The sequence below is a fragment of the Natronomonas salsuginis genome (genome assembly GCF_005239135.1).
Taxonomy (GTDB): domain Archaea; phylum Halobacteriota; class Halobacteria; order Halobacteriales; family Haloarculaceae; genus Natronomonas; species Natronomonas salsuginis.
This window is the reverse complement of the sequence record NZ_QKNX01000005.1, coordinates 1-57,671: the sequence shown is the minus strand read 5'-3', so window position 1 is coordinate 57,671 and position 57,671 is coordinate 1. Positions and strand designations below refer to the sequence as shown.

General features: G+C 52.8%; 40 protein-coding genes and 11 pseudogenes. 28 read left to right on the top strand and 23 right to left on the bottom strand.

What is annotated here, in order from left to right; translation table 11 throughout:
- Positions 1 to 549 precede the first annotated feature (549 nt).
- Positions 550 to 2,085, top strand: coding sequence for an AMP-binding protein (locus DM868_RS11860; RefSeq protein ID WP_137277090.1), 1,536 nt, complete (start codon positions 550 to 552; stop codon positions 2,083 to 2,085).
- A gap of 213 nt (positions 2,086 to 2,298) precedes the next feature.
- A complete protein-coding gene (locus tag DM868_RS11855) occupies positions 2,299 to 3,477 on the top strand; it encodes an FAS1-like dehydratase domain-containing protein (protein WP_170964504.1) in 1,179 nt (392 codons plus the stop codon).
- Positions 3,478 to 3,820: 343 nt separating this feature from the next.
- Here the strand turns inward: DM868_RS11855 and DM868_RS15915 are convergent.
- Positions 3,821 to 4,105: pseudogene (locus DM868_RS15915) on the bottom strand (IS1634 family transposase); the annotation flags it as partial.
- Between the two features lie 267 nt (positions 4,106 to 4,372).
- Here DM868_RS15915 and DM868_RS11850 point away from each other — a divergent pair.
- From DM868_RS11850 to DM868_RS11835, 4 genes are all read left to right on the top strand, one after another.
- Complete coding sequence (locus tag DM868_RS11850) at positions 4,373 to 5,533, top strand: acyl-CoA dehydrogenase family protein (protein ID WP_137277088.1); 1,161 nt, start codon at positions 4,373 to 4,375, stop codon at positions 5,531 to 5,533.
- Between the two features lie 11 nt (positions 5,534 to 5,544).
- Positions 5,545 to 6,618 carry a CaiB/BaiF CoA transferase family protein gene (locus tag DM868_RS11845; RefSeq protein ID WP_137277087.1) on the top strand — a complete coding sequence of 358 codons (1,074 nt, stop codon included), beginning with the start codon at positions 5,545 to 5,547 and terminating at the stop codon, positions 6,616 to 6,618.
- A complete protein-coding gene (locus DM868_RS11840) occupies positions 6,615 to 7,772 on the top strand; it encodes a CaiB/BaiF CoA transferase family protein (RefSeq protein ID WP_137277086.1) in 1,158 nt (385 codons plus the stop codon). The genes DM868_RS11845 and DM868_RS11840 overlap by 4 nt, the downstream gene beginning before the upstream one ends.
- 433 nt (positions 7,773 to 8,205) lie before the next feature.
- A complete protein-coding gene (locus DM868_RS11835; RefSeq protein ID WP_137277085.1) occupies positions 8,206 to 9,825 on the top strand; it encodes an MmgE/PrpD family protein in 1,620 nt (539 codons plus the stop codon).
- 693 nt (positions 9,826 to 10,518) lie between these two features.
- Here the strand turns inward: DM868_RS11835 and DM868_RS15795 are convergent.
- Positions 10,519 to 10,863 (bottom strand): annotated as a pseudogene (locus tag DM868_RS15795) (transposase); the annotation flags it as partial.
- A 736-nt stretch (positions 10,864 to 11,599) separates the two neighbouring features.
- Between DM868_RS15795 and DM868_RS11830 the strand changes: the two are divergent.
- From DM868_RS11830 to DM868_RS15790, 3 genes are all read left to right on the top strand, one after another.
- Positions 11,600 to 12,403 (top strand): SDR family NAD(P)-dependent oxidoreductase, encoded by an 804-nt coding sequence (locus DM868_RS11830; protein ID WP_170964503.1) that lies wholly within the window; start codon positions 11,600 to 11,602, stop codon positions 12,401 to 12,403.
- Positions 12,404 to 12,861: 458 nt separating this feature from the next.
- A complete protein-coding gene (locus DM868_RS11820; protein WP_137277083.1) occupies positions 12,862 to 14,019 on the top strand; it encodes a CaiB/BaiF CoA transferase family protein in 1,158 nt (385 codons plus the stop codon).
- Positions 14,020 to 14,390: 371 nt separating this feature from the next.
- Complete coding sequence (locus DM868_RS15790) at positions 14,391 to 14,753, top strand: enoyl-CoA hydratase/isomerase family protein (protein ID WP_137277082.1); 363 nt, start codon at positions 14,391 to 14,393, stop codon at positions 14,751 to 14,753.
- A 583-nt stretch (positions 14,754 to 15,336) separates the two neighbouring features.
- Here DM868_RS15790 and DM868_RS11810 read toward each other — a convergent pair.
- Complete coding sequence (locus DM868_RS11810) at positions 15,337 to 16,320, bottom strand: LLM class flavin-dependent oxidoreductase (RefSeq protein WP_137277081.1); 984 nt, start codon at positions 16,318 to 16,320, stop codon at positions 15,337 to 15,339.
- Between the two features lie 355 nt (positions 16,321 to 16,675).
- Here DM868_RS11810 and DM868_RS11805 point away from each other — a divergent pair.
- The 4 genes and pseudogenes from DM868_RS11805 to DM868_RS11785 all read left to right on the top strand — a co-directional run bounded on the left by DM868_RS11805 (position 16,676) and on the right by DM868_RS11785 (position 20,707).
- Positions 16,676 to 17,602, top strand: a pseudogene (locus DM868_RS11805) (transposase).
- 69 nt (positions 17,603 to 17,671) lie between these two features.
- Complete coding sequence (locus DM868_RS11795) at positions 17,672 to 18,661, top strand: Bug family tripartite tricarboxylate transporter substrate binding protein (RefSeq protein ID WP_170964502.1); 990 nt, start codon at positions 17,672 to 17,674, stop codon at positions 18,659 to 18,661.
- 31 nt (positions 18,662 to 18,692) lie between these two features.
- Positions 18,693 to 19,214: a tripartite tricarboxylate transporter TctB family protein gene (locus tag DM868_RS11790; protein ID WP_137277079.1), complete on the top strand. Its 522-nt coding sequence runs from the start codon at positions 18,693 to 18,695 to the stop codon at positions 19,212 to 19,214.
- Positions 19,211 to 20,707, top strand: coding sequence for a tripartite tricarboxylate transporter permease (locus tag DM868_RS11785; RefSeq protein WP_137277078.1), 1,497 nt, complete (start codon positions 19,211 to 19,213; stop codon positions 20,705 to 20,707). Before DM868_RS11790 ends, DM868_RS11785 begins: the two co-directional genes overlap by 4 nt.
- Positions 20,708 to 21,638: 931 nt before the next feature.
- Here the strand turns inward: DM868_RS11785 and DM868_RS11780 are convergent.
- Positions 21,639 to 22,151, bottom strand: coding sequence for a hypothetical protein (locus tag DM868_RS11780; protein WP_137277077.1), 513 nt, complete (start codon positions 22,149 to 22,151; stop codon positions 21,639 to 21,641).
- Positions 22,152 to 22,239: 88 nt separating this feature from the next.
- Between DM868_RS11780 and DM868_RS11775 the strand changes: the two genes are divergently transcribed.
- The 3 genes from DM868_RS11775 (at position 22,240) to DM868_RS11770 (ending at position 25,401) form a co-directional block, all read left to right on the top strand.
- Positions 22,240 to 23,622 (top strand): MmgE/PrpD family protein, encoded by a 1,383-nt coding sequence (locus tag DM868_RS11775; protein WP_170964501.1) that lies wholly within the window; start codon positions 22,240 to 22,242, stop codon positions 23,620 to 23,622.
- A gap of 155 nt (positions 23,623 to 23,777) precedes the next feature.
- On the top strand, positions 23,778 to 23,909 hold the full coding sequence (locus DM868_RS15665; protein WP_281280710.1) for a hypothetical protein: 132 nt from the start codon (positions 23,778 to 23,780) through the stop codon (positions 23,907 to 23,909).
- Between the two features lie 511 nt (positions 23,910 to 24,420).
- Positions 24,421 to 25,401, top strand: coding sequence for an aminopeptidase (locus DM868_RS11770; protein ID WP_137277075.1), 981 nt, complete (start codon positions 24,421 to 24,423; stop codon positions 25,399 to 25,401).
- A gap of 812 nt (positions 25,402 to 26,213) precedes the next feature.
- On the opposite strand, the gene DM868_RS11760 is transcribed toward DM868_RS11770, so the two are convergent.
- Both DM868_RS11760 and DM868_RS11755 read right to left on the bottom strand, forming a co-directional pair.
- The gene (locus DM868_RS11760) at positions 26,214 to 26,981 is read right to left on the bottom strand and encodes an SDR family oxidoreductase (RefSeq protein WP_137277074.1); all 768 of its coding nucleotides are present in this window, start codon (positions 26,979 to 26,981) and stop codon (positions 26,214 to 26,216) included.
- A 208-nt stretch (positions 26,982 to 27,189) separates the two neighbouring features.
- Entirely contained in the window at positions 27,190 to 27,861 is a 672-nt protein-coding gene (locus DM868_RS11755) for an MBL fold metallo-hydrolase (RefSeq protein ID WP_137277073.1), read from the bottom strand.
- Positions 27,862 to 28,066: 205 nt separating this feature from the next.
- Here DM868_RS11755 and DM868_RS11750 point away from each other — a divergent pair, with 205 nt between their 5' ends.
- Both DM868_RS11750 and DM868_RS11745 read left to right on the top strand, forming a co-directional pair.
- Positions 28,067 to 29,278 (top strand): MFS transporter, encoded by a 1,212-nt coding sequence (locus tag DM868_RS11750; protein WP_137277072.1) that lies wholly within the window; start codon positions 28,067 to 28,069, stop codon positions 29,276 to 29,278.
- A 186-nt stretch (positions 29,279 to 29,464) separates the two neighbouring features.
- Positions 29,465 to 30,796 (top strand): acetyl-CoA hydrolase/transferase C-terminal domain-containing protein, encoded by a 1,332-nt coding sequence (locus DM868_RS11745; RefSeq protein WP_137277071.1) that lies wholly within the window; start codon positions 29,465 to 29,467, stop codon positions 30,794 to 30,796.
- 87 nt (positions 30,797 to 30,883) lie between these two features.
- Here the strand turns inward: DM868_RS11745 and DM868_RS11740 are convergent, their stop codons facing one another.
- The 6 genes and pseudogenes from DM868_RS11740 to DM868_RS11715 form a co-directional block, all read right to left on the bottom strand.
- Positions 30,884 to 32,095 (bottom strand): RNA-guided endonuclease InsQ/TnpB family protein, encoded by a 1,212-nt coding sequence (locus DM868_RS11740; protein WP_137277070.1) that lies wholly within the window; start codon positions 32,093 to 32,095, stop codon positions 30,884 to 30,886.
- 23 nt (positions 32,096 to 32,118) lie between these two features.
- Positions 32,119 to 33,010, bottom strand: a pseudogene (locus DM868_RS15510) (DUF6610 family protein); the annotation flags it as partial.
- 98 nt (positions 33,011 to 33,108) lie between these two features.
- A complete protein-coding gene (locus DM868_RS11730; protein ID WP_137277069.1) occupies positions 33,109 to 34,323 on the bottom strand; it encodes an acyl-CoA dehydrogenase family protein in 1,215 nt (404 codons plus the stop codon).
- Between the two features lie 172 nt (positions 34,324 to 34,495).
- Complete coding sequence (locus tag DM868_RS11725; RefSeq protein WP_137277188.1) at positions 34,496 to 35,368, bottom strand: 3-hydroxyacyl-CoA dehydrogenase family protein; 873 nt, start codon at positions 35,366 to 35,368, stop codon at positions 34,496 to 34,498.
- A 593-nt stretch (positions 35,369 to 35,961) separates the two neighbouring features.
- Positions 35,962 to 37,140 carry a thiolase family protein gene (locus DM868_RS11720; RefSeq protein ID WP_137277068.1) on the bottom strand — a complete coding sequence of 393 codons (1,179 nt, stop codon included), beginning with the start codon at positions 37,138 to 37,140 and terminating at the stop codon, positions 35,962 to 35,964.
- A gap of 240 nt (positions 37,141 to 37,380) precedes the next feature.
- Positions 37,381 to 38,445, bottom strand: a complete 1,065-nt coding sequence (locus DM868_RS11715; protein ID WP_137277067.1) for a phosphotransferase family protein — start codon at positions 38,443 to 38,445, stop codon at positions 37,381 to 37,383.
- Between the two features lie 155 nt (positions 38,446 to 38,600).
- Here DM868_RS11715 and DM868_RS11710 point away from each other — a divergent pair, with 155 nt between their 5' ends.
- Positions 38,601 to 39,815: an acyl-CoA dehydrogenase family protein gene (locus DM868_RS11710; RefSeq protein ID WP_137277066.1), complete on the top strand. Its 1,215-nt coding sequence runs from the start codon at positions 38,601 to 38,603 to the stop codon at positions 39,813 to 39,815.
- A 102-nt stretch (positions 39,816 to 39,917) separates the two neighbouring features.
- On the opposite strand, the gene DM868_RS11705 is transcribed toward DM868_RS11710, so the two are convergent.
- Together DM868_RS11705 and DM868_RS11700 are read right to left on the bottom strand one after the other, a co-directional pair.
- Positions 39,918 to 40,583 carry an MFS transporter gene (locus DM868_RS11705; RefSeq protein WP_170964499.1) on the bottom strand — a complete coding sequence of 222 codons (666 nt, stop codon included), beginning with the start codon at positions 40,581 to 40,583 and terminating at the stop codon, positions 39,918 to 39,920.
- 42 nt (positions 40,584 to 40,625) lie between these two features.
- The gene (locus DM868_RS11700) at positions 40,626 to 41,405 is read right to left on the bottom strand and encodes a MaoC/PaaZ C-terminal domain-containing protein (RefSeq protein ID WP_246049114.1); all 780 of its coding nucleotides are present in this window, start codon (positions 41,403 to 41,405) and stop codon (positions 40,626 to 40,628) included.
- Here DM868_RS11700 and DM868_RS15505 point away from each other — a divergent pair.
- A pseudogene (locus DM868_RS15505) lies at positions 41,364 to 41,603 on the top strand (cobalamin-dependent protein); the annotation flags it as partial. The gene DM868_RS11700 and the pseudogene DM868_RS15505 sit on opposite strands and share 42 nt — an antisense overlap.
- Before the next feature lie 117 nt (positions 41,604 to 41,720).
- Here DM868_RS15505 and DM868_RS11690 read toward each other — a convergent pair.
- The 5 genes and pseudogenes from DM868_RS11690 to DM868_RS15660 all read right to left on the bottom strand — a co-directional run.
- Positions 41,721 to 41,951, bottom strand: a pseudogene (locus tag DM868_RS11690) (hypothetical protein); the annotation flags it as partial.
- Positions 41,952 to 42,113: 162 nt separating this feature from the next.
- Positions 42,114 to 42,374, bottom strand: a complete 261-nt coding sequence (locus DM868_RS15785) for a HalOD1 output domain-containing protein (protein ID WP_394347530.1) — start codon at positions 42,372 to 42,374, stop codon at positions 42,114 to 42,116.
- 44 nt (positions 42,375 to 42,418) lie between these two features.
- Positions 42,419 to 42,655, bottom strand: a complete 237-nt coding sequence (locus tag DM868_RS15910; RefSeq protein WP_449289570.1) for a DUF7331 family protein — start codon at positions 42,653 to 42,655, stop codon at positions 42,419 to 42,421.
- A gap of 135 nt (positions 42,656 to 42,790) precedes the next feature.
- Positions 42,791 to 43,660, bottom strand: coding sequence for a hypothetical protein (locus DM868_RS11685; RefSeq protein ID WP_137277063.1), 870 nt, complete (start codon positions 43,658 to 43,660; stop codon positions 42,791 to 42,793).
- A 940-nt stretch (positions 43,661 to 44,600) separates the two neighbouring features.
- A complete protein-coding gene (locus tag DM868_RS15660; protein ID WP_281280709.1) occupies positions 44,601 to 44,732 on the bottom strand; it encodes a hypothetical protein in 132 nt (43 codons plus the stop codon).
- A 718-nt stretch (positions 44,733 to 45,450) separates the two neighbouring features.
- Here DM868_RS15660 and DM868_RS11680 point away from each other — a divergent pair.
- Together DM868_RS11680 and DM868_RS15780 are read left to right on the top strand one after the other, a co-directional pair.
- Positions 45,451 to 45,936 (top strand): annotated as a pseudogene (locus tag DM868_RS11680) (IS5/IS1182 family transposase); the annotation flags it as partial.
- Between the two features lie 2 nt (positions 45,937 to 45,938).
- Positions 45,939 to 46,196 (top strand): annotated as a pseudogene (locus DM868_RS15780) (methylmalonyl-CoA mutase family protein); the annotation flags it as partial.
- A gap of 60 nt (positions 46,197 to 46,256) precedes the next feature.
- Here DM868_RS15780 and DM868_RS11670 read toward each other — a convergent pair.
- Positions 46,257 to 47,047 (bottom strand): annotated as a pseudogene (locus DM868_RS11670) (IS5 family transposase).
- A 121-nt stretch (positions 47,048 to 47,168) separates the two neighbouring features.
- Between DM868_RS11670 and npdG the strand changes: the two are divergent.
- From npdG to DM868_RS11650, 4 genes are all read left to right on the top strand, one after another.
- Complete coding sequence (gene npdG, locus DM868_RS11665) at positions 47,169 to 47,840, top strand: NADPH-dependent F420 reductase (RefSeq protein WP_137277062.1); 672 nt, start codon at positions 47,169 to 47,171, stop codon at positions 47,838 to 47,840.
- Between the two features lie 1,349 nt (positions 47,841 to 49,189).
- Entirely contained in the window at positions 49,190 to 50,422 is a 1,233-nt protein-coding gene (locus tag DM868_RS11660) for a Re/Si-specific NAD(P)(+) transhydrogenase subunit alpha (protein ID WP_137277061.1), read from the top strand.
- Positions 50,423 to 50,467: 45 nt separating this feature from the next.
- Positions 50,468 to 50,749 (top strand): NAD(P) transhydrogenase subunit alpha, encoded by a 282-nt coding sequence (locus DM868_RS11655; RefSeq protein ID WP_137277060.1) that lies wholly within the window; start codon positions 50,468 to 50,470, stop codon positions 50,747 to 50,749.
- 3 nt (positions 50,750 to 50,752) lie between these two features.
- Positions 50,753 to 52,195 carry an NAD(P)(+) transhydrogenase (Re/Si-specific) subunit beta gene (locus DM868_RS11650; RefSeq protein WP_137277059.1) on the top strand — a complete coding sequence of 481 codons (1,443 nt, stop codon included), beginning with the start codon at positions 50,753 to 50,755 and terminating at the stop codon, positions 52,193 to 52,195.
- Between the two features lie 125 nt (positions 52,196 to 52,320).
- On the opposite strand, the gene DM868_RS11645 is transcribed toward DM868_RS11650, so the two are convergent.
- The 3 genes from DM868_RS11645 to cofH all read right to left on the bottom strand — a co-directional run bounded on the left by DM868_RS11645 (position 52,321) and on the right by cofH (position 56,638).
- On the bottom strand, positions 52,321 to 52,545 hold the full coding sequence (locus DM868_RS11645) for an amino acid synthesis family protein (RefSeq protein WP_137277058.1): 225 nt from the start codon (positions 52,543 to 52,545) through the stop codon (positions 52,321 to 52,323).
- A 476-nt stretch (positions 52,546 to 53,021) separates the two neighbouring features.
- Positions 53,022 to 54,974 (bottom strand): 3-hydroxyacyl-CoA dehydrogenase/enoyl-CoA hydratase family protein, encoded by a 1,953-nt coding sequence (locus DM868_RS11640; protein WP_137277057.1) that lies wholly within the window; start codon positions 54,972 to 54,974, stop codon positions 53,022 to 53,024.
- 314 nt (positions 54,975 to 55,288) lie between these two features.
- Entirely contained in the window at positions 55,289 to 56,638 is a 1,350-nt protein-coding gene (cofH, locus tag DM868_RS11635) for a 7,8-didemethyl-8-hydroxy-5-deazariboflavin synthase subunit CofH (RefSeq protein WP_137277056.1), read from the bottom strand.
- 170 nt (positions 56,639 to 56,808) lie between these two features.
- On the opposite strand from cofH, the pseudogene DM868_RS15775 reads away from it, so the two are divergent.
- Positions 56,809 to 56,991: pseudogene (locus DM868_RS15775) on the top strand (IS5/IS1182 family transposase); the annotation flags it as partial.
- A gap of 147 nt (positions 56,992 to 57,138) precedes the next feature.
- Positions 57,139 to 57,671 (top strand): annotated as a pseudogene (locus DM868_RS15500) (RNA-guided endonuclease InsQ/TnpB family protein); the annotation flags it as partial.

Sequence of the window (57,671 nt, the reverse complement as noted above, 5' to 3'; positions counted from 1 at the left end):
AATGCAGCTACGACCCGGTTTCGAAGAGGGCACTCCGTGAGTGATTCCGTCGGAGATCATCGACTGTTTGCGTTTTGAACGAGGCATAGAATTACATCGAACGCGTCGTTGTGGGTAGCTTTGAACTTAGAGAGGAGCTGTTGCAACCGCAAGATGGGGTGGCATCAGCAGCAACAATCTTTTTGAATTGGTCGAGCTCAAGTGAGACGCGGTGAGGAACAGCGATTTCGTCAAATACGTGTTCGAGAAGTTCGGAGAGAAAGCCATGGAGTGCCGGTAAAGCGGTCATAGAAGCTGGAGACGACGATGGGGAGGGTTTCGCCGCCGGCTGCGGTAAGCGTTCACACGGGCGTTCTGATGTTGGTGTCCGTTTGGGGGGAGTTTGATTCCAATCACCTCTCATCTTATATTAGTGTGATAGTCCCAATAATCACTGCGTAGTCATTCGATTTTGTTGTTTATCCGAACCGGATGATGCTTAATGTGGGGTGAGTGGATTGCAGATGTGGTTCAAAATCTTTATATAGGACATAATAATACTCATATACCATGCTGCCAAAACGATATGACTCGTATGATGAGGCATATGAGAACTTTAGCTGGGATGAGACATGGGACATAGTGGAGGGCGACAAAGAAAGCTTAAACATCGGCGTTGAGTGTCTTGATAGACATGATGGTGTGTGTGCGCACGTACTAAATACTAAAGAAGACACGCTGTCGGAATACCAATTTGCGGAAATTACAGAGGCAGCAAACCAATTTGCGAATTTACTTGATAAGAAAGGTGTGGAAAAAGGGGAACGGGTGGTCGTTAATCTGGATATGTCTTTTGAATTCTTAGTATCTTTCTTCGGGACGATAAAGCAAGGTGCGGTTGCGGTACCCTGCCCAGAGGTTTTCGGTCCTGATGCCATGGCTTACCGAGTGCAAGATTCTGAGCCAACTATAGCTATAGCTCCTGAGGATGTTGATAGTGACCAATTTGACGAAACCGTGGAAGTAATTACAACACAGGAACTTTCAACTCAATTGGAGGGACTGTCTCAAACCTACACGTCCCAGACGGACGCTGAAGACACAGCTGTGGTGAACTATACAAGTGGCACCACGGGTACCCCCACCCCTCACGCTTACAGGCAGAAGAGTCTTATATATTATGCTGGAATGAAAGATTTGATGTTAGACTTTTCTTCTGAAGATAAAGCATTCACCACCTCTTCAACAGGTTGGGGAGCTGGACTTTGGGGGGGACTATTAGCTCCATTAGTATTTGGGATTCCAGCAGGGTTCCTTTCCGGCCCATTTGATGCAAAAAAAGCCCTGGAATTCATAGATGACAATGATGTTAATTTACTAATTAGTGTGGTTCCAACGGCTCTTCGGAAGATGGTGGATGCGGCTGAGGAAATGGATCAGCCCCCACAAATCGAAAAAGCGAACTATACCGGTGAACCGATGCCGGCTGAACTATCACGAAAGGTTGAGGAACTATTTGGAGCATTGCCTAGAAGTTCGTATGGCGCATCAGAGATGACGGGGAAGGTCGTGCTGGCTGATCAAGCATTTCCGGATTTCGAATCCAGACATGGTAGTCTGGGCAAGCCACTCCCAGGGAACGATGTACTCATTGTCGACGATGATGGGAACGAATTGCCCAACGGAGAAGTTGGAAGGATAGCCGTAAGAGAATCAGATGGACTGAAATTATCGGAAGACGCGGGGTTGACAGATGAAGATGGATACTTCTGGAGCAAAGGACGTGCCGACGACGTTATCTTGTCATCGGGCTATACAATCGGTCCTAAAGAAGTTGAAGAATCGTTGGAAAAACACCCAAAAGTTGCCGTATCGGGTGTCATAGGCGTCCCGGATGAAGAACTTGGCAACAGGGTAAAAGCTTACATAGAAACTGATGAGGCTGGAACCGAGGAGCTTAAGGACGAATTGAAAAATTTCGTGCGTGAGGAACTAGGAAAGCATGAATATCCTAGAGAGATCGAGTTCATAGATAAGGTCCCCCAAACTAACAATCAAAAAACCCAGCGAATAAAGTTGCGCGAATTGCACGAGTCTGAGTCGTAAAGATCGCGGCATCAATCTTCTGGCTGGATATCCGAGTGTCATTCTGATTCCGTTGGCAAGTGTAGGTCTGTAGCCATTGGTCATTCCTGATTAATCAGTCGGTACCGTTGGTATCTCTCGGCGGCCGAACGTTTTCGTGGAGCATTTATCGTTTGAAAAGCCGTTAACTAGGAACCGATGCGTTTTTGTAATATGATAGTCGTTGGTAACCTGATGGACGAATCTACTGACACACTGGAGGAAGATCTCGCTCCTGAAATCACCGACGAGATGATTGAGGAAGCCAGAGATCTGATTGGGACGGAAATGAGGACCAACGAGGAAGAACTTCGACGGAGGTGCTTTTGGAATACAGAATTAAATCTGGATAATATACGACAGTTTGCGTGGGGATACGGGGATGATAATCCGCTATATACAGATAGGGAGTATGCAAAAGGCACGAAGTGGGGTGGGCTCAAAGCACCTCCAGGATTCCTTTTCAGTGTTGATAGAATAGCAATTGGCCCAAAGCTACCTGGTGTCCAAGGGATATATGGGGGAACAAGATGGGAATTTGAGAGACCACTTCTCGAAGGAGATCAGTTCAAAGTTAGAGCTGTACCAACCAAAGTCGAGAAAAAGGAGGGAGGGAGAGCAGGTGAGTTTGTTCTCCAAGAGGGTAAGGTTGAGTTCTTTGATAAAAGTGGAAAGGAAGACGAATTGATCTGTACAGCATGGGGGACTGTTCTTCGTATCCCCCGCCCGAAATCTCATGGCGAATCAAGTGTATCTCAGGATAGAGAGTCCGTTTATTGGACGAAAGACGAATTAAAATCGATAGAAAACGAACTGTTGAACGAAACAAGACGAGGGGCGGAACCAAGATTCTGGGAAAACGTTAGTGTTGGAGATGAGCTAGAGCGACGTGTAAAAGGACCGCTTGGTATAACTGATGTCATTTGTTGGTATGCGGGATGTGGCACACCGTTGTATCATGCACATGAACTTGGTGTTAAAGAACGGAAACGCCATCCAGCGGACGCTTATCGGAGAGAAGATCTAGGGTTTATAGAGCACCCCGCTATGGGCCATATCGACCCAGAGGTTTCTGCTGGTATTGGTGTACCACGAGCATACGACGTGGCTGGACAGAGAATCACGTGGATGCACCATCCCGTAACCGATTGGATGGGTGACGACGCGATGATAACCGAATTAGATACGAAAATTAGCGGAATGAATTATATAGGTGAGGCAACTGTTTGTACTGGAAAAGTTACTGATAAATATATCAATGAAGACACTCAAGAACATCTCGTGGAAATCGACTTACAACAAACGCACATGAAGGACGGCGAACAGATAGGAGAAGGATCTGCCACCGTACAACTCCCTACCTCAAGTAAATAAGTCGACTTAACAACCTTGTGCTGACCGACAAGAGACCCGTTCATTCAGCAAAATCCCAAGGGAGATGCAGGGAACACGTCCGTAACGATCTAGATCGATTACCTTTGTCCTCAATTGTTGGGGAACTCCACACTGGATATTTATCACCCTTTTCGAGTAGCGAGCTAATTCTGCCAAATAAGAATGGTCCAGTGAGATCTTATCGAAAAGAGAGGACCTGGTGAAACCCCGCACGTGAGCTAGTTTTGATGGGTGACGGCACGTTCGATATTGCAAATCGAACATCGGGACGACTTCGCGGTATTCACGATACCACACTCGGCACCTACGACGTGGCCGAGCGACGCTTAATCGTGGTTCTTCGACTACACGCAGTCTTGAACCGTACGAGGACAACCCAGCCAGTGGGCCGATAACTCGTCGGCCCACAAGCCAATTCCATCGGTTCGTCTGTGTCGGCAAGCGCTTTCCGTGTCCCCTCGCTCAATCATCGAGTACACGAGCAGTGCCAGTAAGAGCACGTGCCCCACGCCTTGACGCGGTTGGGTCGATTAAAAAAGACCGGCACACGCTTGGAGTCTTTCAACACCGCAACCCGCCCCTCGACGTACTCGGTAAGGATTGCCTCGTCAGATCTCGACTGTTCACAGCACCCCTTCAGCAACAAATTGGGGGCTCAGACCGAGTTAACTGACGATGCTTTGTGAGGTACTAAGACTACCTCAACGAGATTCCGGGTGTATTTGCCGTGCTTGAACTTGAGAAAGCACCGTACTATAGTCCGCTCTGTCCGTGGGGATGACAAGTATCGGACACCTGAAATCCGTCGGCTACCGCCCCGCTAGTGAACCATCAAATATATAACTAGGGAAACCAACTTAACAGAGGAACAAAGATGAATTTCGAACTCACAGAGGAGCAAAGACAGATCCGACAGCTCGCCAAGGAATTCGCCGAGAACGAATTGAAACCCAACGTAGCGGAATGGGATCAAACCGGTGAGATTCCTCCTGAACTCCCGGAACAGCTTGCCGAATTAGGCTTTATGGGCGGTACATTGCCGGAGGAATACGGCGGGTCCGAACTCGATTATGTGTCGTTGGTACTTATCATAGAAGAGTTTGCAAGGTTCTCAGAGCGTGCTGCCACCCTTGCGGGTGCGGTCAGTTGCTCACTCGGCCGTGGAACGCTGGAATATGGGAGCGAGGAGTTGAAGAAAAAGTATCTGAAGCCTATGGCCGAAGGCAAAGCGACTGGTGCCACAGCAGTTACAGAGCCTCATTCTGGAACTGATGTCGTTCGAAATTTACATACAACGGCTGAGCGTGACGGTGATGAATATGTCATCAACGGAGAGAAGATGTGGATAAGTAATCTGGATCTCGCTGAATGGTTCTTGACCTTTGCTCAACTCGATCCGGATGCGGAACCGGCATATCAGGGAACGATTGCTGTTATAATCGAAAGAGACTGGGATGGTATAGAAACAAGGGTTGAAAAGCCAATTACTGGATCACGAACCCTTTCTTCAGGCGCAGTAAAATTGAATGACGTTCGCGTCCCTGTTGAGAACCGTATTGGTGAAGAAGGGAAAGGGTACAAAGTATTAATGACCGGTACAGAAATCGGTCGACTTGCTTGTGCATCACGTGGTCTTGGTGTCCTCCAACAATGCCTAAAGGAATCCATCGAGTACGCCAATCAGCGTGAAGTGTTTGATCAAAATATCGGGGAGTACCAGTTGGTAAAACAGAAAATCGCCAATATGCGTGAAAATTATGAAGCGGCAAAACTACTCACGTTTAAATTGGCGGATATGAAAGACCGTGGAGTAGATCATGCCCAGCAAAGCGCGTCCATGGCAAAACGGTTTACTACGAACGCGGCGCACCAGGCTGCTGAAGACGCTGTTCAACTTCACGGTGCGAACGGGATCGCAGAAAGTAGCTACAGCGTTGGGAGACACTTCCGGAACTCGAAAGTGAGCAAGCTCTATGACGGAACCAATGATATACACACAGTCATGATAGCGGATCACGAATTAGGCTACAAATGAGATAATTACAAATGGCTCTTAAAGATATTACAGTCGTCGAACGCAGTCAATCGCCCAGAGGGGCAATGTGCGGACGTCTTTTATCGGATTTTGGCGCGTCAGTGCATCTCGTCGAGGAACCTGATGGACACCCGCTACGGTCTTTGACTGGTGATGCTGAAACCGATGAGCACATCTTCAAGATGTATTGTGTTAACAAATCTGGTGTCCATACCGATGGTCAATATAGCAAATTCGAGGATCTCATAAAGACTGCGGACGTGTTTATAATTGACACACCAAACCCGCAAGACAAGTATTCGGAGTCAACCCTTAGAGATATTAATCCCGACATTACGTACTGTTCGATCACACCATATGGTCGGACCGGGCCGCTTGCAGAAAAAGACGGTGATAACATGACAACCCAGGCTATGTCTGGTATAAGCCATACGACCGGGTTCGAAGGGGGTAAACCAGCGTTGACCGCCGCTCATATCGGAGCAACGTTCGCCTCGTTAGTTGGACTTGGATCAATAATCTATTCTCTTTCAGACGAGGATGGGGAAGATAGTATTGATATATCAGTTCAAGACGCTTTGTTACCCCTCAACAGAACATTCCTTGGCAAATATTTCGGTACTGGCCAACAAATAGACCGATCTGGGAATCAACATCCGCTAGTAGCGCCTTGGAACGCGTTTGAAGCGGAAGACGGGTGGGTATTTCTTATTGCGTATACAAACCGTGACTGGAAACGGTTACTAGACCTCTTGGGCCGCCAGGACTTAGACGGCGATCCTCGATTCTCCTCAATGGCCAAGCGAAAAGCTAACGTCGATGAGATTAACGATATAATCGAGCAATGGGTATCTAAGAGAAGTGTGTCTGACATACTTGAACTAGCCGATGATCACGGGGTTGTCGCAACAGAAATCAAGGACGTTCAGCAGGCATTTACCCATCCAAATCTCGATCATAGGCAGATGACCACTGATTTAGACGGAGATTTGGTGGTCAGGCCACCTCTATCATTAGAACAATCGATTGACAGTGAGGCATATCAAACCTCCGCGTTAAACCACGAGGCAGGTGGAAACGAATGAAACCGATTTCTGAAGTCCGAGTTTTGGATATGGGCCAAATTACTGCGGGTCCCATGGCTTCTTGGCTGCTCGATCCACTAGTGAGTGAAGTCATTAAGATAGAACGGCCAGATGGCGGAGAAAGTGGACGCCCCAATCCATCTGCAGATTCTGATGAGATGTCGTATGCATTCCAAAGTGGCAATTATAATAAAAAAAGTTTAGGTGTTAATATCGACAGTGAACAGGGACAGGAGATTGTGAAGTCACTTGCAAACGAAGCAGACGTCCTCATAGAGAATTTTCGCCCCCAGACGCTTACTGAACTCGGTTTGGGTCCTGAAGAACTCCGAAATGAGAACAATTCGTTAATATATTGTTCGATCTCCGGGTTTGGACACGATTCCGCCGAAACAAATCAAAGGGCCTACGATTCTACCATTCAGGCAATGTCTGGATTAATGAATTTAACCGGATTCAAAGGCGATGGTCCGGTTAAACTTGGTCCGTCGGTAATGGATGTTCTTCCGGGATTCGTCTCTGCTACTGCTATTATAACAGCATTATATGAACGAAAGTCGACGGGTGAAGGTCAGCATATAGATATCTCAATGCAAGACTGCGCCGCTTGGATGTTGCAGTCGCGGCTACCATTCTCGAACGAGCCCACCAATCACGGGCCGAGTCGTTCCCCTGAAGCGCTGGCTGGGGTGTTCGAAACGGAAACAGACTGGGTTACTATTTCTGTTCAGGATGAAGAGTCCTGTGAACGTCTAAAGACCAATATTCAGAACACTGACCCAGCCATAGACTGGGGCAATTCTGACGACGCTGTGGAAAACGTGGTTGCAGAGTGGGCGGTACAACGCCCCACACAGGAAGTTATCAAGACTTGCTCACAAAGCGGAGTGAAAGCTAGCAAAGTCCAATCAATTGAGGATGTCGCGGAATCAAGACACTTGGAGCAACGAGGCGCCTTTGATAAGGTGAACTATGGGGGCGAATCAATGCGGCTGCCGGTGTCACCGTATACATCCGCCAAACAGTCCGCTTCGGAAACGGAATCTCGGGAAGCCCCAGAAGTAGGCGAACACACCGACCAGATTCTCTCCGAGATTCTCGGGTACAATCGAGCCACTCTCGAACAGCTCCGTTCAGAAAACGTTATTAACTAGCCGAAACCGTCATTTTTCCCGATGCGCTCTGAGTATTTAAAACCGGCGTGGGTCAGTAGTGACGGCCAGTGGTGTCTGTAGTTCCTAACCTAACAGACAGGCCGCCGTCAGCAGGAGATCGTCACCGATGGAGTGTATTCGCTACTCGACGTAGTCGATAGCCTGTTTCCATGGCTGGCCGCTTCCGATAGAGTCACTCAGCCCTTTTCAGATCTTCCTCGACGAGGCCATAAGACACGTAGCCACGGACGATTTCACCGCTCCTGCCCCGGTCCCCAACCTGATAAGAGACGTAGACCGCGATCGGGAGCCGCAGTTCGCTCTTAAGCCTTGTATACGCGATACGTTATCATGGAAGACTTGCGGACGTTGACTTTGTCTTGCATTTAATCACCGTTCTTGCGAACTGGAACGACTTTCGCCGCTACCTTCCGTGCTGACGGATGATCGTACCGTCGCAGAAACTGCTGTAATTAGTGTGACGGTTCAACCTTGGCAATTACGCGGGTCGGTAAGTAACGGCGGTGGTCGGGTGGTCTCTTTTATTTGGCAATCCGGGTCTCTTTTATTTGGCAATCCGGGTCTCTTTTATCTGGCAATCCGCTTGATTCGAACATGGCCTGCGAAATCAAGTGGTATTATGTATGAGAAGGTAATTACGAATTCTATGGAACTTTCCAGCGAAAGCTTGGCCGAGTACACGAAGCAAATATCGATCGACGATCTACCCGAGGAAGTCGAGGAACAGGTCGAAAGACTTACTCTTGACACAATTGGGTGTGCGCTCGGCGCATTCAATAGTCCCCCAAGTAAGAAAATCCGCCAAGTATACGATAATCGGGATTCTGGAGGATCCGAATCGACTATATTTGGAAGTGGAAAAAACGTCGATGTCGAATATGGTGCTTTAATCAATGGTATCATGGGTAGATATCTTGATTTCAATGATTGTTACACGACCCAGTCAGCGGCGTGCCACCCAAGTGACCATATCCCGGCATTAGTTTCAGTTGCAGAAGCGGAGCAGGCGAGTGGGGCAGATTTGATTGAATCGGTTGTCATCGCATATGAAATTCAATGCCGTGGAGTTGATACTGGTATCGTTACAGCGGAGGGTTTTGATTACTCTACTTGGGCAGCATATTCGTCTGTTGCAGCTGTAGGAAAATTAATGGACCTGGATAAGGACCAACTGATAAATGCGTTCGGCATAGCTGGTTCTAATAATAACGGTCTTTTAATAGCGCGCTTGGGAACTGTCTCTATGTATAAAGGAATGGCTGTTCCCTATGTTACTCATAATGCTATTCAGGCTTGTCAGATGGCTCGTAATGGAATCACCGGGCCAAAACAGGTTTTTGAGGGCGATCGTGGCTTCTTCGAAGTCGTTTCAAAAGAGCCAGTCAGTCTTGAGGACTTAGGTGGTAGAAACGGCGTGGAAGATTATCGAGTCATGGAAACAAGCTTCAAGACGTTTGCGTGTGGCTTCTATACTCATCCATCAGTTACAGCCGCCCTTGATATTGTTCGTGAGAATAATATTGATCCGAACGATATCGAGAAAATTGAAGTAGAGACGTTTACACAGGCTGTGGAAGGTTATGCTAGCGGCCCGGAAAAGTGGGCTCGAGATATGAATCGTGAAACCGCCGATCACAGTCTCCCATATAATGTATCCGTTGCCATCATAGATGACGAAGTGACTCCCGAGCAATACAATGAAGAGCATCTCCAAGATGAGCAAATCTATCAAATGATGCAGAAGGTATCGGTCCAAGCTGACGAAGATCTTGATCAATACCGAATGGAAAACCCGCGTCATATGCCTTCAAAGGTAGCCATTGAAGCGAGCGGAGAAAAGCATAGGAAACGCGTCAATTATCCAAAAGGCCATCCAGAGCGTCCCATGACGAACGACGAGTTACGATCAAAAGCTGAAGATTTGATGGATCCATATTTGTCCGGGCAACAAATAGAAACGCTGGCTGAAAACTGTTTCAATCTCAAATCGGAAAATTCGATAAATAATATTATCAATAGCCTTAAGATATAAATTAATAAACAAAGCGGTAGTGAAGATAGGCACTCAAACCTACATCATATTGTTCGCGATTGCTATACCAGCGGTGTCGATGACGGCGCCTCGTGGGAGTACTCCTTTCAGCGGTCGCTCCCCCGAGACTGATCTGGATGATTTCAGCGCGTGCAGCCAAGTGAGTGCTGTCAATGGGCTAACGGCTGCGCCGGTGCCGCGCCCGACTTGCAACAGTCGCTCCGCTCCGGCGTTAAATCTCGAAAGCCTTGTCAAACGCAGCCCTCCTCTTCACACTGCGAAGAGACGCGACTGACGAAGTCGCATCACCTGATACAATCGGAACCTCATCCGGACGGCATCAATAAGTATGGCGTTACCGAATAGTCCGATTACCTCCCCGTTCGGGGCCTACAGATTCGTCCGTTCCTCCTTTACCTGATCATCTCTCGTCCGCTATCGTCTAGACCCCTGCACGAAAATTATATAAGGATTCACAGAGTTCAGCAATACATGAAACTGTGGCATAGTCTCTCAAACCAATGGGATTCTTTCACCCTTGATTACCGATGCGTAGACTGCAACCACCGGTTTTCAACTGAACATGAACGTTGTCCAGAGTGCGGGGCAGATAAAATATTTGACCACAGCGAGATGCGGGAATATCGATTCCATAGACGGCTCTGGTAAATTGCCATACAATGTTTGGTCCCATGGTTTCACGGCTCGCTTGATCCTATGGACTGCATACATCAGAACGATCTCACTAAACTTGCGGTTCCACCTCGGGCCCGCATCGCGTGCCCAGGCGTGGGCTTGATCGTCGAGAAGACGGTCTCAGACATTGCTCTCTGACCGTACAGAGACCTGTCAATGCGCGCTTTAGGCGCATCGACGGCGGAACTCGCAGTGTTTAATTAGCAGTCTTACGCCCTTGTCGTGGGATTTTTAGCGTAATCGCATCCGTGGTACCTTTGTCGGCGGCGAGGCTGATAACCTCGCTCGCGTTTGGTGGGCGAATTGCCAGACGACCTGCGTGTCATGACGTTTCTCGGTCATTTCTTGATCGTCGAGTACATATCCCGCCTCATTACAGGGATTCATTAGAGCCCCAAAGACTAGTATAGCTGCATCAGACTCTGTACTGTTACACTGTCCCACACACTGGCGCTTGAACATTCGGTTAGGACGTGATACCAGTATACAGTCTGCCCTTGTTTTAAGTATCTAAAACCGGTAAGGTCTGGTAGTGACGGCCCGGTAGCTCGGAATATTAGTGGTTACGAGACTTGGCCAGGAACTTTTTCGGCCAGTCCCGCCGCATCTCTGACTACATCCCGTTTACGTGGCTGTACGGGATTACGCGCTGGCTGACTTGGATGTCCTCGGCGATTTCTGAAAATCTACGTATCTATCGAAGACTGGTTCCTGCAGATTACTTGGTACAAGAAAGACGATTTCAGCGTCCACTATCAGGAGCACCGAGCGCACGGAGAAGAGCAAAAATGTCGATTGGACTAGCATCCGAACGAACATAATGTGGAGGTCCACCATTGTCTTCTGCGAGATGCGGCTGGCCCCGCTGAAAGCAAGTCCTCTCCACACAACTGGAACGATGTGTTGACTCGAGTCCTCACGGAGATTGACGGAGAAATAAAACGGGTTCTAGCGGTGACTTGAAATAAACACTAGAGTCGATGATGGTCTTGAGATTCAGCTGTGTCTGACTGTGAATTACTTTGTACGTATGGTGGAATATCAAAGCATTAATATATCATGGATGGGCAAGCACTCTATGAGCATGTACAAGAGCGGTCTCTTCGATGGAAAGACGGCATTCGTTACGGGTGCAGGCCAGGGTATTGGACAAGAAATAGCAACAACTCTTGCAGAACTAGGTGCGGATGTAGCAGTAAATGACATATACGAGGAGAGGGCTGAAGAGACAGTCCAATTGGTTCAGGAAGAAGGCAGCGAGGCCATTAAACTTCTTGGTGACGTAAGCCAAGAAGCTGAAGTTGAGCAAATGATATCTAAGGTGGAGGAGGAATTGGGGACTCCCCAGCTTGTTGTCAACAATGCCGGCGCGAATTCTGCTTCTCCCCTTACCGAATTGTCCGTAGACGAGTGGGACAAAGTTATGGCTGTAAATACAACATCGACTTTCCTCGTATCACGGACTGTCGCTAAATCGTTGGCAGAAAATGATGAGGAAGGTTCGATAGTTAATCTTTCATCTGTAGCAGGATTGGTACCTCAACCTGGTGCTGGGGCATACACCCCAAGTAAAGCGTCTATTATCAAACTTACACAACAGATGGCGATTGAATGGGCAGAATTCGGCATCCGGGTTAATGCAGTTTGTCCCGGAATGATCTGGACGCCGGCAACGGACAATCTATATACGGATGATGATCTGCTTAATAAGCGGCGAAGCTTGGTTCCAATCGGCGAAATTGGTGAACCGAGTGATGTTGCTGAATCAGTTGTGTATCTGTTATCGCCGACAAATGGGTATACTACGGGAGAAATCCTTAGCGTTGACGGCGGATTACAATGTGCTCCTCCGGAGGTTCCAGGCAAGGCCGAGCACGAGTAATCTGTCATCCTTTTACTGTTCCATCAACGATCAATCGAGGGACAGAGGTGATATAAATTGATGCGAGCATTACCCGTGGCGAACTGCCCATTAATCTGAGAATTCTTCTTATTGGGATCTGCAAACCATACAGTGACCTCCGACCGGGGAGTCGCTGCATTGGGAATACGTCGCGCAAGACACTGCGAGTGTAGAGGTTGATTTCGATCTCAGTCATGTTGAGCCAGCTGCCATGAATTGGCGTGTAGTGAAATTCCAGCTGATCGAGTATCCGACGGACCTCGGCCCCCAACAGCACCTGAAGCCAATACGACCTGCCCCGTGAAGTGGGAAATTTCGGACGTGAAGCATCCGCCGCTTCCCGCTTCAACGCTCTAGTTGTGACGGATCAACCCGGCACTATCTGGCTATTCACCAGAGACCAAAGTTTTATTTCCTACTCTCCCGACTTTCGCGTAATGCTTGACGATATAGAGATTGTCGAAATTGGACAAATGATCACCGTTCCTTTTGCTGGGACAATGTTAGGTGATATGGGGGCGGGCGTAACAAAAATCGAGCGACCTGGTGAGGGAGAACTTATCCGGGAAACAGGGCCGAGAATGGAGGGTTTGGGATCGCATTACGTGACTGTAAATCGGAATAAATGTTGCGTTACGGCAAATATAAAAACCGATCGAGGCGTTTCAATCATAAAGGAACTGCTCAAGGATGCTGACGTTCTTGTCGAGAACTTAAAACCTGGGACACTAGATGAAGTGGGACTTTCGTATGAGGATGTCAGTGAGATTAACGATGATATAATTTATTGTTCTGTTCATGGCTTCCGAGAAGGCAGTAAGTACGAGGACTTGCCCGCTTACGGCCCAGTAATTCAAGCGATGGGTGGTGCAATGAGTGTTACCGGCGAACCGGATGGCCAACCGCTTCGGGAAGCAGTACCGATAGGCGACCTCGCAGCGAGCATGTATACTGCCCAGTCTATCCTTTTTGCTCTGTATGACAGGGATGTGAACGGCAAAAGTGGTCATTACATTGAAATTCCGATGTTAGACGCTTTTGTCTCTTGGCTAGCCCCGAGAGCTGCTGAAACTTTTGTTACGGGTGAACCGTATCCTCGAAAAGGCAACCGCCATCCAGCAGGGGCACCAATAGATCTGTTTGAGACAGAGGATTCCGAGATCATGCTCATGGTGGGATCCAGATATCAATGGGTCAGATTCTGCGACGCTATTGGGAGAAAGGACTTAAAAGATGACCCAAGATTTGAATCGAATGATAAACGGTTGGAGAACGAAGAGGCCTTATACGATATTCTTGATTCTGTTTTCGAAAAGAAACCGTCGGAATATTGGCTGGAACTCTTGAGAGAACACGACATAGCTGTCGCACCGGTTTATGACACATTAGAAATGTGGGATGATGATTACCTTGCCGAATTACTTGTTGAGTCAGATGGTCTACAAATGATTCGGAATCCACTTCTTATAAATAACGATACGCTTCCGGTCCGAAAGAAGCCCAAACCACCAGGTAGCGATAATAAAGAAGTCCTCAAACAATTGGGTTTTGATGACGATGAGATCGAACGCTTCAAAGAAGATAACGTTATTTGAAATCTCCTGATTGTAATGCTAGTTCAAGCGGAAGGTGTATTTGAGACACTACTGGCTTAATCCCTCCTGTTTGAGTGCTGTTTGATAGCTTCGGTAGTAGGCAGTGTGGGCAGTCAAGCCAGCGCTGGCTTGAATGCCGTTTTAGATCTTGTGGAATCAACCGATTCGCATAGTATCGGCCTGTGACATTTGTATTGCGGAGGCCAATTCAAAACTGGCCCACCCGAGACCAGTTTGAGGATGGTCCCCGGCGGTGGTGCACCCCAGCGTTTCGCTCGACTCGTTGGCGAGGGCAAAGCGATGCGACTCCTCCTTAGTGGAGAAATCACCGACGTTGAAAAAGGAAAAGCTATACGATCGTCGACGGGGTTTTGGAGACGAATGAACGTGACGGCGGGCTGTACGATCTTGCGGCCTCAATGGCCGATAAGAGTCCGCTCGAATTTGAATTAGCTAAGAAGGCGATTAACGCCGGATTGCGCATGGGCCTTGGGGAAGGTCTCAAACACGAATCTGAACTGTTCGCACAAATGTTTACCACTGCGAACAAAGAAGAAGGCATTGGAGCGTTTTTAGAGGTAACGAGCCCTAATCTATTGGTGAGTAACCCTAGTATCACGCGAAATGAAGTCGAATACCAAACTTCATCGCTGGCTCGGGTGTCGAGGTCGCTACCTCCGTTGAGGCGGTCGATCCCAGCAAACTGCCCACCTGACGACCGGTTCGAGCGGTAATCACCGACCGGGACGGGTCTTCAAGCAGTGGTAACGCTGTCGTGTCGTCGGCTTTCCGCCGCTGACTCCGACAGCTTCATCACATCACTGACTTGGAATGAGTCTCAACCGCCGGTCCAGCTACTGTTTCGGCAGCGAACTCACTCGTCAGAAGTAGTTGGCCGAAGACCCTTTGTGAGGTACTGATGCTTGGTGCCGGTGTTGAAGATGATTCGGCATCGTCCGACGCCGACCACTCACAGCGAGTCCAACGCTCTGCGAATGATGTTGCCCCGGCATGAGCAGCGCATGCCACATTGGTAGACCGGCTGGCGTGCGTGTCCGGTCACGATGCAAAAGCTCCACGTCGAACGAACCCGTTACGTCGACCTAGAATTCTTCGAATAGGGAACTGCTAGACTGAGTAGAGTTATGCTATGTAGAATATGTCGTTAGATACTGTCTGTTCATAAAATCCGTACCTGGGACGGCCCCCGGATCTTGCATAATTAAGTAAGGAACACGATGGGGAAATTTTACTGGTTATCCTACATAGTCTCAGAGGCCGGTTTTGACCGAAGAGGAGTAGTTTGGAGATGTGAGTTTATAGGTTTGTAATTGTCTCCCGAATAATGTCGCTGTCGGCCCATCGAGAGGGAATGTATGCTACAGGCGAGTCTGCACCGGCCTCTTGGAACTGCTCAAAGCTCTCGGCAGCTTCCGCGGGAGTCCCGCAGGCGCCAAACGAAGCCAACATATCGTCTGTTACCCCTGCTTCTGCGCCGGTCTGACCATCCTTCTCCCACCCGGCGCGAATCTCGTCAGCTTCTTCACCAAAACCAAAGGATGCCGCAGCATTGGCGTAAAAGTCGCCCATCGTACCGACGTAGAACGCGATTAGCGAGCGGGCGTGTTCACGAGCGGCAGCAGGATCATCTTCGGAGATGCAAGTCGGGATCCAAGGTGTGACATCAATATCGTCGAGTGACCGGTCTCCTTTATCGGCGCCTCTTTTGACAGCACCTAGGGCGTCATCCAAACCTGTATTCGGCACAAGTAGTGGCATCCAGCCGTCGGCAAACTCTCCCACGAGTTGGCGGTTGGTCTCGCCCATGGCTGCGACGTAGATCGGACACTCATAATACTCGTTCATATCGAGCGCGAAGCCTGATAGCTCGAAAATCTCGCCGTCGTAATCGATTCGGTCACCCGCGAGCAACCCCTGAATAATCTCAATATATTCGCGGGTACGCCGCAGGGGGCGGTCAAACTCGACACCATGGAAGTTTTCAATCACAGCCGGTCCACTGGTACCTAGCCCGATTCGAAATCGACCGTCCCCAGAATCAGCTAGGGTATTAGCTGTCATCGCGACTAGCCCTGGGGTCCTCGCGTAGATGTTGAAAATACCCGAGCAGACATCGATTGTTTCGGTCCGCTCTAGAAGTTTTGTGAGAACAGGCACCGACGCCCGACCCCATGACTCGCCAACCCAAATCGACTCAAGGCCTTGTTCTTCTGCGAGGGCAGTATATTCGAATAACTCCTCTTGGCCGGGAACGCCGAGCGTTATGCCACTTGCCAGCATGAATCAGAAGTTCACGCACAACCAATTGAATCTTTTCATTCGGTACCACCATCTCCCTAACAAGAAATCGTTCGACCCATCCTTTGATTCCGTTAACAACGTAGCGACTCAGACCCACGAAATGAACGAAATTGTCGATGGTGAGACAGTAACCAATCTTCCTGATGCTGGTTAGGATTTCATCAACTCGCATAGAAGATACGATAGTGATGTTCGTGACGAATTATGTAATGAGTGACGCTACATGATCTGTGGCTCTTAGCCGACCTGTTGGTACAGGCCCCCCACGATATCGACGGCGAGTGAAGCTATACCCTCACAAAGCCGGTTAGTTAGACCTCTGCTTGCTGAAAGTGTGCACTCCAACCAGCAAGCAGACAGTGAAATCCATGAAGACCAGCTGCTTAACTTCCTCGTCAACCGGCTTGACGATGAAGTTTCTCTCAGTCTTGCCAACAACGCTGAAATCGCCGTAGAGGGCATTTACGAGGTCCTCATCGGCGCGACCGCCGACGGGGCCTCGATCTCGACGCTATGCAACTCTAGCGAGGACTCGCCACCGGCGATCGCGATCCTCTACCATCTACGGACGAAGTTCGAGCCGGAACGGCTCGAACGAGTCGCTAACACGCTTCTTCGGCGGGATGTCGTCGAACTGCTATCCGAGCAGGTGGAGATCGTCGCAGACCTCCACCTGCGGCCCTACTGCGGTGACGAAGACGACACCGGCTGCCTCTATTACTTCCAAGTGAAGCGTGGAACCATCGCGTTCCACGCCTACGCGACACCCTACGCGCGTGTGAAGGACAGACGTTACACCCAGTCGGTCCGCCGTCTCGAAGACGGCAACACTGCCAGCAGCGTCCTCGCTGAATTTCTTGGTCTCCTCGACGGCCTTGACGTCGAGGTCAATGCCGCCTACCTTGATCGCGAATTCTGCGACAGCAAGTGTTTGACATTAGTCGTGCCACTCGCCCCGTACAACGCACGAAGCACCGACAATCGACTGTACATTGAGTACAGGGTCGAAGACCGTATCAACGAGCACAGCAAGGACGTGAAGCTGAAGCAATTGACGTTAGATGAGATGTACAACCGCCGGACAGGCGTCGAACGAACTAACGATGCACTCAAGCACTGCGGCCTCGGGCATGTCAGCGCCCGAGGCCGCGTCCATGGATAAGCACAAGTGTTCATGTACTCGTTGTGTCTGCGTCTTGTTATTGCGTTCACCAACTACGAACGAGGAGGCAATCCGAGAAGCACGATTATCACGGTGTGACAAGAGTCCTATAGCACCCTTAAATAATGGAAACATTTAATTAGACCTCGTGGTATGATATTACATGTGATGAGACGCAGAAATGCCATTAAGAAAAGTGCATTAGTTGGAGCAACTGTGTTTGGCTTATCCGGTTGTGTTACAGGTGATACTGGCAGTGAGGGGGAAGAATTCCCGACTTCCACCATACAGTCAATTATTCCGTATGAACCAGGAGGCGGTGTGGATGTACTCGGAAGAAAGGTTAATGAATATTATGCTGACGAATTAGGAGTCACAATCGAAGCAGAAAATATCCCGGGAGCCGCTTCGTTGAACGGTTTAGGGCAGTTAGCCACTAGTGATTCAGATGGTTACAAATTTGCTTACTCAAATATCCCTGGCCCTGCTCTTGCTTTCAAGGTAGAAGATCCACCATTTGATATTACAGACGTTGAGGGTCTTGCGGGTTATAGTGGAACATCAGTAGTTATCGTCACGAACCCTGAAGATGACGTTGAAGGCTATTCAGATCTGGTTGACAGGTATAAAACAGGTGAATTCAGTACCATTGGTGGGGCGGATTTGGATGTGACTCATCTTATACCCCTATTTATGAGGGATGCGCATGGTTTGGATTTTGAGCAATTTGTAGGATATGATGGTGGGGCACCTGCCGTTCAAGCAGTAGCCTCTGGTGAAATTGATGCTGCTCTCACAAGTGAGCCTGGTGCAGCGGCTTCGGTTGAAGAGGGTTTGGTAGATCCAGTTGCTCATACTTATTCAGAGGGTGGCACACTATTAACCGAGGTACCTACGGTCACAGAAGAAGGTTACGAAAATATAGATAATGTTGGTAGAGTTGTAGGAGTAGCATTATTACCAAGCGGAGTCCCTGAGGAACGGATATCTATTCTTGAAAATGCAATGGAAAATGCAATAGATGATGATGAACTCATAGATTGGATGGATAACGCTGGTGGTTGGATCGAGTTTTTATCTGGTGATGAAGTGACGGACATGTGGATGGATATCCATGAATCGGTCAATGAAATTGTTGACGTAGATGACTTAAAATAATTATCGAATGGATTATTTATAATAGGCAGCTATGACTGAGTTAAAAAAATATTATAAAGATTCAGAGTTCTTAGTACCATTCTTGGGGTTAGTATTGGGCATACTGATGTTCGTCGGTGCAGGCTCTTTTACTGGCCTATCAAGAATTTGGCCTCAAGTGATTTCAGGAGTATTATCAGTAGGGGCGTTTATTGTATTAGTCAAATACTTCATAATTAGCGCGAATATTAATGTTGACTTGGTCGATAAATTATTCTCTGGCGATCAATATTCGGATGACTCAGAAAAAAGCAAAAATGCCCCTCATGGAGAACGGATGATGAATAATTTCCAATTCATGACGCTGACGCTAATACTGTTTTTAGTTGGGATTTTTCTAATTGGATTTCTCTGGTCCTCACCTCTATATGTCGCCATATATTTGCTATGGCATGATTATGATCTCCCAATAGTGGTGGGTGAAGCCGGGTTGATTTTCATAGTTTCTTATGTTTTTAACCTAATTCTAGGTGTTGATTTATCCACCGGATTAGCTTGGGGTGTGCTGATATGATGCCACAAAATTTAATCGAAGGGATCTATCTGCTGTACGACCCAATTGTAATTCTGATGATATTAATTGGCGTATCTATCGGTATTATTTTAGGGGCACTGCCTGGTTTAGGGGCTGGTATTGGTATGGCTATAGCGATACCATTTACCGGGGTTCTAGAACCTCACGCCGCATTAATATTACTTGTTAGTATGTATGTCGGAGGAATGTATGGGGGCTGTATTCCTGCAATATTATTAAATATCCCCGGTACCCCTGGCGCAGTTGCTACTACATTTGACGGATATCCTATGGCTCGAAATGGCCAATCGTTAGAGGCATTATCTACATCTGCGGTTGCTTCAGGTATTGGTGGTATTATTTCAGCTAGTATTTTTATTCTAATTACAAATTATTTATTACAAATGGTCTTGGCGTTTGGTTCGCCAGATTATTTCTTAGTCGCAGTTTTAGGCCTTTTAATGATCGCAGTTGTTGTTGATGGTTCATTTATAAAGGGTGTGGTTGCTGGTTCGTTTGGTTTGTTGATCGCGACAGTCGGGATGGCTCCAACGGTCCCAGAGACAAGATATACATTTGGGACCTTGATTTTATATGATGGAATTTATTTCATACCTGCCTTAATCGGGATATTTGCTATAGGAGAAATGCTAAAATTGTCTCAAGAAAGCGGAGGAATCGCAAAGAAAGGGATTGAAGTTGAAGGTGCTCGGTTAAGTGGTATCAAACGAATATATCACTCACCAGTTACTTTCCTCAAATCTGTACTTATTGGGAAGTTGGTTGGAGCTATACCTGGAGCAGGCTCATCCGTTGCCAATATTGCTGCATACGCCGAAGAAAAACGGTCCAATGGTTCGAAACATGATTATGGAGAAGGAGAACCACGAGGTGTTATAGCATCTGAGGCGGCGAACAGCGGAAATATTTCAGGTGCATTAATACCTACATTGACGTTTGGGATTCCTGGAAGCGGTTCAACAGCTATTCTATTAGGTGGGTTGATCATGCATGGTTTAATTCCCGGCCCCGAAATGTTCGGAAAGTCCGCTGATATAACATTTTCCCTGCTCTCAAGTATTATTATTGCAAGTTTAATGATCGTATTTATTGGTAGTTTATTTGTAACTCAGCTTTTCAGGGTCACAACTATTGATACTCATCTCATAATTCCAATAATTTGTTCACTATCTTTTATCGGTGCTTATGCAATAGGAGCATCTTGGTTCGATGTATTGGTAGTACTTGCTTTCGGTTTTATTGGTTATTATATGGCACAACACGATTATTCAATTGTTGCATTTATACTTGGTATAATTTTGGGGCCTATAGCCGAAACTAATTTATACCGTAGTATGCAGATATCAGATGGTTCTATTGATATATTTTTCACAGGATATATTACTACGTCATTAAGTTTGCTTATCATTCTTATTCTGTCTGCACCAATATTTTATACTATATTCCGCGACACAGCAGTATTTAAACGCTAGGGCTCGTCGGCTTCAGTCCTTTCAGTTCATACGCACGGCATTTAAAATATTTAGACCGTTCCCGATCACTCAGCCGGCACTATCCTCGCTGACGCCCAGATAGTGCCGGCTGAGACGAACTGTTTGCCACACTCTGGACAGCAATCACAAGTAACCTCGATTTTTTGATCTGGGTTGGGAGCGTAGCTCCATTTCGAATCGTGTCCGGATTTGCGACTAGGCGCACTACCGTCAGTACACGGCTGCTCTCCTTTATCGACCGCGTCAAAAGGCCACTACCAGCCGAATTTTGGCATCTAAACACGGTCCAATTCTCGGGTTTGATTTGTTAGGTGACGCGTTTAGAGACATAATCGATCAGAAACAAAAATATACATTTTTCGGAGCGTGATTGTCTAATTCCATGTATTTCGACTCTCTTCAAACGAATTCGGTCTGGTTGAGCTGCGGAGTGTATATACGAAACCACTTTACAGTGACATCAGTCACTGTCTCGATGAATCCATGGCGTAACTGATCAACTGCTGAATAGTGAGCCCAAGTTGTCGAGAATGAATATCACGTCACAATGGAGTAACTCCGCTATATCTCGGAGAAACACGGAGATAGAGTCACCACCGAAGTGATCATGTGTGAGCTAAAAGCCAGCTCGCAGTCACCAGCTTCCGGTGGGTAGGCAAGAGCACTGATCCCGTCGCCGCGATTAGTGCTCAACTCCGTTTTAATAAATAGAGTCTCACCCTTGGGTACCCACGTACAACAGAAGGCAGGAATGAGTTGAAACGCTGTTTCATCGATGAGTACTATCGTTAATTGCGCCGGAGAGATTTTTGACGAGAGTCTCAGTCTTCGACCACTGGTCAATTTCGTCAGGGTCGCGCTTGGCAGCGCCACGTTGGAATCCTTGGTTGTTCTAGTTGAGTTTGTCGGGTTAATTGCCGGCGGTGCGGGAGGAAATCCACATCAAATTCATCCTCAGGAAGCCAGACAAGGCAAGGGAAAGACCAGAGATCGCCTTCGAAGCCATGCGCTTCTGCTCAAAGGAGCAGTAGCTCTTCAGGTTCGGGGTAGTCTGCTCCTTTCCTTTGATGACATCGTGAGAACGTTTCCAAAATCTGATCTCCGGCCTGTGAACGAGATGTAGGCTCCCCATCGAATCTTGCAGAATTATGCTCAACACATCATCTCGGATATTTTCGAGGCGCGAATTTGAGGTAGACAAGAGGCCTTCGTCGTTCCAGATAACTGATCCCCACAACTTTTCAGGTGAGTTGACAAGACCCATGACACTAATTGCCGTGACGCTTTTTTCTCCCCCTGACTCGCCGACGAGCCTCACGGTTTCTCCATGGTTAATAGAGAGATCGACGTTGTTGACAGCTTCTACACCGCTGTCTTTCGTGTCGGCCCGAGATGAAAGTCGGTTAACGTCTAGTAATGTCATGTGTTTTCATCGCGTAGGGCTATGATATTTCGTCTCTAAAAATAGGTACAGTTGCATATTTATAATGGTGCAGGTATATGGTCGTGCTATGTGTGCGACTATAACCAGTAAGATCGAAAATGAGATCGTATCGCTACCAACTAAAATCGAATATAAAGACCTTCCTAGCAGTACCAAGGACCGCGCACGACGCCTGCTGAAGGACCAAATCGCTGTTCAAATCGGCACCTCCGATCTTCCCTGGTCACGCAATATCAATAGGTACGGTGCTGAGCAAGAGCGAGCAGGAACAAGCACCATTGCCGCTGACGGTCGCAAAGTTGATGCCGCAACCGCCGCCTTTGTGAACGCATCGTACGGACACGGTTTCGAGTACGACGATGCACATGCGGATAGTCACAGTCATCCGGCATCTATCGTCGTTTCAGCGAGTATCGCCATTGGGGAGGCTCAAGAGGCAACTATTGAAGAAGTGCTCACCGCTATGATTACAGGGTACGAAGTATATACCCGGATCGGAACAATGGCGGCGCCAGAACTCCTGACTACTGGATGGCATCCTCATCCCGTACTCGGTCCGTTTGGTGCAGCGGCGGCCACAGCATCTCTATGGAACTTCGACGAACAACAAACTGCACATGCTCTTGCAATCGCGGCGAGTCATGCAAGCGGCACCACAGAATACTCCTCCACCGGCGGCTCGGTCAAGCGTGTACATTCCGGGATGGGCAGCCGCGGTGGGATTGAAGCTGCCCGATTGGCAAAACATGGCGTGACAGGGCCGCGTAAATTCCTGACCGGGAACAAAGGATTCTTTTCTACATTTGTGGATAAAGATGGATTTAGTGCTGCTGATGTCGGGGATTTAACTAGCTTTGAAATAGACACAGCTTGGATTAAACCGTACTGTACCTGCGGGGGTACGCACGGATACATCGACGCGGTCAAGGCGATCGACCCAGACCCCGCTAACATCGACAAAATCGTCGCCCGTCTCCAACCCGAGACAGACAGTATCGTTGGGACACAAAACGAGAATGCATACAAGCCAACAGACATTATCGAAGTTCAGTACAGTCTCCCATTCCAGATCGCTCTGGCTGCTCATGGGTTTGGCAACGGCTATCAGGCCCACCGACGGATCGTCGACGGAGAACTAATCGACAACAAAGACCTCCTCGAAACGGTGAACAAGGTGGAAATGGTCGTTGATGATGAACTCGATACTCGTAATAGTTCAGCGGTGGCGGATATGGAGATTGAATTTGGGGATAATAGCGAGCATCAATTCATTGAACACTCGAAGGGGAGAGCGGAAAACCCACTAACAGAGGAGGAGTTCCGGGCAAAGATTGACGATCTAACTGTACCTGTTCTCGGAGAGGAGAACGCGGAGCAATTAGCAATGGCGCTCGATAGCTTTTCCCTTCAAGACTCAGTATCTGAACTAATGGAACTGACCTATATATAGGGGTCCGGCGAATTTTGAGGGCTCGCAGGTCGACCCCCCACGGCCTCGATCGAACCTAACTCTGTTTTCAATGACAACAGATCGCGCCAGACAAATGTGGGTTGTTCACTGTAGGGCGCTTCCCCAACGACAGTCCCAGCGGGGACTTCAGCCTCATGAAGGATTGTGGTCCATTCGTCGGTTGTAGCCTCGCGGAATCGGAGTTCGATCTCGAACACGAGTTCATCAATATGTGTGGCGCGATCAGCATCTTGTGGCGGGTGGGCCGGGCGCTGCTCGCGGATTAATACCACGTGTTGCGACGGCCGATGCTGGCGACCGGCTAACCGGGCCGGCTGAAGGGTTTAGGTCGCTCGATCGGGAGTGGGCGCCGGCCGAAGCCGTGCCAGCCCGGATGAGGAGCGCGAGGCTGTTGAACTGGCGTTCACGGTGTGGCACGGTTGTTCACCAAACAAATCGAGCAAGCGCGCACCAAGGCGAGTGGCGATCTGTTTTGATTGGCGTATCTGGAGATACTGTCGGCGGGAAGCTCGTGAGTAGCTATCACCAACGCTCATCAATCTGGCCGTCCGTAGCGGTCCCACATCGAATCTGGAGGCATCTTTGTAGGCTACCTTCGTGAGATACTGTCGCAAGTTGACGATACCGACGCTCCTAAATGATTGACGGCGAAGGTGATTCCATGAGAATCCTACTGAAACCTTAGAGCATGAAGCGCGTCGTGAAGTCCACTCTGTTATAAAATCTACAGTCTAGTTAACCGGTAACTATTTATTCTCTGGTGGAAACAAACTTGGTATGATAGAAGATGCCGAACTGATTGAGAGTGCGAAGATACCCTTTGAATTAAACGTCGAAAGCGAAGATACGGATGTGCTCATCGTATCAGATACGGGCATGGATTCGCGTGTTTGGTCAATCTTGAATACGGCCGCTAGATCCCTGGATTTAGAACCAACAGTCACGCTGATGCCGGCTACTGACCACCCACAAGCCGAGCCAACAGAACAGGTTAAGCAGGCTATGTTAGCCTCTGACATCTGCGTAATGGTGACGTCAAACGCTATCGTACATAGTGACGCAGCGGTAGAAGTCCGTGAGAACGGTATACCTGTGATTGGTATGGAAGAGATAACCCCTGAAATATTAAACGGTGGTGCCGCATCTGCCAACTACGAATCCTTTGCTGAAACAGGTAGAAAATTAAGAGATAAGTTTGTTGAAGGGGAGACGATTTCGATCACCACTCCGTCCGGCACTGACTTAGAAGCAGACATAAAAGATCGAGTCGGGTTTTCTTTTGCCGCCAAAATTGAAGAGCAACCCGGAGATAATAGTATGTTGGGCGCCGCTTTCCCCGACGGCGAAGTGTGCATCTCCCCTAACGAAAGCACCGCAAATGGAACGATAGTCTGGGATACGTCGATGCATCAGATCGGTTCTATTACAGAACCTATCGAGGCGAAAATAGAAGATGGATTCGCGACTAGCATAATTGGTGGACAAGAAGCAGAACTCCTTCGTAGCATTCTGGAAGATACAAACGACCCTAATTCATATAATTTAGCGGAAATAGCAGTCGGAATCAATACTGGGGCGGATATCACGGGGCTTATGAGGCAGGATAAAAAGGCAGAAGGATATGCCCATATGGCGTTAGGGTCAAATGACGATACTGGTGGGGAAATTGCCGCACCTATTCACATCGACGGGATCGCCAAGAACCCCACGGTTAAAATAGACGGCGAGGTTATTTATGACGGTAAGCCGGTAGTCTAAACCCGAACTGGCGAACAAATTTTCGGAGTTGAATAGATTAGTCCTTTAGCGCTAAGTTTCGACTGCTCGGGTTACTTTCCCGTTCGGGCACTGCTAGATGGGGATTGTATTGAACCGATCTCTTCCAGGGAAGTGAAAAGATGCTGCTCGAAGAACTCCAAGTCGACGTAACCGGTTCGCCTTTAATGGGTTTTGGATTCGTGATTGGACGCGCACGCTAGCCTATCTGATCAGGTTGGCGTGCGCTGCCCATGTTGGTGCCGCCTCGTTAGCGGAGTGTCGAGACCTCTATGGCTGGCTCGGTGTCGAACGACGTCAGGCAACAATCGACATTAAGACGAAAGTCGGGCTCCCAATCGACTTTCGTGGCACAGGGGGCAAGATCATGCAATTCTTAGACGAACTCAAAGAAATCTACCGCGTCGGAGACGCGGAGTTTCTCGTAGATGGAATAGAGGCTATCCAACCGCTCTTGCACGCACAGATTTTAGTGGTGAGTTCATCTATACGGACGGAAAATCGTCGAGAAGTTCTCCCAGACCTATACCATACGAATCGAATGATTCCACGAAGCTTGGAACTGCAGTCAGGCAACGCCGAGAGCTGGCTGACTGCCTACACCGCCTACTATAATCACCAACGCAGCCACCAAGCACTTGCTAGTCAACTGTAGGTCAAAACACTCAAACAACGGAGTTCGATCTATCAGTACCATTTCAGACGTGTGGAAAGCTGACGAAGTCTACGTGACAGCGGGCGAGAACGGGAGACGAAGGGAATGGCTCTATTTTGCTCTTAGTGCGAGTGACGATTTAGGTGTTCGATCGACCTCCGTCAACAATGAGCGACTCGCCGTTAACATAGCCAGCGAGGTCGTCTGAGGCGAGATAGAGTGCTGCACCCGCGACATCCTCGGGCTGACCGAGCCGTTCCATCGATGTGTTCTCCGCGCTTTCTTGCGTTGCGACAGGGACATCGTCTTTGGTCATCTTAGTCTCAATAACGCCCGGGTGAATTGCGTTCACTCGAATACCCTCTGGCCCGAGTTCGTCTGCGAGAGAGTACGTGAGCAGGCGTACCGCCCCCTTCGTGGTGTGATAGACCGAGAACGTTGCCTGACCAATGATACCGGCGACACTAGACATGTTGATGATGGTGCCCCGGTCGCCATTATCGAGCATTTTCTTTGCTGCAGCTTGCGCTCCGAAGAACACACCTTTGACGTTGATGTCCATCATCTGCTCGTATTCATCTTCCGTCACCTCTATGAAGTCCTTCTGACGGAAGATTCCGGCATTGTTGACTATGATATCAATCCCACCGAACTCATCTGCCGCGTCTACTGCCTCAACAAGGCTATCGGTGTCTGTGACATCGCATTCTACGAACTTCGCATCAACACCATAGTTGTCTGCAACAAGTTGGTGGGTTGGTTCTCCACCTTCTCGTGGAGTCTCTTGAATGTCTGCAACTACGATATCTGCTCCTTCTTTAGCGTAAGCATCCGCAATCGCACGACCGTTCCCGCTTGCGGCACCTGTTACTACTGCGACTTTTTTATCGAGCAGTTGTTTGGTCATAGGACTGTCATTAAGTTCGGTAGATATAAAGAACTTCGGTACGCGCAGGGCTGTTTTCCTACCACAACGATTTTGACTGCTGAATAAGAAATAAGACTATTTAGACAGGGGTCCTCGTACTTTGACTCCTGTTCTAAACGTACTGTTCGCAGGCTGGTTCTATCGGCTAATTTTTGTGTAGAATTTATCCTATGGATGGGTTGTCAGGTTAGAATAGGACGACTCGTGGACCTCCTTCTTCGACGTTCTGCTTGAACGCCTCTGCATCGGTGTGAATTCCTGGAATCGCTTTCGTGTTGTAGTGAATTGGAAGAACTAAATCTGGACCAATGCTCTCGACCATCTCAGCCGCCTCATGTCGATCCATGGTGTACGTCCCACCGATGGGAGGTAGAATAACATCTGCGTCGATGTCCTCATGTTCGTCAAGAAAGTCGGTATCACAAGGTACATAGATTGAAACACCATCGATCAGAAGTACAAGCCCGATAACCTCGCCTTTAGCGTGGTATGGTTCTCCGTTCTCCTGGATGTGTTCTCCATCCGGCCGGTTATACGCAGGGACTGTCTGTACCTCGATTCCATCAACTGACATCTCCCCGTCGTAGGGAAGCGGCTTTACATCGTGAATCAACTCACTAGTGTCGATTTCTTCGTATGCAGCTACAATGGTGTTCTCGGTGGAAACAGCCCGGATCGCCTCTGGGTCATAATGGTCCTGATCATCATGGGTCACAAACACAAAATCGGCGTCGCTAGGTGTGCCATTTATTACCTCCATCCATGGATCGATGTAGATTATAGTTCCGTCTGTATTTTCGATGCGGACGGTTGCGTGGCCAGGTCGCTCAAACGTGACTCTCTCGTATTCTGCTTTCATCGATTCGAACAGTTTTATCCGACGGCATATCAAATTTTTTTCAGATGGCCGACATCAGCATCGGTTGTGATTGCGCTATCGGCATTGATAATCCGGTCTCCAAGTCAGCGAAGAATGTCTTTCGGAAGCAGTCGATCCACATAAGCCAATTCCTCTATGAGTTCAAACAGCCATCCATTTATACGCTCTCAATCAACGTTTTATTATGCGGACAGACCCCGAAGAAACGAGTCTCAAATCGCGCATTCCGTGGCATTCAGGGACGTTTCACGTCATCATCGCCAGTTCGTTGATGGGGGTAATGGGAGTCTCTCTTATCGGCCCGGTTCTCCCCGAACTTAGACCCGCATTCGGCATTTCAGATGCAGAGGCCGGACTTGTTATTACCACCTATGCGTTACCGGGGATCTTTCTCACCCCTGTTATCGGGTTGCTCGCCGATCGGTTCGGCCGAAAACAGCTCTTGATACCGCTCCTATTCACGTACGGTGTCTCAGGTGGGGCGATTGCGTTTACCACGAACTTCACCATTGTGTTAGTACTCCGTATCTTCCAAGGACTCGGTGCCACCGCATTAGCCATGCTAGCCATCACTCTCATCGGGGATATATACGAAGGAACGCAACGAGACGCGCTAATCGGCGTGAATGGCAGTATGATCGGGATCGGAGCAGCGTTCTTTCCGATGGTCGGAGGAGTTCTCGGAGGTATTGGATGGAACCTTCCGTTTTTGCTCTATGGTATTGGCATCATTGTGGGGATGCTGGCGATCGTCTTGGTTGACGTGCCCGCTCAAAACGAGTCGAGGGATGATGTCCGAGTGTACCTCACCCGATTGTTCGCCACCTCCCGAAGTCCGCGGGCGTTGGCGATTTTTGCAGCGTTGTTCGCCACCATATTCGTGTTCTACGGAGCCGTGATTATCGCTCTTCCGTTACTGTTGAGCGACGAGTTCGGTCTGGGTCCGGAATTAATCGGGATCGTCCTCGCTGTCGTCTCATTGTCGAACGCTGTGACAGCTTCTCAGTACGGTCGGATTTCTCAACTTCGTAGTGGCCCCGAGCTCGCTGGCCTCGGATTTGTTGCCTTCGGACTGGGGCTTCTCATGATTGGAGTCGCCGCTACTATTTTGCTGATTTCGGTTGGGCTGCTCGCTTTCGGCGTAGGCATCGGCTTGTTTTTCCCGTCGATTGATACCATTATCATCACTGACTTCTCTGAGGAACTTCGCGCTGGTGTGATGGGATTGCGTACCAGCACGCTCCGTTTGGGCCAGACTATCGGGCCAGTCGTCTTTACCGGAGTAGCCGAATTCTTTTTTGTGGAGACGGTAAATGGCTATCGTGTCATTCTGTTTGTAGTCAGTGTAATCGTAATCAGTCTGGGAAGTATAATTTATGTGCTTCTACGGCGCTGAGGGAATCGTGTTGGGGAGAGGTAGACGCCAGTGCTGCTTATTATCTGTTGCTGAGGGTTTCAACATAAGCTGTGTGGATCGGAATATGTAGAGTCAGTTGAAGAATATTGATGACAGCAGTCATCTGCTGTTGTGTCTCAAGACCCGTGTGGGGGTGTGAAGTCGTCCGAGTGCGACGTTTCTTGCATGGCGGAACTGAAGGAATTGTCGTTAGTTATATGCTGTCCGCGCAAGTATAAATTCCTGAACATGGCCAAAAATCTGGAAGATTTTGAATTAAAGGATAACGACTTATTACTTACCAGAGGCCCTTATTCAGGAGAATTATTTAGAGATATACTGGATTCTAATGCGAACGCGACAGCCTTAATAATGGGTCCAACGCTGGACAGAGAGGGTGGGTTCAGTATAAAAGATTTCGCTGAACAGTCGAATAATATAGATGTTATTTTGACCTCGCCCCGAGGCGATTCAAAATCGGCATATGATGATGGCACTGTTGATTTTATGCCGGTTAAATTGAACGATTACCCTGGTGTTATCAAAAAGCTTGCACATAAAAACGAACGAACTGTTGGTATTCTTGAGACTACCCAGCCATCTGACGGGAAGGTTTATCCGGGAATATCAGCAGTAGCAGTGCCCGAGATCATAGAAGCTGCGGACGTTCTAGTTGCTGAAATGAATGAGCTTCAACCGAAAGTAAATGGCTTATCATATAAATATGATATATTTGATTATGTGAGAGAGTGCTCTGTTCCTCTTCCAAAACAGCCCATCCCTGAACCAGATGATTCATTTATGAAAATTGGCGAAAATATCGCCAACCTCATTCCAGATACTGGGACAATTCAAATCGGATTCGGAAAAATACCAAATGCGATTGGTCAATGCTTAACTCCCGAGAAGAACCTTGGTCTACATTCTGGGTTAGTAACACCGGTGATAAAAGATTTGATTGAAAGAGATATTATTACTAAAGGTAGTGGCGTGTTGCCTTCGGTAGACGATTGCCCCCTAGGCAGTCCCGGACTTACCATAGCCGCCCTAGGAGACAGTCAAGAGTTTTATGAATGGCTGGAGAATACAAATTATATAGAATTACGTGGGATGGAACAAACCCACGATCCCCAGCTCGTGTCGACCATCGATGATTTTGTGGCTATTAACTCTGGAGTTGAAGTGGATTTGAACGGACAAGTAAATGGCGAACGGATTAACGGACAACAAATAGCAGGCCCTGGTGGCCAGCCAATATTTTTTAATATAGCAAGGAAAAGTAAAAATGGTAAAGCGATAATAGCTTTACCGAGTCAGACTAACAGTGGATATAGTAAAATAGTCTCAGGAATATCTAAGAAAAATATTGTAACCACACCCCGGTATAATATTGATTATGTCGTCACGGAACAAGGAACAGCAGATGTTCAATTCCAAACAGAAAAAGAATCTACACAACAAATACTTCAAGTAGCTCATCCCGAGCATCGGGATCGTTTAAAAGATAACATTACATAACTCAAATCGATATCACGGGCGCTATCCGGAGGGGGTCGGTAAGCTAACCTACGACTAAAGTCGTGGGCTTTCAGCGTGGACTCCCGTTCACGCCTCTAGCGAGGCAGGAGGCTCATGCTCTCCGTTCACGTTCAGCGTCCCGCTGTTCAAACGCACGCCTACGGGTGCGCCTCCGTCGTCTCCGGTTTGGTTCCGGCGGAGATACCGCAAGCCGATGTTCTTCGCTGCGTTGTAGTCTGCGTGATTCTCGTACCCGCACTTCAGGCACTCGAACGATTCGCTCTGGCGGTTGTCCGGGTGCGTGAACCCACAGGTCGAACACCGACGACTCGTATTCTCCGGGTCAACCTGCTCCACCTCTATGCCGTATTCGGCGGCTTTGTACTCGACGTACTCGTAGAGGCGGTTAAAGGCCCATTTGTGGCCCCACGACGCACCAGTTCGCTCGCGAATGTCCGTCAAGTCCTCGAAGGCGATCACCGAACACTCAGTCTCACGAGCCTCGTTAACCAACTCGTTGCTGATGCGGTGAAGCGTGATCTTGAACCGGCCTTCCTCTTTCCGGCCAATAGATTCGATATTCTCGTGTGCCCAGCGCGTGCCGCACTGCTGGAGATCGCCACGTCGCTTCTCGTATTCGCGCCGCCAGTGGTCGAACTCCTCACCCGTCCAGAACGTGCCCGTACTCGTCACGGCAAGGTTGTTCACGCCGAGGTCAACCCCGAGAACCGTTCCGTTCTCGGTGGTTGCCTGTTCCGACGTGTCGGTCTCCACATTCCGTTTGCAGTGGATGTGAAGCATCCAGTTGCCGTTTCGGTAATGCAGTTCTGCCCCCGTGGTTTCGTACTCATCTGAGAAGAAATACGCCGAGTGGGGCGTGTCACGTTCCTTGTCAGGTAGCACGTAGTCGGCTTCGATTCGACCAGCAACCGTGGCAATGCTCACGTAGTCGTTATGGAACGTGGCAGTTCGGTGGTCGTAGACGAGGTGTGGACTGGTGAAGTGTGGAATCGACGCCTTCTTCGCCTGTTTCCGGCGTTCGACCACGCTTTTGCAGGCGTCAGCGGCCTTGTTGCGAGCGGCTTGGACGTGGTTGCTGTGCAACCGTCCCTCGTCGCGCACGTCCTCGTAGGTGTCGTCGTGGAGCGTGGTCTTGCTCGTCGTGACGTACTCACCCTCAAAAGCGTGCCGTGTGACGTAGTTGGCGGTCCAGAGAAACTCGTCTACGGTCTCGCGGAGAAGTACGTCGTCATCACTGTCCACGTCGAGTCGGACGGGGACAGTGCGGCGCTTCTCCATACATCATACGTGCAGTCTATGGTTCAAAAACATTGGGAAGTCAGGAATGCTGTCGTCGGTGGATTGGTGCACTGAGCGCACGCGCTTCCTCCCACGACTGAAGTCGTGAGTTTCCGCGCTGTTCCTCCTATGAAACGGATTCTCCGGCATATCTCACGAGGATGGAGCAGTACAATTTCCTCGGGGTTGTTCCGGTGGCTGCGTGAAAAGAAACACGCGTAACTGCAGTACCCACAGACAGGGCCGGTATCGTATTCGGCGACGTAGGGGCCGCGGCGCGTTTACCAGACTTTTGCCCCGAATTCGGTGTAAGCGGCCTGCTTGAGATCGGCTGGGGTTTGCCCCCGTACTCAATCTGTAACCCCTCGTCCTGGGGTGTTGTCTCGGGCCAGATACCACGGACCTTCGAAAAGTCATGGACTCGGGCGAGACTACGGCGTACCGTCTTCCGAATGGTGATGTAATCGGCGTCGCGACCGCTGTCGTCCCAGCTGTCGGCCGTCCAAAACTCCCCAAACTGCGCGCTACGATGGACCCCATTCCAGTCGACGCCACGATGACGGCTGGTGGATCGTCCGAGAGCGTCGGTCGAGTCAGCCATCGGATGGCATCGAGTTTGGGCGGGCTCCTGCCGAGGAAATGGACTTGCTGGCCGCGCCAGTCCGCGGGGTCAGAGAACTTGTGGGGCAACCGGTAGGCGTACCCGCGCCAATAGTCGAGGATGAAATCTTCGGGAACCGCGTCGATCACTGCTCGGGACTTCGGGACGATGATGAGCTCGGCATCTGGGTTGCTGCCCTGAATCTCGTGAGCAGCAGCGACGTGGTCGTGGACATCAGCGAGTGTGTAGACGTCGCCGATGACGGCGACCTGTGGTTCGTATTCGAAGAAGCGATCAACGAACCGAACATCTGGACGTACTTATCCAGTAAAGATTCGTCCTAGCCACTATTAGCCCGCAACCCCGCCCCGAAAATCGTCGACTTTGATGTCTCGATCGCCTCCAAGGCCGATTAGAGGCCCTGCTGAGAGGCAATCGTGTTGAGCTGAATCTCGTCGGTTCCCTCGACTATCCGGAGAACGCGGGCGAAGTGAAGGTGGTCCATAAACGGGTTCTCCTCGGAGACCCCGTTACCGCCGTGGATCTGGACGGTCGAGTCCGCGACCTCCCAGTAGGCCTGAGTTGCGAACCACTTCAGGATCGAGGTGTCCTCGATGGCGTCCATGTTCTGGTCCATCTTCCAGGCACAGCGCAGTCCGACGCTATCGGCGGCGTAGGTTCGGGCTCGCGCCGTCGCGATCTTCGAGGAGACCTGCTGAAAGTCACCGATTTTCGACCCGAAGGCTTCGCGCTCAGTGGCGTACTCCCGCGCCTGCTCAAGCAGGTATTCGGACAGGCCCACAGCTTGGGCACCGATCTCGAGGCGACCCAGCGAGAGAAACTCCATCGCGTCGTAGAACGCGCGGTCCACCTCACCGAGGACCCGTGATTCCGGGACACGAACGTCATCGAGGATGACCTCGCCTTGGAGTCCCTCTTGGCCGACAGCGTTATTATATCCGCCCAGTTCGAACTCGTCGTCCTCGACGAGAAAGCAGGTAATGCCGCCGTGGCGACCGGCGTCGGACTGTGGTGTCGTCCGGGCGAATACTTGGATAAAGTCTGCGTAGGGCGCGTTGGTAATCCACTGCTTGTTGCCGTTGATAATCCACTCGTCGCCGTCCTTCTCAGCCGTCGTGCTCATGTTCGGCGAGTCAGATCCGACGCCGGGTTCGGTCTGTCCGAAGCCGGTGGACTTCTCCCCCTTGATGACCGGCTTGACGTAGGTCTCGAACTGCTCCTCGTTGGCGAGCGTCAGGAGGGGTTTCGGCCCCTCCGCGCCCGCGACGACGTGCTCGTTCAGGCCACGCCCGTTCGAGAATGCCTGACGCGTTGCGGCGTACCACGTGACGTTCGAGACACCCCCACCTCCGACTTCCTCGGAGAGATTCATGGCGTAGTACCCGGCCTCGGCACTCTTGCGGCGGACCTTGTCGATTGCCTCGACGACCGGCTCGACCGGTCGCCCCTCTTCGGTGTATCCCTTCCGGGGATGGGTCAGCAACTCGCCGAGTTCGTTCTCAAGGGGTTCGACCTCTTGCTTGATAAAGTCTTGGAGCCCCTCGAGAATAAGCTTCGTTTCGTCGTCTAATGCGAACGAGACACCCGTCCCACTAGTTCCACTCATTCTACTGGTACAAGCGGTGCGTAGGCATATACGCTTTTCGAAAGTCGGATTTTTTAGGGGTAGGGAGTAGAAGCTGGCGCGATTGGGAGGCGGGGCTCGGGGCGGCGTGTGACTAACAGATTTCACCCCCTCTTGCCTCGCCTCTGTGTCCACCGGTGCGCCGCCACCGGCCTCACTCGTCGCTCATCCCGACTTTCTCGCCGTCCTCGTAGACATAAAATCCCTCGCCGGTCTTCCGGCCGAGTTTTCCCGCACGGACCTTCTTCTTGAGCAACTGCGGGGGTTTGAACCGCTCGCCGAGTTCCTCACGAAGGTACTGGAGGACCTCGAGGTTCACGTCGAGGCCAGTGTGATCAGCAAGTGTGAGTGGCCCCATCGGATGGTTGTAACCCAGTTCCATCGATGTGTCGATACCCTCGGGGGTCGCCACGCCCTCTTGGACCATTCTGATGGACTCCGCGGCTTGGATGGCGCCGAGTCGGGAGGAGGAAAATCCTGGGAAGTCGTTCACCACGACGCCTACCTTTTTGATCGACTCAGTGTACTCCTTGGCGAACTCTAGGGTTTGGTCGGCGGTCTGCTCCGCGACGATGATTTCGACGAGCTCCATTATGTGGGCTGGATTGAAGAAGTGGATCCCGATGGCCCGCGTGGGATCGTCAAGGACGCTGACGAGTTCGGTGACCGACAGCGAGGACGTGTTCGTCCCGATGATCGCGTCAGCGGGCGCGTACTCGTCGACGTCGGTAAAGATATCTTTTTTCAGTTCCATGTTCTCCGGCGCCGCCTCGATGACGAGGTCGGCGTCCCGAACTGCTGCCTCGAGGTCGGTAGTCCCGGTGAGTCGGTCAATAATCTCGGACTTCTCCGCGTCGTCGATCATGTCCCGCTCAATAGCGCCGTCGAGGTTGTTCTCGATGGCCGCCAGTCCATCGTCGACGATGTCCTGTTCGATGTCCCGCACGACGACCTCATTGCCGGCCATCGCGCTGACCTGTGCGATACCATGCCCCATGCTGCCCGCACCGAGTACGGTGACGTTTATATTTTGCATCTTCGCTCTCCAGTCTGTCCTCCGGGGTATTAATTGTGGCCGTTCGACGACACGAATGTTGTTCGGCGAAACGACAGTGCCGTGCGGGGCGCCGTATTACCCCTCGAAGTTCGATTCCTGCTTCTCGAGCCGTACCTTCATACCTTCCTTTCGGTCGGTGGGGGAACGTGAGTTCGAATCCGCCGGTGATACCTGTGGACTTGATCTCGACGATGACGGGTTCCGTAGTGCTTTAACCATGTCGAACACCGATCAAGACCTTCGTGGATGACCTCGTGCTGGGAGCGATCCTACCCATATATTATCTCGAGATTCATCCCCGCACAGAAGACGGTCCCTCGCGGAAAAGTGCGACTGTTTGGACCACGTCCTCGTCGACCATGCGATCACCTCGAGAAGGTCGGCCATTACGTCGCGATTGAAGGCGTTGCTTTTTTGATCGAGCACGGAACCGTCGCGGTATCTTCCCTGTGCCTGCGGTAGCGTCCCCTCTCCCGCGGTAATCACAATCAACACGGTGAGGGCGATTGGTGGCTGAAACTGGGCCTTAGGGCGTAAAAACGGCGAGTACTGGTGGCGTGCGCTCAGACCCGCTCGATGATCGTGGCGACGCCCTGGCCGAAGCCGATGCACATCGTACAGAGGCCGTACTGCTCACCGTACTCCTCGAGCTGGTAGGCGAGTTTCGTCATGAGCGCTGCGCCGGTAGCTCCGAGGGGGTGTCCATGGGAGATGGCGCCGCCCCAGGTGTTTACCCGCTCCCAGTCGGCCCCGGTTTCCTCGAGCCACAGGTTGATCACCGAAGCAAAGGCCTCGTTGACCTCGAACCGGTCGATGTCGTCGATGGTCATGTCGTTTTGCGCAAGGATCTCTTTGGTCGCCGGAACGGGCCCGGTCAGCATGGTGATCGGATCGACGCCGACGACGTGGGTGTCGACGACGCGCGCCATCGGGTCCCAGCCGTGCTCGTCGACGGCCTCGTCCGACGCGAGGAGGAGGGCTGACGAGCCGTCGACGATCCCAGAGGCGTTCCCGGCGTGGATGACGCCGTCCCCCTCGTCGCGGAACACGAGCGGGAGGTCTCCGAGGGTGTCCATACCAGTGCTGGGACGGGGGTGTTCGTCCTTCTCGACGGTGACCGTCTCTCCATCGAGTTCTGTCTCGACGGGAACGACATGATCGTCGTAGTGGCCGGCCTCCCAAGCCTCGCCACACCGGGACTGGGAGTCGACGGCGATGCAGTCGACGTCTTCGCGCGTGAATCCGTTTTGCTCGGCGATCCGCTCGGCACCCTCCCCCTGAGAAGTCAACTCATCAAAGTACTCCAAGTATGTGTCGGTGACGCCCGCATCACTTGTGTGGGCATTTGGTTCCGGCCCGTCGGAGCCCATCGGCACTCGCGTCATATGTTCGACGCCGCCCCCGACGATCACGTCGTGACTGCCGGCTTCGATTTGGCCCGCGGCGAAGTTCACGGCCTGTTGCCCGGACCCGCACATCCGGTTGAGCTGGACGCCGGGGACGTCCTCGCCCCAGCCCGCGACCATCGGTGCCAGGCGCCCGATGTTGAGCCCCTGTTCGTCGACGGGCGTTACGCATCCGTAGATGACGTCTTCGACGGTCTCCGCTCCGGAAAATCCGTTTCGTTCCTCGAGTGCGCGAAGTGGCGCGGCTGCGAGGTCTTGTGGATGGGTGTTTGCGAACGAGCCGTTACGTTTTCCGAATGGCGTGCGTACGCCGTCAACTAAGTACGTATCCTTCATACAACTACGGTGGATCGTTACAATAATCATTCTTTTGATTATCTTCACTTACCTGAACACCGCCAGCGACAGTAAGCTAATTACTAACTGCTGTCGGTCGTGAATACGTCGGCAGCCGATACCACGTTCGTCGCAACTTCCCTGTGAGTAAGGAAAATTGGATAATTAACAACCGTATGCTTAGATGAAATTACCTAAGGTTATATACGGCATCCCCGCTTGGACTTCCTCGTGAATCCATCAGACCGGCTCGTCGCCCTCGATGATCCGTACTGCCCAGTCGGCCATCGCGGGTACACGCTCGCGCATCTTCGGGTACATCGGGTTGTCGGCGTTGCCTTCTAGGTGCCGGCGGAAGAACATCTCGCAGATGGCCGCGAGCTTGTAGACCGCGAGCGCGCGATAGAACTGCTCGTGCTCGAACGTGACGTCCGTGGCAGCCTCGTACCGGTCGACGATATCAGCCTTCGTCGGGTAGCCCTCGCGGTCGGTAAAGGTCGGCACCAGCTCGGGGATAGCACACGGTGGGTCGTCGGCGTCCCGCCAGTAGGTGAGCAGCCACGCGAGATCGGACCGCGGGTCGCCGAGCGTGCTCATCTCCCAGTCGACGATTCCGGCGATCTCCGGCGGGTCCTCCGACCCGAAGATGACGTTGTCGAGCTTGTAGTCGCCGTGGACCAGCGCATGCGGATGCGAATCGGGGACGTTGGCCGCGAGCCACGAGTGGACGTCGTCGAGAGGCGGGATCGCACGTTCCTTGGCAGTTACCTCGAAGGCCCACTCGAGCTGTTGGTGCCAGCGGTCGACCTGTCGTTCGGTATACCCTTCAGGGCGGCCGAATCCCTCGAGACGGACCGCCTCATAGTCGACAGTATGGATCTCCGCAAGTCGGTCAATGAGTTCCGCGCCGACGCGACGGCGGGTGTCGGGATCGGTGAACCGGTCGGGCTCCTCGTCGCGAAGCACCACTCCCTTCTCCTGTTCCATGACGTAGAAGTCGCTGCCAATGAGGTCGTGGTCGTCGCAGGCCAGCACCGTCGTCGGGACGCGCACATCTGTCTCCTGTAGGGCGTCCATGACGTGGTGTTCACGAATCACGTCGTGGGCGCTGTCGGCGGTCTCGCCGGGCGGCGGCCGCCGGAGGACGAGGTCGTAGTCGCCCCACGTCACGAACAGGGTCTCGTTGGAGTGTCCCCCCGAAAAGCGCTCGACCGAGTACTCGTCGGCGGGCCCGAGTTCCGCCTCCAGATAGTCGGTCAAGGCGCCCTCGTCGACGAGTCGATCCGTGTATTCCTTGGAGGTCATGCGGTCCTCCATCGATACCGGCCATTGATGCCGGTTGGTTGCCTTCGGGTTCTCACGGTTGTGTAGCCGTTAGTTATCTTGGACCACCTAAAGTATAGGGGCATGTCGAGGGCTTGACCTACCAAATTATGTAGGTGGCGTCGAGTAGGTGTCGTATGGAGTACAACGACACCGAAGCAGGGCGAGAGCTTGGCGAACGCGCACGGAAATTCGTCGACGAGATCGTGTTACCGGTCGAACGAGAGCATACGGGCGAGGGGGCGGTGTCGGATGCGGCCATCGAGGAACTCCGCGAGGAGGCCCGCGAACGCGACGTCTACTGTCCGCAGATCGACGAGGAACACGGCGGCCTCGGCTACGACTTCCGGGACGTCCTCCCGCTGTTTGAGCAGGCCGGCCGGAGCCTGCTGGCCGAACGGGCGATGCGTGTCGCCGCCCCCGACGAGGGGAACATGCACACCATCGAACTCGTCGGGACCGAGAAACAGAAAGAAGAGTGGCTGGAACCGCTCGTCGCAGGCGAGATCCACTCGGCCTTCTCGATGACCGAGCCGGCCCCGGGTGCCGGGTCGGACCCGAAGATGATGCAGACGAAAGCCGAGAAGGACGGCGACGAGTGGGTCATCGACGGCCACAAGTGGTGGACCACGCAGGGCACCGAGGCGAACGTCCTCATCGTGATGGCCCGCACCGACATGGACGCCCACCCGTACAACGGGACGAGCCTGTTCCTCGTTCCGGCCGGTGCCGACGGCGTCGAGATGGTCCGTGATATCCCACATCTCGGCCCCTCGATCGTCCATTCGAGCCACACGGAGGTCAAATACGACGGCGTCCGAATCCCCGAGGAGCACCTGCTGGGCGAGCTGAACGAGGGCTTTACCCACGCCCAGCAACGGCTCGGTCCCGCTCGCTTGACCCACTGCATGCGCTATTCAGGGATGGCCAAACGTGCCCTCGACGTGGCGAAGGCGTATCTCTCCGAGCGGGAGGCCTTCGGAGGGTCACTCGCCGACAAGCAAGGCCCGCGGTTCGACATCACCGACGAGGAGATTCGGCTCCACGCCGCCGGGACGATGGTCCGTGACGCCGCCGAGAAAATCGCTCGCGGCGAGGAAGCCCGCCATGAGGTCTCCGCCTCGAAGGTGTTCACGGCGAACGTCGCTCAGGACGCCATCGACACCGCACTCCAGATGTGTGGCGGCGCCGGCATGTCGAAGGACCTCCCGATAGCGGACTTCTACGAGTCGGTTCGGTCCTTCCGCATCGTCGACGGCGCCGACGAGGTTCACAAGCGCACCCTCGCCCGCAAGTTCTTCTCCGACGTGGACCCCGAAGATGTCTCGGAGATTCCGACCTTCGGCGAGTAGCCACGCGAACTGCTACTCCACGCCGATCGGCTTCGAATCCGGCATCGCGACCAGCAGGCGGATGCCAATGTGAATGAGGAAGGTCGGCCCCCACGCGAACGCTTACGATGAGCCATCCGCCGGCCGGGCGACGATACCGACCGCCGGCAGAAGCGCCGCGATGGTGCCGGTCTGCTCTAGCGCCAGGTGCGGCCGATCCGCGGCATAGGTCAGCGTCCACGAGTTCAGGAAGATGTAGAGCACGTAGGAACAGAACCTGACGAGCGACACCAGCAGGACCGCCTGGTTCCGGAGCGCAAGTCGGAAATCACGGAGAGAGATTGGGTCGCCGGTTTGGATCGACGATGGGCGTGTGGCTGCGAACAACGCGTAGTCGCCCGTCGCGATCGCCGGATAGGCGATGAAGGGCACTTGCCAGTCGAAGGCCGAACCGAGGGCGGGGCCAGCGATCTGGCTGACAGCGTACCCGATCGGAGCGCTGGCGAGAAACAGCGTCGTCACGAAGCCCTGCCGCAGGTCGGCGAACACCTCGGCAACGACGTTGGCGCCGAGCATCAACAGGCCGTCGGCCGCCACGCCCACGACGACGCGCGCCGCGACGAAGACGTAGTAGGTGTCGATGAGCGTCCCGAGTACCGCGGCAGGACCAAAACCAGTATACTGCCCAACATCGGCCAGCGGTTGTCGTACCGGTCCATCAGGTACTGCCAGGCAGGGGAACGATGCTAGCCGGCGCGAGTATGTAGGCGTTCGTGCCGATCGAAACAAGGAAATATTCTGGAAAGACGCCCGTCGCAGTTCGCCGTTCGGTCATCCCGTTGGACCCGCTGGCGAAACCGTTGCCGTCGCATCGCCCTGCAGGACGGTCTCGCCGGTTTGTCGGGACTCGGTGAGTTCGACCGTGACTTCGGGAGCGTCGACGTCGGTTATCTCCCCACGGATGATCAGGGTATCGCCCGGCCAGACGCGGGCGGTGAACCGGGTCCGGAACCGACGAAGCGCCTCGACGCCGAACCAATCCGAGAGGAAGCGACCCGCGTAGCCGGCGGTCAGCATCTCCTGGCCGAAGACGCTCTCGTTCCCGAGGGCAGTCGTGTACTCCGCATCGTAGTGAATCGGATTGAACTCGCCGCTCGCGCCCGCATATCTGACGAAATCCTGGGGTGTAATCTCCCCGACGATGGTCGTCGGCCCTTCGTCACCGACAGAGGCCTCGGCGGCAGACTCGAGGGGGTAGCTGTCGGCTGTGGGTTGGCAGACGACTGCGCCGCTGGTCGCATCCCAGTCGAGGGACTCAGGTCGTCGGCCGTCCCTAGAGAGCGGGCTGTCCGTCTCGATGAGCGTCTCCCGTTCGGTGACGACTAGTTCACCCGCCTTGTCGACGCACTCCGTCTCTAGGACCGCGAAGGTCAGGATGTTGCCGTCGCGGCCCTCCCGTTCGAAGGCGTCAGCGAGCGTCGTCGTCGCCGAGAGGATGTCGCCGACGTAGACCGGTCGTTCGAACTTGTAGTACTGTTCACCGTAGCGTTCGTACTGGATATCGGACCCGATGTCGAAGTCCTCGGTATCTCGATTCTTTCGGGTGCTCACGACACACTCGTACCGAAAATTATCGACGGCCTTGAGCAGTATGACGCCTTTGAGGACACTCTCATACTCGTCGGTGGTATCGTCCCCGACGAGGACCGCCAAGAACTCTACGAACTCGGCGTCGATGCGATATTCGGTCCCGGCGCGTCGATGGAAGAGACAATAGAGTTCGTCCGGGGAAACGCCCCCGGCCGGTAGTTTTTCTCCTAGCAACCTGTCAGACTACTCGACCGCCTCCTCTTTCACACTAAGGTTACACCCTTCACCGGGTCAGAATTATAGCATCTAACGAGATCGGACCGCCGGAGGGTGCGATTAGCAGAACGGTAAGTTATCGTACCAACCACCTCTGATATTGGGCGCTTCCCCGCCGAACTGCTCGATGAGTTCGGGAACGACCTCGAAGAGGTCGACGACGATACCGTAGTCAGCGATATCGTAGACGGGGGCGTTCGGGTCCTTGTTGATCACGACGCTCGTGTCGGCGTCCTTCATGCCGGCGACGTGCTGGACGGCCCGGGAGATGCTGATGGCGATGTAGACGTCACCTCAGACACGCTGAACCCGAGCCCGCCCAAGCGTGGCTGCAGGCATTTGCAGTTTGCTGGAACCAGCTACTCTAAACAATGTCTCGTACAGGTCACTGCTCAGGGCCGGTCTGAGGAACACGGTAGGTCGAGTTCTCGGTGTCCGGGATTCGCGGAGCGGTTACGTTTGAATGGAGAGGCGGTCACCCGCTATGATGGTGACCGTATACCCGTCATACATGAACGTAAGGGAGATACCGGGTCGTGACCTGTTAGAAGCCGGGCAAAATAGCTTTTCCACTGCATCCCACTCGATAGCCTCGTAGAACGGTGGCAACTCGTGGGGGGTTCGTCTCCAGTACCTGGCTGAGTGCGCCGATAGACATCCGGCCAGTGCGCATGCACTCCTTGAGGCAATAGGTGTGCGTTGTCTCCGCCTCATTCACGTCCTCTTCTGCCGGTTCGTCAATTTCTCTTGGGGGGTTCTCAAACATGGTGTAGGTTATGTGCTCTCGATAACGCGTTAGTTGTGTCGGACTGAATCCACGCGGTGGGGTTCTCTAGATCGTAAATGAGGCGCTCTCCACCGCCGGTTTGAATACAGGCGTATGGCTGGAGAGTATGGTCGTCGTGGGATGTTCGGCGGTCTTGTTCCGCGTATTGGTCTGTTATAGTTCGCTCTCGCTGGGGGCCATCTGTGGAACCCGTGCCAGCCCCTGGCACGCGCGGGCTCGTGACGGTAATCAAATTTCGATTGGTTCACATCTTTGACTGCAGTTCCGTCCTACCGATACCGGGCAAGTTGGGCGATTATCTGGTCTTCGTTAGTCGTGGATTGCCTGGATTTCCGGCAGCAAATCACACCTGTACCAAGCCCGACGAGCGGATACGACGATCAATTTCCGCACCAGTAACAGTCTGTTCGTCGCACGCGCTGAGTCGACCAGTAACTAAGTCCAAGAGATTGAGTCGTTTTAGCATCTCTCGTGCTTCCTCCAAATCGGTATCAAGTCGCTGAGTCGCCTCGTATAGCGTGTGCGAGGACTGGACGACATCCTTGAGGTCGTCGACCGTCAGATCAACCGGGAAACCACCATCAGAGACGAACACCTTAGCTGTCTGTGACGATCCGGCTTGTCTAGTATCTTCGGACACCTCAACCGAGGATGTGGACGAATCCTCTGACTGTTCTGATTCGCCATCTGTCTCTGACGGCTTCTCTTCCGTAATCTCGTGGATCCCGTGCTTTATCATCTGTTGGCGGACTGCCTCCGGTGTGACATCAGATCCGAGCGCACGCTGCATCTCGACGAACGTATCATTCTGTTCGTACGCTTCCCGCAATGCGTCTGGATCCCGATGTGGGGGTGTTCCAGTATCTGCCTCCTCGGATTGTTGCTCAAGATGATCAGTGGTGATGACTTCGAGTTCTTGATCGGTGATCTCGCCTTCGAACGAGACGAGTATCGAATCATCTTCGGTCACTTCTACTTCGGTCGCGCTAAACGCCGACTCGCTATTTCCATCATATCGGAGTGGCAGCGGGACTGTAATCGATAGTGCTGCTACCAAGCTCTTACCCGACTCAATCTCAGCCGAGTTTGTAGTGACATCGGTCACCGGGGTACCGTTGTTTTCTAATGCCTCTATCGTGCCTGCCAATTCCTTCAGTTTGTGACTGAGAGTGCTCATTTTGTCCCTTTGTTGGTTCGATATTGTAACGGGCATCTACAACCCATCTGCTCTGGTATATCAAACCATGGTTGCCAATGGGGTATCCGATATTTATATCTATTGTCAGAGATTTTTAAAAAGCTTTAAAACAGCCGGTTTTAGTTAAGAATATAACATTTTCTACTACGAAACCAACCATGAAATTCTTCACTCATTAGTCAATCCAAACTGATCGTATCCACGTCCTCGTAGCCTTTTGGTGGGTTGTGAGCCATCGTCTTCAGGATGATCTCGGAGGAACCTTCCCCGATACGACGGACGCGGGCTTATCCGAGGCACCGTTCTAGGGGGAGGTCCGCATCGACGCCCATCCCGCTGTGAATCTGGATCATCCGTCGAGTCGCCGACTGGAAGTCGACGGTCGATTTCGTGTTTTCCACTGGATTGCCTGTTGCTGGTCAGTAAGTCGCCCCCGACTTCGTGGTTGTTAGCCCACTCGATGCTCATCCGGATCGACAGGTCGATCGGACCCAGACTGTTATTACTGTTCCCGATGCGTGGCTGATCATCAATCGATCCAGCGGGTGCTGACCGACTTTTAGACGTTCAAGAACTGACTCGTGACTTCCAAGACACCGACTTGTTTCTCTCCCTGATGCGTACACCAATGGTAAACAGAAATTTGCGTTTTTACTTAGTCGGATTGGTTGTATCTGTTTTCATGTCCCACCGGTACTGTCGACCACGCCAATTATGATAAATATTCTTAAATTTTATCGAAGAAGTCAATCGTGTTTTCTAAGAGTAGACGCAGGTTCTGTATTAAAATGTAAATAGTATTATTGATACTGCCCAAATATCTGGCATGCCGCTTTAATGACCTTCACAAAGGCAAAACAGGGAGTATTGTGGGGCTATTACAGGAAAGAACTCGTAACTGCTGAACGTCCGATTTCCTAGGATAACAAATTTAATTTTGTTATTCTAATATGACTCAGATTTCCCTGACGGTGTCTTTGCTCACCTTTTGATGTTTTTCGGCGGTTGTCTCGATCTGTTCAGCTTCAACTACGCTCCCGCTGGTCCGACACGTGACGGTATCGTCGGGCAGCAGGTCGTCGTTCACACCATCGTTTTCCGTGGGTGTTTTGATGGCGTCGACGGTGCCGTTCCCAGTGTTTTCGAGTATCTCCTAGTTGAAGCTGATGACGCTCTGCAGTTCATTTACGTCCGATTCCACCGATTCTGCGAACGGAAAGCGCCCCTTTGATTCAATTTTTTCTGTATTCTTGACTCTATCAGCTCAAGAGGTGTATTAATCCTTTGCAGCCACTATTGAAATATCAAAACCAATTTGCTTATTGATATTGTATAGAGTACTCACAGCCACCCTATGCAAAGAGATTAGAAACATCGCACTGATTGTTACGGTCTTCATGGATGACTTGGATTTCGACGATTGTTCTAAACCCGTCGAGAGTAAATCCATTCCCGTCGCGGAGTTGTTCGAGTTTGTCTTCAGTGACAGTAATCACTCGCCTGGGGAACTTCTAGACATCATCCGTTCCCCTCTCAAGTGGGTTGGGTTTGGATGGTGTGTTTTCGTCCCCTCGATAATCCTTTTAATGAGATTTCGGTGGTAACGTTGATCTGCCCGCTCAATCCGAACCGAACTGTGGCTAGTAACTAATGAATTCACTATCAGTGAAAACCATCCGGGCTCTAGAGGACGTGAGAGTGTACAACAGGTGGTGATATGTTGATGAGATTTTATACTAACAGTTGATTTGGCAAAAGGATCAACTAATGATATCCATATGAAAGTGCTGTAGAAGAATTACCACATCAAAGAGCAGGAGCACCTCCGCTTGGAGTTTCTCGTTCAGTTCGGCTGGTCGTCCCGGCGGAGACGGAGCGAACACGAGAGCACGAACCAACAGCGCTAATGCGTGGCTTCCTCCATTGCTACTACAAGGACATCTACGGCATCCGCCCAGTCGAACGAGAGCTTCAGAATACTGTCGTCTGGCTCAGTTGCGGCTTCGACCGACCGCCGTCAAGAGGCGCGGTCGGTTTCTTACCGATTTTCGACCCCGTCGTTAACAAGGTGTTCGACCACCTCGTCAGGCAGGCCGCCCGCCGTGGCCTGCTCGACTTGACTTACAACATCATTCGGCTGATGCATGGCCGATGCCTGCTGATCAAGACGCGTCAATGTGCTACAATCCAACGGTTGAGGAGTACTACTACGGCTGCACGATTGTCTCGACCGAAAAAAGATCCCGATCGCAGCCGAGTTTACTGAGAGCAAACAAACTCGAGAGGAGACAGAGAGCGTATCAACGTCGGCGTCAACGAGCATCAGGTCGACGAGGACATCAAGGAGGTCAGCGAGGAAGAACAGCGCCGACAGCGGGAGCGCGTCCGGTAACTCCGCGCTGGGCGCGACAGCGAGGCAGTCTAGGCTGCCCTCACGGACCTTGGAGAGGCCGCCAAAGGTAACGAGAACGTCATGCCCTACATCGTCGATGCGGTGAAGGCCTACGCGACGTCTTGGGTGAGCCGTAGCGATCTTGATCGAGGTCCATGAGGACTATCTCCAAAAACATCTCTGATGAGGCCATGGTAAATCACCATACTGCGGTTGGTTTCACTCCATGATAGCACGCTTGGTATTGTAGACGATACACATCAGGGCGATTTCACGGAGCTCACGATCTAGAATTGCGCACGCTCGGCGACGCCGTGCGTGCGCTTGACCACCGAAAAGACGGTCTCAGACAGTGTTCTCTCGTTATAAAGAGTCTCACCGACCCGCGGTTATGCGTATGATCAACGGGGTAGAACTCACGATGCTTGCTCAGCAATCTCACGTTCTCATTCCTGAGTCCTGGTAATCGTTTCGAGTTGTTACCTTTGTCCGCAGCGAGGCTGTGCAACTCGCCCGCGTTATGGCAGGCAAGTTGGAAGCCGATCTACGTGTCGTGACGCTGTTCTGTCGTGCAGTGAACGCGAGGTAGCCTGTGATGCTGTATCGACGAGCATGGTTGTTTCGAGTGTCTGAACGCGATAATTCGTGCGGTGGTAGTAGTGTTTGCTCGCGTTTTCGCGATCGAAAAACGTCGTATCCATCGCTTCACGACTAGGTGGCTCGCGCAGTACCACTCGCCAGACTGCCATCTTGATCCTATCAAATGCCTTTATTAGCGTCGAATTATCAGCGTGATCGGCCTTTTCAAGATCGATTTTCGCTAGTATTTGTGGCATTTCGCTCAAGAGATTGAGCGCTTCGCGGTAGGACTTCTCCAAGTAAATCTGGAGACAATGGAGCGAAACAACGGCGTAGTCGGCGAAGCCGCCACCACGCTATGGGGGGGTGGCTTGGCGTTGGCCACCAGTAACACTTTTATCCAACGCGACCTGCCCCGTGTAGCGGGAAATTTTGGAGGTGAGGCATCTGTCGTTCCCCGCTTCAACGCCCTAGTTGTGACGAATCAAGGCGGCATTACTAACAATTTACCAGTTCCTGTTTCTTTATTATCGACACACTCGTACTCGACGTGTGCGTATTGCAATCCTTGGCGGGACTGGCGATATCGGGGAAGGTCTTACGGTTCGATTCGCTTCCGAGACATCTCACACTATTCTCGTCGGCTCGAGGGATGCATCCAAAGCCGCCGACCGAGCGGGCACGTACGAATCTCGCCTGGCTAACCACGGTATCGAACGAACTATCGAACATGCTGATAATACCGCTGCAACAAGCAATGCTGACATCGTAGTGCTCGCCGTACCTCCTCACCATGTAGGTGATACTATCGAAGCGCTAGTCGATCAAGAAGTGTTGACCGATCAGTTACTTATAACCCCTGCCGTAGGGATGCGCGGAGACGAGTCAGGTCTCCATTTCAATCCACCGTCTACGGGGAGCCTCGCCGAACTAGTGGCCAGGTGTGCACCAGCGTCGACAGCTATCGCAGGAGCGTTTCATAATCTCGCTGCCGACCGCCTTGCAGACCTCAATGCTGACCTTGACGTCGACACCCTTGTAGTGGCAAACGACGAGAAGGTGCGTCAGCGGGTCATCGATCTTGTAAACGAACTTGCCGGAATACGGGCCCTGAGTGCTGGGCCGCTAGCAAATGCAGCTGAAGTTGAAAGTGTGACACCACTGGTTATCAATATTGCCCGCTACAACGACGATATGCACGATGTTGGCGTCAGGTTCACCTGAACCACTACAGGAGTATAGAATGTTCACCACCAAATCGGTCTACCAAGATAGCAGGTCACGCTGGGATTCGAAATAGGACTAGTGAACGTCTCGTCCCAATTCATTCTATCGACACGTAGCTAAATACCGTATCGGGTTCATGTCGAACGTGAAGCTCTTAGCTGCTAGAACGCCTTTGTACGGGCCTCCAGACTGCGATATCGGCGTCCCACACGTTGCCCTTGAAGGCATCCTCGGCGTTGTATCGCATAAGACGGTGATAATTGGTTTTTTCCGGAGAGCGGTGAGAGACTTAAAATCTGCAGTCTCTGGAAGTCTCTTCCCGGAGCGTACGCGATTCACCTACGTCCTGTTCACTCCCGATTCCGACCAGCCTTGGGAACTCGTCACTCGCCGAAGAGGCAAGACCCTCCCGGTATTAAGTGACAGTGCGCGAATCGAGCAACTTATCAGCGACGCGCAAACGGTATTTGATCACCGTCCAACAGAGTTGGGGCAGGGTTAAGATCGAAGACGCCGCGCTTCTACAGTTACAGAAGGCCTGTCGGTTACTCGCCGGCGCCGAGGCACGTCGGGACGCCAATACTACACAATCGTGATCGAGGCATCGTTCGTCGCTATCGAATGAACCGTTGAATTCCGACTGCTTGAACGCGGATAGATGCGCCTAGATGGTCTTCTAAATACACATCTAGGAATGTGCCAAGAGGCTGCAGCGACCGGTGTCTTTGAGGAATCGATGGCCTCGAAGGAGTCGAGATCATGTTAGGACGTCTCATGGATGTCGTGTGGAAGGTAGTGGATCAGGGCGAACACGAGTCCAGTAACTTCCCGTTCGCTCTCGGAGAAGTGGTCAACAGAGTCCTCGTAGACCGTCTCACCGGCGTTGGATCAGACAATCTGCAGGTCTCGCCGCCGGCCTTCCGATCGAACCAGATGTGCTCTAAGTTCTGGTAGTCGAGGGGGCCGAGGACCTTCGACGTGTACTTGTTGAAGCGCTCGACAGCCCCTTCCTGATGTGGTCGGGCCGCCTGAGAAGTTCCTGAAGGCGGTTGCTGGCGGCCTCTTGGTCAGCCTCGAGCGTTCGCGGTCGTCGAGGCGGGACCAAGTGCGATCGATCCTATCCTCTACGTTCAAGAGCCCGCTCTCGCGCTGTTCGAGGTCGAACGTGCAACAATCCATACTAGCAATAGCGTGTTAGTCCTACTATTCCCCATGTTTTATATTACCTCGCAATACAGTACACCGCACTGTCTGTGAGCAACACACATGAAACAGTGCATGGAGCGGTCTAGTCTGACGAATCGATGGGCGTTTCGAACTTCGAGAGGGGAACGGGTGAATCCGCCGTGATAGTCGGTGTTCCGGCCGAAACGGCCCCAAACGAGAAGCGTGTCGCGATTACTCCGGCGGTGGCCGAAGACCTCGTCGGGGACGGGCACGAGGTCGCAATCGAAACCGGAGCTGGTGAGCCTGCGAACTACCACGACGAACAGTACGAGGCTGTCGGCTGTACCGTACTGGATGACCGTGACACCGTGTTCGAGCAGGCGGATATTGTACTCCAGGTTCAGGCGCTCGGGGCCGCGACCGACGGGATTGCCCCCTATGACGAGGGACAGGTCGTCGTTGGACTGCTTGGTCCGTACGATATCACCGACACACAACTCGAGACGCTCTCTGATCAGAGCGTCAGCGCATTCGCCCTCGAACTGATGCCCAGGATCAGTCGCGCACAGAGTATGGACGCGCTGTCCTCGCAGGCGAGTCTCGGCGGCTACCAGGCCTGTCTGTTGGCTGCAGAAGAACTACCGAAGATGTTTCCGATGGAGATGACTGCCGCGGGGACGATTCGCCCAGCAGAAGTATTCGTTATCGGCGCGGGTGTCGCGGGGCTTAAGGCCATCGCGACAGCCGAGCGCCTGGGTGCGGATACCCGTGGACACGACGTCCGGTTGGAGGTCAAACAGGAGGTCGAGAGCCTCGGTGCAGATTTCGTCGAACTCGACTTGGAGACCGAGGGCTCCGGCGATGAGGAGGGCTATGCCGTCGAGATGGGTGAGGAGTTTTACGCAGAGCAGCGACGGCAGATGCAGCGGGTAGTACCGGAGTCGGACGTCATCATCACGACCGCAGCCATTCCTGGCCGGCCCGCACCAGAAATCGTCACTGCGGAAATGATCGAAGAGATGGACGCTGGGTCAGTCATCGTCGACATCGCCGCGCCGACAGGTGGGAACTGCGAACCCACGGTGGCCGGTGAAACAGTCGAACACGCCGGCGTCACCATCCACGGCCCGACCAATCTGCCGTCACAGATGAGCAAAACTGCCAGCGAACAGTATGCGAACAACCTGCAACACTTCTTGGAGAACCTATTAGGCGAAGATGGTAACATCGACTTCGATTTCGAGGACGAGATCATCGATTCGACGCTACTAGTCCACGACGGGACTGTTCGCAACCCACATCTCGAAGACGGAGTCAACGAAACACCTGCAGAAGAAGCAGCGACCGACGACGATGAACCAACACCCAAGACCCAAGCGACCAAGGAAGCGGAGGAGACAGATGCCGAATAACGCAACTGAAACGGGACGGGATGACCACCGAAATGAGGTTAAGAAATGACCTTTGTCGAGAACCTGACTATTTTTGTGCTCGCAGCATTTGTCGGCTACGAGATCATCACGAAGATTCCTACGAACCTGCACACACCGCTGATGTCGGGTGCGAACGCCATCTCGGGCATTACGCTGCTCGGGTCGGTCGTTGTCGCGGGGTCGGGATCGACTCAGCTTGCGACGGTACTCGGGTTCGTTGCCGTGGTTATGGCAACAATCAATGTCGTCGGTGGCTATCTAGTAAGTCACTTCATGCTCGACCAGTTCAGCAAGGGGGGCAGGTAACCTATGGCCGGTATTCTCGGTGGTCTGACCCAGTCAGTCCTACAACTGACCTATTTAGTCGCAGGCGTCTTTTTCATCCAGGGACTGCGCGACATGACTCATCCCCGGACAGCGACTCGCGGGAACATGATCTCTTCAGCGGGGATGTTCTTGGCGGTCGTCATCACAATCCTCTGGTTCGAGATGCTCTCGCCGCTTGTAGTCGGTGCTGGTATGCTCGTTGGGGGCGGAATTGGTGCGTGGCTGGCGGTGAGCGTTGAAACCACAGAGATGCCACAGCTTGTCGGCCTGTTCAACGGCTTTGGCGGCGGCGCCTCTGCGGTCGTCGCCGGGGCGGAACTCGTTGACGTACTGGCCTCCGGCGGCTCACTCACACTCGGACTGACAGCGACAGCCTCGATTGCGGGCATCATCGGTGCCGTCACGTTCTGGGGTAGTCTCGTCGCAGGGGGTAAACTCCACGGCGTCGTCGGTGACTCGCCGGTCAGCGACACCGTTGGGCACGCCATCAAGGTCTTCTTTTTCATCGGGTCGGTGGCAGCTGGCCTGTTCCTCGTGGTGCAGCCCGACATGTTCGGGTCGGTGCCCTTGGCTTCGTTTTTGCCGTCGTATTGGGTACTGGTTGCAACGGCTTCCATCCTCGGCGTCTTCCTCGTACTCCCTATCGGCGGGGCAGACATGCCGGTGGTCATCGCGCTGCTGAACTCCTATTCGGGACTGGCGGCGGCGACAACCGGCTTCGTGCTGAACAACACGGTCCTCATCATCGCGGGGACGCTCGTCGGTGCGTCGGGGCTCATCCTGACAGTCATCATGTGCGAGTCGATGAATCGCTCGCTGACGAACGTCCTCTTCGGTGGGCTCGGCAGCGGTGACGACAACGTCGAGGACATGGAGGATATCTACGAGGGCAACATCACAGAAACCTCCCCGGAAGAAGTCGAGATGCTCCTGGAGACCGCCGGTCGGGTCGTCATAGTCCCTGGCTACGGGATGGCCGTTGGCCAAGCCCAACACGCGGTCGCAGAACTGGCCGAACTGCTGGAGGAAGACGGCGTCGACGTAGAGTTCGGCATCCATCCGGTTGCCGGCCGGATGCCCGGGCACATGAACGCGCTCTTGGCGGAAGCCGATGTCTCCTACGAGAAGATGCGGGAACTCGAAGATGTTAATCCGATGTTCTCACAGACAGATGTGGTGATCGTCACGGGGGCCAACGACGTCGTCAACCCCAGCGCCAACGAGGATACCGACAGCCCCATCGCGGGGATGCCCGTCCTTGACGTCGCCGAGGCACAGACAGTCATCGTCAACAAGCGCAGCCTGAGTCCTGGCTTCTCAGACATTCCGAACCCACTGTTCGCTCGTGACAACACGAGTATGCTGTTCGGTGACGCCAAGGAATCCATGCAGTCACTCGTCAACGAGTACAAGGAGTCGCGTTAGTACGACCGCCCGTGAGTTGATCTTTCGTCCCCCTTCGAATCCCACGTCACCAGTAACAATATCACTATCGTTCAATTAGGTCCGACTGAACGGAAACGCACCGGGTATTCACCGCCTTTGTCGTTCTAGTTGTCTCTTTTGTCCGAATCTATCGCGGTGTAGGTGGGCTGGGAGACGATCCAGTTTGATACGAAAAAAGGTCTCCACTCAGTCGTTGAAGTCCTCCTTTTGGAAGCTGCCAATTCGCGGGCGTGAACGACCACAGTGAAGTCGATCTCGTGGGCAGTCGGAGTGTCACTGAACTGCACTTCGATCCCGTCGAAGTGGGTCCGAGCGTACTCGTTCTCCATATAAATTAAACGACATACGTGATCTCCCCACTCTCGGTGGTGTCTTAACCGAACTTACGGTCGCAGAACAGCCGATACGTCGTCCCGCCGGTCGCGACGACCTTTTGTCTCATCTTCGTGGACGCCCGTCACCTCACACTCGGTGATGCCCATCGAGTAACCGGCCCGAACAACTTGGCCCCGACGCGGATATCGTTCGTCGCGGGGCGGACCTGCCGAACGTTGAGCTCAGTCGTCGTGACTACGGCACTTTATTGCCCGCCAAACGTCGACTGCAGGACGAATCCCCAGGCGGTATCAATGGTGGTTGCGGTGGCGCTCCTATGGAGTTCCTGGCCCAATGTTCGGGAAGCCCTCATCGAACGGTATGCTAAACACGGTACGCCCCGCTCCGTGACCTCGATGTCGATGTTTACCATTGGAACCGCCCGTACTCGCGGAGACCGTCGGACAACTCCTCGATATCTTCCCGGAGCTCATTTGCCCTCGAACTCGGGATCGCGATTATCAAGGAACGCTGAGGTACCTTCCTTCGCGTCGTCCGTGGAGAGGAGGATACCGAAGGCTTGCGATTCGAGTTCAAGCCCCCCAGAGAGGTCCTGATCGCGTCCCTTATCCATTACCTTCTTCGCTTTCTCAAGTGCGATAGGTGCACCGTAAACGAGGTCGTCAAGGAACTCCTCGACGACCTCGTCAAACTCGTCGGGGGCGACGGCACGATTAATGAGGCCCCAGTCCTCGGCCGTTTCGGCGTCGATTCGGTTACCGCAGAGCACCAACTCCTTCGCGCGGGCGTCAGTTAACATGCGAATTACCCGTTGTGTGCCGCCGCCACCCGGAATGAGCCCGAGGTCGATCTCCGGGAAGGCAAACTCGGATCCCACGGTAGCAATGCGGAAATCACACGCGAGGGCGAGCTCGTGGCCGCCGCCGAGACAGTAGCCGTCGATCTTCGCGAGCGTTGGCCGCGGGAAGTCGTTGACCGTCTGGAAGACGGGCGCCACCTCGACTTCGGAGGGTTCAATGCTGGCGAAGCCGGTGATGTCCGCCCCCGCCGAGAACGCTCGGTCGCCCGCACCTTCGAACATGACACAACGCACGTCGTCTTTCGGCGTGTTGTCGAGCAGGTGGACGATTTCGTCTGACAGGTCCTGGCTGAGTGCGTTGAGCCGCTCGGGGCGGTCGAGTTCGATTTTGAGCAGCCCATCCTCGGAGAGTTTGTAGTTGAGCGCCGAGTAGTGGCGGTCGCCCGAGTCGCCGTACTCGTAGAATCCTGCGCCGGCGTCTTCGCCGGTGTTGCCAGCCTCGACCAGGTCGACTATGTAGTCAGCGGGATCGTACCGCGCCTTGCCGTACTCTTCGCGCAGTTCGTTCAATTTGTCGAGGACAGTATCGAGCCCCATCTCGTCGGCGCGGCGACAGGGTCCCTTGGGGAAACCGGTGCCGAGGCGCATCCCCTTATCGATAGCGACGGGCGTGGCGACGTCGTTCCCTATGAGTTTTGCGGCCTCGTTGACTATGCGAGCCTCGATGCGCAGGGTATCGACATCCTCGCCCTGCCCGGCCTCGTAAGTGGTGCCCTCGCTGTCCTCGTAGTCGTAGTAGCCTTTACCGGTCTTCTTTCCGAAGTCCTCGGCTTCGACCTTCTCCTCGACGACCGGTGGGACCTCCTTGCCAGCCTCCTTGCGCATGTGATAGCCGGTATCGATGCCGGTCAGGTCCGACAGCTCGAACGGACCCATCGGGTAGCCCTGGCGATGTACCATCGCGGCGTCGATTTCCTCGACGGTCGCAACGCCCTCAGAAACCATCCAGCCGGCTTCGTTGACGAACGGCCCGAGAACGCTGTTGACGACGAACCCGTTGATGTCCTTGCGGACGTAGATGGGCGTCTTTTCGATGGTTTCGGCGAATGTGTACGCGGCCTGGGCGGTCTCGTCGGAGGTCTCCTCGCCGTAGATGACCTCGACGAGGTCCATCTTCACCGGTGGGTTAAAGAAGTGCATCCCAATGACTTGCTCCGGTCGGTTGGTCGCGCTGGCGATTTCGGTGATGGACAGCGAAGAGGTGTTCGACGCGAGGATGGACTCTTCGGGTGCAAACTCGTCGAGGTCCGAGAAGATGTCCCTCTTTAGGCTCATTCTCTCCGGGGCGGCCTCGATGACGAGGTCGGCATCTTGGACCGCCGTCTCGAGGTCGACCTCGGTGTCAATACGGCCCATGACTTCCGCCGGGTCCTGGTCGACGAACCCCTTCTCCGCAAGCTTCTCGACGGACCACTCGATGTTGCCGTAGCCCTCCTCGACGAGATCCTGTTCGATGTCGCGCATCGTGACGTGATAGCCCGCGAGCGCGACGGCTTCGGTGATTCCGTGTCCCATACTGCCAGCACCGAGCACGGTGACGCGCTCGATGTCGCTAACATTCATACGAGAGCACCTGACGAGGGGACCCACTTAAGTCCACCGCCAGTCTTTATTGGTATTAGAATTTATCGAATAATTCACTAGTCTCTTTGTATATTTTCGTTATCTGGGCGTCGCGGTAGAACCGCCTTGTGGGGTGGGTCGTAACGTAGCCAACGCTACCGTGACCTAAAGGACTCCGTCGTCCACCGACACTTGGCTACAGAGGTACTCCGCCATCGATGCGAGTCGGCCGGCCTCGTTATCTTATCATCCGCGACGTGGCTCGCCCGTACGATTCAACCAATATCTCCGGGGAACTCTCTGAATCTAACTAACTACTCAAAGAGCGGCGTTCCGTTGGCTTGGGGACCAAGCTCGGGACCGAACGGCGGGTTCGTCGGGTCAATCCGCCGACGCTGCTCGTAGTCGGTTGAGCGTTCGACTGGTGTCCGTCCGACTGCCGAAATCATCTCGACGTACTCAGCGACCGACCGCGCCTCTCCGAAATCCCCGCCGGCCCGCTTAGTAATCTCCTCGGAGAGGATCGTCCCCATGAAGTCGTCGGCACCGCATGAGAGCATTTTTAACCCCAACTCATCGCCGTACTTCACCCACGAGGACTGGATATGAGCGATGTTGTCCAGAAACAGCCGCGAGACTGCGATCATGAGCTCGTCCTCAGCAGTCGTGGCACCACCCGAGACCATTCCCCGTTCGGCTAGCGGCGTCTCTGAATGGACAAACGATAGTGGAACGAACTCCGTGATGTTGCCAGTCCGGTCTTGGAGATCGCGGATCCGCTGTAAGTGCCTGACCCGGTGCATCTCGTTTTCTACGTGGCCGTACATGATAGTGGCCGTCGTTGGCAGACTGACTGACGCGGCGGCCTCCATCGCTTCGAGCCACTCATCAGCGCCGATCTTGCCGGGACAAATCACCTCCCGAACCTCGTCGACGAGGATTTCGGCAGCTGTCCCTGGTACCGAGTCCAGTCCGGCGTCGGCCAATCGCTCATACACCTCCCCGTAGTCCCAGTCCACCCCGCGGCGGGCATGGTAGGCCTCCTCGGGAGTCATCGAATGGAGGTGAATCTCGCCGACAGACATCGCTCGCATCTGTTCGCAGTAGGTTCCTGGATCGACCTCGTAGGCAGTGGGCGAGTGGTAGTTCAGGTCTTCGCGGTCGCTGGCCTCGAGGACCTCGCGATGTTCGTCGTCGAGCGCGAACGCCGGATGTAACCCTGACACCGATGTTACCTCGTAGATTCCCAGATCGATAGCATCCTCGACGATCTGGCCTGATTCTGCGGGCGTTTTTGTGAACCCGCCGTGTGACTCGTTGTTCACGGCCCGGAACTTCTCTGAACGGTCCTTGAAGTTGCAGAACAGACAGCCCGTATTACAGGCCGTCGTCACGTTGTTGTTGAGATTTGCGACGAAGGTTACCTCGTCGCCGACCACCTCGGCCCGCCGTTGGTCGGCCGCCTCGAGTACCAGTTCCTTCCGCTCGGGATCGATTCCCAAGTGATCCGTGCCCGTCGTCAGCAACTCTACGCCGTCGGCGACTGTCAGGCGGTCCCTCGCTCGGGCTTTCGCCAGCGCGTTCTCGAAGGACTGGTCCGTCTCCGGTTGGTGCTCGAAGTTGTACTGATCGCGCGGCACGTTCGTAGTAAGTGCATGCGACATTCGTGATTAATGACTGATGAACGGGAACTCATTATAGATAGGTGGTCCGCCTGTCAATGGTCAGCGGTGGCCCTTTAGACCCGAAGCGGGCACCATGGCGGCAGGTACTGCTCTATTGAAAATGGCGGACAGCGAGGGGATCACTCCGTAATGAGTTTGAGAAGGCGATTATGGGCGTCGCTCTACTCGACCTCGTTGAGACAGCACTACGTGTAGCTAAACAAGCGTTGGGGAACCAAGCGGGCAAGCCCGCCCGAGTCGGGCTTGCCCGCGAGGCCCATATCGTCGCGCACTGCATTCGCAAGGAAGAAGGCCACAGCTACGCCGAACTCGTTGATCGGGTGACTCTTATCGAAGTCTCAAGGCTAAAACCCCGCCTGAAGGGCGGGGATACAGCCGACAATTCTTCCACAAACCACCGTCGATGGCAAGGTCGGATATTTCACGCCAACCGACACTATTAACAAAACGGCGTTCATAACCAGTTATGAAGCCAAAAAATAAGTCGAACTATCCGAACCTTCGAGGCCACGATTACGAACCAGCAACAGGTTCGTGACGACCTCGACCAACTCGGATGGGCCGCCTCAAAACTCTGGAACGTCGGTCGCTACTACGCACAAGAACAGTGGGACGAAACGGACGAGATTCCCGATGACGGGGAACTCAAAGCCGAACTCAAAAGCCACGAACGCTACACGGACTTACATTCTCAATCCAGTCAGCGCGTTCTCGAAGAACTCGCTGAAGCGTTCAACGGCTGGTTCGGCAAGCGTCGGAACGGCGACGACCGTGCCCGACTGCCCGGCTACCGAAAAAACGGAGACGCCCACCCGCGTTCAACCGTGTCGTTCAAAACGGCTGGCTTCAAGCACGATACACAGTTCACCCGTGTTCGCCTCTCGAGAGGCCGTAACCTCAAAGAACATCGTTCAGACTTCATCCTGTGCGAGTACCAGACTCGCCCGGATGTTGACCTGACCGTGTGGGACATTCAACAGGTTCGGGCCGTCTACAAGCGAGACGAGTGGCG

Bases quoted from the DNA above. Each gene is read 5' to 3' on its own strand.
- DM868_RS11860 (WP_137277090.1), top strand. From the start codon at position 550: ATGCTGCCAAAACGATATGACTCGTATGATGAGGCATATGAGAACTTT.
- DM868_RS11855 (WP_170964504.1), top strand. From the start codon at position 2,299: ATGGACGAATCTACTGACACACTGGAGGAAGATCTCGCTCCTGAAATC.
- DM868_RS11850 (WP_137277088.1), top strand. From the start codon at position 4,373: ATGAATTTCGAACTCACAGAGGAGCAAAGACAGATCCGACAGCTCGCC.
- DM868_RS11845 (WP_137277087.1), top strand. From the start codon at position 5,545: ATGGCTCTTAAAGATATTACAGTCGTCGAACGCAGTCAATCGCCCAGA.
- DM868_RS11840 (WP_137277086.1), top strand. From the start codon at position 6,615: ATGAAACCGATTTCTGAAGTCCGAGTTTTGGATATGGGCCAAATTACT.
- DM868_RS11830 (WP_170964503.1), top strand. From the start codon at position 11,600: ATGAGCATGTACAAGAGCGGTCTCTTCGATGGAAAGACGGCATTCGTT.
- DM868_RS11820 (WP_137277083.1), top strand. From the start codon at position 12,862: ATGCTTGACGATATAGAGATTGTCGAAATTGGACAAATGATCACCGTT.
- DM868_RS11810 (WP_137277081.1), bottom strand. From the start codon at position 16,320: ATGCTGGCAAGTGGCATAACGCTCGGCGTTCCCGGCCAAGAGGAGTTA.
- DM868_RS11795 (WP_170964502.1), top strand. From the start codon at position 17,672: ATGAGACGCAGAAATGCCATTAAGAAAAGTGCATTAGTTGGAGCAACT.
- DM868_RS11790 (WP_137277079.1), top strand. From the start codon at position 18,693: ATGACTGAGTTAAAAAAATATTATAAAGATTCAGAGTTCTTAGTACCA.
- DM868_RS11785 (WP_137277078.1), top strand. From the start codon at position 19,211: ATGATGCCACAAAATTTAATCGAAGGGATCTATCTGCTGTACGACCCA.
- DM868_RS11780 (WP_137277077.1), bottom strand. From the start codon at position 22,151: ATGACATTACTAGACGTTAACCGACTTTCATCTCGGGCCGACACGAAA.
- DM868_RS11775 (WP_170964501.1), top strand. From the start codon at position 22,240: ATGTGTGCGACTATAACCAGTAAGATCGAAAATGAGATCGTATCGCTA.
- DM868_RS15665 (WP_281280710.1), top strand. From the start codon at position 23,778: ATGAAGGATTGTGGTCCATTCGTCGGTTGTAGCCTCGCGGAATCGGAG.
- DM868_RS11770 (WP_137277075.1), top strand. From the start codon at position 24,421: ATGATAGAAGATGCCGAACTGATTGAGAGTGCGAAGATACCCTTTGAA.
- DM868_RS11760 (WP_137277074.1), bottom strand. From the start codon at position 26,981: ATGACCAAACAACTGCTCGATAAAAAAGTCGCAGTAGTAACAGGTGCC.
- DM868_RS11755 (WP_137277073.1), bottom strand. From the start codon at position 27,861: ATGAAAGCAGAATACGAGAGAGTCACGTTTGAGCGACCTGGCCACGCA.
- DM868_RS11750 (WP_137277072.1), top strand. From the start codon at position 28,067: ATGCGGACAGACCCCGAAGAAACGAGTCTCAAATCGCGCATTCCGTGG.
- DM868_RS11745 (WP_137277071.1), top strand. From the start codon at position 29,465: ATGGCGGAACTGAAGGAATTGTCGTTAGTTATATGCTGTCCGCGCAAG.
- DM868_RS11740 (WP_137277070.1), bottom strand. From the start codon at position 32,095: ATGGAGAAGCGCCGCACTGTCCCCGTCCGACTCGACGTGGACAGTGAT.
- DM868_RS11730 (WP_137277069.1), bottom strand. From the start codon at position 34,323: ATGAGTGGAACTAGTGGGACGGGTGTCTCGTTCGCATTAGACGACGAA.
- DM868_RS11720 (WP_137277068.1), bottom strand. From the start codon at position 37,140: ATGAAGGATACGTACTTAGTTGACGGCGTACGCACGCCATTCGGAAAA.
- DM868_RS11715 (WP_137277067.1), bottom strand. From the start codon at position 38,445: ATGACCTCCAAGGAATACACGGATCGACTCGTCGACGAGGGCGCCTTG.
- DM868_RS11710 (WP_137277066.1), top strand. From the start codon at position 38,601: ATGGAGTACAACGACACCGAAGCAGGGCGAGAGCTTGGCGAACGCGCA.
- DM868_RS15785 (WP_394347530.1), bottom strand. From the start codon at position 42,374: ATGAGGCGGAGACAACGCACACCTATTGCCTCAAGGAGTGCATGCGCA.
- DM868_RS11685 (WP_137277063.1), bottom strand. From the start codon at position 43,660: ATGCCCGTTACAATATCGAACCAACAAAGGGACAAAATGAGCACTCTC.
- DM868_RS11655 (WP_137277060.1), top strand. From the start codon at position 50,468: ATGACCTTTGTCGAGAACCTGACTATTTTTGTGCTCGCAGCATTTGTC.
- DM868_RS11650 (WP_137277059.1), top strand. From the start codon at position 50,753: ATGGCCGGTATTCTCGGTGGTCTGACCCAGTCAGTCCTACAACTGACC.
- DM868_RS11645 (WP_137277058.1), bottom strand. From the start codon at position 52,545: ATGGAGAACGAGTACGCTCGGACCCACTTCGACGGGATCGAAGTGCAG.
- DM868_RS11640 (WP_137277057.1), bottom strand. From the start codon at position 54,974: ATGAATGTTAGCGACATCGAGCGCGTCACCGTGCTCGGTGCTGGCAGT.
- cofH (WP_137277056.1), bottom strand. From the start codon at position 56,638: ATGTCGCATGCACTTACTACGAACGTGCCGCGCGATCAGTACAACTTC.